Genomic DNA, 57251 nt, shown 5'->3' with positions numbered 1-57251 from the left:
CCGCACGCTGGAAATCGAGGCCAATGCCGTCACCGACAACCCGCTTGTCGTGAGCGATGGCTCGGTCATCTCGGGCGGCAATTTCCATGCCGAGCCGGTGGCCTTCGCCGCCGACCAGATCGCGATCGCCATCTGCGAAATTGGAGCGATTGCGCAGAGACGCATCGCCCTGCTGGTCGATCCCGCGTTGAGCTTCGGCCTCCCGGCCTTTCTCGCCAAAAAGCCGGGGCTCAATTCCGGCCTGATGATCGCCGAGGTCACCTCCGCTGCGCTAATGAGCGAGAACAAGCAGATGTCGCACCCGGCATCGGTCGATTCCACGCCGACATCCGCCAATCAGGAAGATCATGTCTCCATGGCCTGCCACGGGGCGCGCCGCCTTTTGCAGATGACCGAAAACCTCTTCTCCATCATCGGCATCGAGGCGCTGACTGCCGCGCAGGGGCTTGATTTCCGCCAGCCGCTCAAGACCAGCCCGGAACTGCTCAAGGCCCATGCCGTCATCCGCGATGCGGTGCCCGAACTCGAGATCGACCGCTATATGGCTGATGACCTGAAAGCGGCAGGCGATCTCGTCGCCACCGGCGCGCTCAACGCTTCCGTCTCCGCCGATATTCTCCCCGCACTGGACAACTGACATGCCCGTATTCGAAGTGAAGCAGGGCAATTCGCCCGTCATTCTCGGTTTGCCCCATACGGGAACTGATGTGCCACCCGAAATTTGGGAAAGACTCAACGCCAATGGCCGCCTGCTCGCCGATACCGACTGGCACATCCACAGGCTCTATGACGGCCTTCTGCCCGATGCGACCACGGTGCGCGCCACCTTCCACCGTTACGTGATCGACGCCAATCGCGATCCTGCGGGCGTAAGCCTTTATCCCGGCCAGAACACCACGGGTCTGATCCCCGAAACGGATTTTGACGGCGAACCGATCTGGCTGGATGGTCAGGCTCCTGATGAGGCCGACACCGCGGCGCGGCTTGCCGCCTTCCATGCGCCCTATCACGCCGCCCTTGCCGCCGAGATCGAGCGTGTGAAGGCGATCCACGGCGTCGCCATCCTCTATGATTGCCATTCGATCCGCTCGCATATCCCCTTCCTCTTCGAAGGCAAGCTGCCCGATTTCAACATCGGCACCGACAATGGCAACACTTGCGCGCCCGCGATCGAAGCGGTGACACGCGATATCACCGCAGCGGCGGAAGGCTACACATCCATCCTCAACGGGCGCTTCAAGGGCGGCTGGACGACGCGCCATTATGGCAAGCCGGAAACAGGCGTTCACGCCATCCAGATGGAACTGGCGCAATCGACCCACCTCGCCTCCGAGACGCCGCCCTTCGCCTATGACGAGGCCAAGGCTGAAAAGCTGCGCGTCCACCTGAAAGCCATTCTCCAGCGCATCGAAAAGATCGCGCCCACTCTGAAATCTTAAGAGGGAACTCCATGACCAACCCACGCCATAATATCCGCGAAATCCGGGCGCCGCGCGGAACCGAGCTCAACGCCAAAAGCTGGATGACCGAAGCGCCGCTGCGCATGCTGATGAACAATCTCGACCCCGACGTGGCGGAGAACCCGAACGAGTTGGTGGTCTATGGCGGCATCGGCCGCGCGGCGCGTACGTGGGACGATTTCGACCGCATCGTCTCGACGCTGAAAACGCTGGAGGAAGACGAGACGCTGCTGGTCCAGTCGGGCAAGCCGGTCGGCGTTTTCAAGACCCATGCCAATGCACCCCGCGTGCTGATCGCCAATTCCAATCTGGTGCCGCATTGGGCGACCTGGGACCATTTCAACGAGCTCGATAAAAAGGGTCTCGCCATGTATGGCCAGATGACCGCCGGCTCGTGGATCTATATCGGCACGCAGGGCATCGTTCAGGGCACCTATGAGACCTTCGTCGAGGCCGGACGCCAGCATTATGGCGGCAATCTCAAGGGCAAGTGGATCCTGACCGGCGGCCTTGGCGGCATGGGTGGCGCACAGCCGCTGGCCGCCGTCATGGCGGGCGCCTCGTGCCTTGCCGTCGAATGCAACCCGGATTCGATCGATTTCCGCCTGCGCACCCGCTATCTCGACGCCAAGGCCGAAACGCTTGACGAGGCGCTGGAGATGATCGACCGCTGGACGAAGGCGGGCGAGGCGAAATCCGTCGGCCTGCTCGGCAACGCGGCGGAAGTCCTGCCCGAGCTGGTGCGCCGCGGCGTGCGCCCTGATATCGTCACGGACCAGACCTCGGCACACGACCCGATTAACGGTTATCTGCCGAAGGGCTGGACGCTCGCCGAATGGCGCCAGAAGCGCGAAAGCGACCCGAAGGCGGTGGAGAAGGCTGCCCGCGCCTCGATGCGCGAGCATGTCGAGGCGATGCTGGCCTTCTGGGACCAGGGCATTCCGACCCTCGATTATGGCAACAATATCCGCCAGGTCGCGAAGGACGAAGGGCTGGAAAACGCCTTCGCCTTCCCCGGCTTCGTACCGGCCTATATCCGCCCGCTGTTCTGCCGCGGCATCGGTCCCTTCCGCTGGGCCGCGCTTTCCGGCGATCCCGAGGATATCTACAAGACCGACGCCAAGGTGAAGGAGCTGCTGCCCGACAACAAGCACCTGCACAACTGGCTTGATATGGCGAAGGAGCGCATCGCCTTCCAGGGCCTGCCCGCCCGCATCTGCTGGGTCGGCCTTGGCGACCGCCACAAGCTCGGCCTCGCCTTCAACGAGATGGTGAAGAACGGCGAGCTGAAAGCGCCCATCGTCATCGGCCGCGACCATCTCGACTCCGGCTCCGTCGCATCGCCGAACCGCGAGACGGAAGCCATGAAGGACGGCTCGGATGCCGTTTCCGACTGGCCTCTTTTGAATGCGCTGCTCAACACCGCCTCCGGCGCGACCTGGGTGTCGTTGCACCATGGCGGCGGCGTCGGCATGGGCTTCTCCCAGCATTCCGGCATGGTCATCTGCTGCGATGGCACGGAAGACGCGGCACGCCGCATCGAGCGGGTGCTGTGGAACGACCCGGCAACCGGCGTCATGCGCCACGCCGATGCGGGCTATGACGTGGCCATCGACTGCGCCAGGGAAAAGGGCCTGCGCCTGCCCGCCATTCTCGGCAACTGAGAAAATTCTGCGATGCGGCCCAGAAAGCAAGTCCAGGAAAAGTGTGAAGCGGTTTTCCCGGGAAAAACAGGAACTGTTTTCCCAGCGGACTTGCGAGAAAAAATGGGCCGCCTGTCTATGTAAATGGGAACTGCAATGACGGATTCGACACTCACGCATGATGGTTCGCGGGGCATGGCCGCCCTGAAGCTCATCGTCTACAGCTTCATTGGCATTTTCTTCTTTTTCGTGCCCGTCACCATCGGCGGCAAATCGACGATCCTGCTGGACCATGCGGCTACGGCCATCGCCACCCAATTGCGGCCTGCGGCGCTCGTCTTCGTGACGGCGCTGATTGCCTACGGCGCGCTCGCACCTTTCATCCGTGGCACATGGAACAAGAATGTCACCGAAACGATATTCTCGCTGCTGCGCGTGCTGGGCCTCGTTCTCACAGGCATGTATCTGGCGGGCGTTGGACCGGCGGCTCTTTACCAGCCAGACATGCTGCCCTTCCTGTTCGACAAGCTGGTGCTCTCCGTCGGCCTGATCGTACCCATCGGTGGGCTGGCGCTCGCCTTCCTCATCGGTTACGGGCTTCTCGAATTCACCGGCATCATCGTCCAGCCCATCATGCGTCCCGTCTGGCGCACGCCCGGCTGGTCGGCCATCGACGCGGTCGCCTCCTTCGTCGGCAGCTATTCGCTGGCCCTCCTCATCACCGACCGGGTCTACAAGGAAGGCAAATACACCCCGCGCGAAGCGGCGATCGTCGCCACCGGCTTTTCCACCGTTTCGGCGACCTTCATGATCATCGTCGCCAAGACGCTTGGCCTGATGGGTACCTGGAACCTCTATTTCTGGTCGACCTTCATCATCACCTTTCTCGTCTCGGCCATCACCGCGCGTATCTGGCCGCTCAGCCGGATGGAGCATAAGGGCGATCGCGACCTGCCCTTGCCCGAGGGCAAGGGGCGCGTTGCGGCCGCTATAGACGCCGGCATCAGCCAGGCCGGCAAGGCTCCAGGCATCCGCTCGCTGCTCGGCGCGACCTTCCTCGACGGCCTGCGCATGGCATCCATGATCCTGCCCAGCATCATGGCGGTCGGCCTCCTGGGGCTCCTCGCCGCCAAATATACGCCGATCTTCGACGTGCTCGGCCTCGCGCTCTATCCGTTCACCTGGATCGCACAGCTTGGCGATCCGATGCTGGCGGCCAAATCGATGGCGTCCGGCCTGGCCGAGATGTTCCTGCCGGCCATTCTGCTGAAGGATGGCGACGCGGCGCTGAAATTCGTGGCGGCGGTCGTCTCCGTCAGCCAGGTGCTGTTCCTTTCGGCCTCGATCCCCTGCGTACTGGCGACGTCGGTTCCGCTCAAATTCCGCGACCTGATCGTGATCTGGTATATCCGCACCGCGCTCAGCATCCTGCTCGCGGCCCCGGTCGCCTTCTGGGCCGCCTCCAATGGATGGCTCGGCTAATGGTGGCCTCGCTTCTGCGGGCGGCGGATCACCGCCGCATGCCCTGGAAGAACGGCGGTGGGGAGACGACGGAGATCGCCGTCTTTCCGCCTGATGCCGGGTTGTCGGATTTCGACTGGCGCGTCAGCATGGCGAAGGTCGCGGGTGACGGCCCCTTCTCGATCTTCCCCGGTATCGACCGCACGCTCAGCATCCTCGAAGGCAATGGCATGGAGCTCTCCATCGCCGGACAAGGCGCGGTTCGTCTCGATGCCGCCTCTGAGCCCCTGCCCTTCCCCGCCGATGCCGCCGTCGATGCCCGGCTGACGGACGGGCCGATCACCGATCTGAACGTCATGACGCGGCGCGGCGGCTTCACCCATTCGGTCCGCCGCATGCATATCGACCACCAGACGGCGTTGACGGCGACGGGCACGCCTGCTCTCCTCTTCTGCCATCGTGGCACCATCGAGGTGGATGGCGACGACCTGTCGGCGCAGTTGACCCCTCTCGATTGCCTTGTCCTCGATGAAGCCGCCGAAAAAACGTTGAGACTTTCCGGCACCGGCACATTTTTCCTCATCGAGATCCGTCGCGGATGATAGAATGCCCCTGTATGGCAATGCTTTTGTCTAGACAAAAAGCCATGGCCATGGCTACTATGCTTGTATAAAAGGCAACCAGAACAGTTGCCTAAAAACACAACAGGGGTTCCAGACGATGAAGAAAGCATGGGTTGCCGCCGCGGCGTTCGCGGCGCTGTCGATTTCCACAGCCGCGCGCGCCGATACGGCGGTTTCGGTCGGATTCTCGGGCTGGACGGGCTTTGCGCCGCTGACGCTCGCCAAGGAAGCCGGCATCTTCAAGAAGCACGGTCTGGACGTCACGCTGAACAAGATCCCGCAGGCGAGCCGACATCTGGCGCTGGCCTCGGGCGATATCCAGTGCGCCGCTACGACCGTCGAGACCTGGATCGTCTGGAACGCGGCGGGTGTCGCCACCAAGCAGATTTTTCAGCTCGACAAATCCTACGGCGCGGATGGCATTGCGGTCCGCAACGACGTGGAAAAAGTCGCCGACCTGAAGGGCAAGTCCGTCGCAGCATCCGCGCCCGGCACATCGCCCTATTTCCTGCTTGCCTGGATCCTCAAGCATAACGGCCTGTCCATGAAGGACGTGAAAGTCGTCAACATGGAGCCCGGCCCTGCGGCGCAGGCCTTCGTTGCCGGCCAGAACGATGCGGCAATGACCTATGAGCCCTATCTTTCGACCGTGCGCGCCGCCCCTGACAAGGGCAAGATCCTCGCCACCACGCTCGACTATCCCGCGGTAATGGATACGTTCGGCTGCACCCCCGCTTTCCTCGAGAAGAACCCGGAAGCGGCGAAGGCGCTGGCCGACAGCTATTTCGAGGCCCTGCAGATGATCGAGAGCGACAAGGCCAAGTCGTTTGAGATCATGGGCGCTGATGTGAAGCAGAGCGGCGAGGCCTTCGGCCAATCGGCGCAATATCTCCGCTGGCAGGACAAGGCCGCCAACCAGGCCTTCTTCGAAGGCGAGTTCAAGACCTTCTCCGCCGAAGCCGCCGACCTGCTGCTCGAGATCGGAGTGATCAAGTCCAAGCCGGACCTGTCGTCGATCGTCGATACCAGCTTCATCAAGTAAGCCATCCCATAGAGGCAAAGCGTTCCCTTCAGGGGAGCGCTTTGCCGTTTTTTGCAAGGGGCGAAAGTGCATCCTCTCGAACCGATCAGCCCACGCAGCCGTGTTCTTCTCGGCATCCTCTTCTTCGTCCTTTTCATCGCCGGATGGTCTTTCGCCACCTTCGGCGGTTTTGTTTCGAAGACATTCCTGGCCGATCCGCTGACCATGCTTCAGGATGGCTGGCTCCTGCTGACGAAGCAGGGCTTCCTCTGGGATATCGCCATCACCGTATGGCGGGTCGTCGGCGGCTTCATCCTCGCCTCCCTCGTCGCCGTGCCGCTCGGCATCGCCATGGGCGCCTACAAGCCGATCGAGGCGCTGCTCGAGCCCTTCGTCTCCTTCGCCCGCTATCTGCCCGCTTCGGCCTTCGTACCGCTTCTGATCCTGTGGGCCGGCATCGGCGAGACGCAGAAGCTCCTGGTGATCTTCATCGGCGCCGTATTCCAGATCATCCTGATGGTGGCCGTCTCCGTTTCGGCGACGCGGCGCGATCTGGTCGAAGCCGCCTATACGCTCGGCGCCGGCGACAACGGCATTGTGCGCCGTGTGCTCATCCCCGCCAACGCGCCCGATGTCGCCGAGACGCTCCGCCTCGTGCTTGGCTGGGCCTGGACCTATGTGATCGTCGCCGAGCTGATCGGCGCATCGTCCGGCATCGGCTATATGATCATCAACAGCCAGGCGCTTCTCGCCACCGGCCAGATCATCTTCGGCATCATCGTCATCGGCGTGATCGGGTTGATCTCGGATTTTGCCTTCAAATCACTAAACCGCTGGCTCTTCGCCTGGAGGCTTGCCTGATGCCCGATAATAGCGAACTCGTCATGAAGGGCGTCAGCCGCATCTTTCCGGGCGTGCGCGGCGGCCAGCCGACCGAAGCGCTGCGCCCGACCGATCTCACGATCGAGCGCAACGATTTCGTATCGATTCTCGGGCCTTCCGGCTGCGGAAAATCGACGCTTCTGCGCATCGTCGCCGGCCTCGACCGCCCGACAACCGGCACGGTGACCCTCGAAGGCCAGGTCATCAGAGGTCCGGGCGCGGATCGGGGGATGGTGTTCCAGTCCTATACGCTCTTTCCATGGCTCACCATTCGCGACAACGTCGCCTTCGGCCTGCGCGAAAAGGGCGTGCCCGAAAGGCAAAAATGGGAGATCGTCGACAGCTATATCGACAAGGTCGGCCTGCGTGGCTTCGAGAACCATTGGCCGAAGCAGCTTTCGGGCGGCATGCAGCAGCGCACGGCAATCGCCCGCGCAATCGCCAACAACCCGAAGATCCTGCTTCTGGACGAGCCTTTCGGCGCGCTCGACAACCAGACGCGTGGGCTGATGCAGGAACTCCTGCTCGGCATATGGGAGCGCGAGCAGAAGACGGTGATTTTCGTCACCCATGATATCGAGGAGGCGATCTTCATGGCCTCGCGGGTCGTCACCATGACGGCGCGTCCGGGTCGCATCAAATCGATCACTCAGGTTCCCCTTCCCCATCCGCGCCATTATACGGTGAAGGCCAGCCCGGAATTCTCCGAACTGCGCCTCAAGCTTACCGAGGAGATCCGCGGCGAGGCGATCGAGGCCGCAACGCACGGATAGCCTACAGCGCCGTGTGTCCGTTAGGACGCACAAAGGACGCTGTACGTTATTGAGTCTACGCATCAGGCTTTCTGAAAATCGATTCCGATTTTCAGACCGATGCTGTAGCCAGGAGCGGCATATCCGCCTAGACTTCTCAATAACTTAGCGTGCGGGAAGTTCGGTGAAAAATCTCTTTCGGTCCCTCAAATCCGCCAAACCGGCCCAGCGCCCCCCAGGGCGGCGGCTTTCGATCGATATTTCGCGCATCGCGGCCTATGCCGTCGGCGACGTGCACGGCTGCTATGACCAGCTGATGACGCTGGAGCGCATCATCACCGCGGATGCCCGCCGGCTGCCCGGCCCGAAGCTGATCGTCATGCTCGGCGATTATGTGGACCGCGGACCGGACTCGGCGCAGATCGTCGAGCATCTCCTGGGATCGCCACCCCAGGGCTTTCATCGCATCTGCCTGATGGGTAATCACGAGATGGCGATGCTCGACTATCTCGATGGGCATCTTTCGCTGGAGCAATGGCTGCAGATGGGCGCGGCCCCCACCCTGCTCTCCTATGGCGTGGATGTGGATCATATGCGGCAGGTCTATCGCTCATCGCAGGAACTGGACGATGTAATCCGCTCGGCCATCCCCGGGAAACACAAGGAATTCCTGCGCTCGCTGCCGATCATCATCGATGCCGCGCCGTTCCTCTTCGTTCATGCGGGAATCCGGCCCGGCATACCGCTCGACGAACAGAAGGACGAGGATCTGGTCTTCATCCGCAGCGAATTTTTAAGCAACGCCCACCTGCTCAAGCAATGGGTGGTCCACGGTCATACGCCCGTGGAAAAGGCGGGACCGGAAGGGCGGCGGATCAATATCGATACCGGCGCCTACTATTCCGGCAGGCTCAGCGCGCTACGCCTGTGGAACAGGAAGGGCCGTATCTTCTCGACGTGATCGCTCTTTTTCAGGACTTGCCTGAAGCGGAAGCATCATCGAGATAATAGCTCGAATAGCGGTCCATGAAATGTTCCGAGCTTCCGTAGGCGCTATATTGCGAAAGCCGCTTCATGTCGGCCTTGTTGAGGACCAGCCCCAGGATCTTCGGCGCGATCAGGTTTTCCGCTTGCAGCATGGATTTGACGAGCGGCCGCGGCGTGACGCCCCATTCCGTCACCATGACGAAGCCGTCGGCCAGCGGCGCGAAGGCCTTGGAATCGACCACCGGGCCAAGCGGCGGCAGATCGACGATGATATATTCGAAGACGCCGCGCGCCTCGTCGAGGAAATTCTTCATGCCCGCGCAGGAGATGAGCTCGCTGGTATGCGACAGATGCCGGGGAACCACCGCCGGCAGGATGGCGAGTTTCGTCTTGCTGTCAATCTTGACCGCGCTCTGCCAAGGCACCTCACCCACGACGACCTCCACCAGCCCCTTCTGAGGCGCCAGGGACAGCGCCCGCGTCAGGCCCGGATTGCGCAGATCACCATCGACCAGAAGCGTCTTCGCGCCGTTGGCGGCAAGAAGCCCGGCGAAATTCGCCGCGACCGTGGATTTGCCCTCGTTCGGCAAAGCCGAGATGATGCCGATCACCTTGCTTTCCCTGCCCTGCAGCACCACGTCGGCGGCCACCTTGGCGTTGCGCAGGGTCTCGGCGAAGGCGGAGGCAGGCGAGTCGATGGCAACGCGCATCATATTGGTGACACGCGGCGCTGGCCCCTGATCGTCCGAAGACCCGCGGGTGCCGGCATCGCTGGAACCAATGACAGCCGGCAGATAGCCCAGGAACTTGACGCCCAGAATAGCGCGGACTTCCTCGCCCACTCGGAAGAACCGCTCGCGGAACTCACGCCAGGCGCCGATGCCCGCCCCAGCGAAAAGGCCGAGCAGCAGCGACGCGGCGAGCACCATCTTCTTTTTCGGGCTCGACGCATCGGTCGGCTTCGACGCGACGGAAATGATGCGGGCCTTGGCGATCGGGAAGGATTGCTGCTGCGACGCCTCCTGATAGCGCTTCAGGTAGGTCTGATAGAGATCGCCAAGCGCCTGGGACCTCTGCTCCAGTTCCCTGAGATGAACAAGTGACTGGTTTGCCGTGGAAGTCTCTCCGGTCACCTTTTGCAGGCTCTCCCTGAGCGACGTCTCGCGCGACTTCGCAACCTCGTACTGGTTGCGCAGGCTCGCGGTCGCCTGCTGCAGCTCTTGGAAGATTTGCCGCCCGACCTCCTGCTGCTCGGTGCGCAGGCTCACCGCCTGGGGGTGATCCTTGCCATAGCGGCTGGTGATTTCCTGGATGCGCTTGCTGATTGTCAGGTAACGGGTTCTCAACGGTGCGATCACCGACGCATTCAACTGATCGGAAAGGACGGCCGCATTGTTGACAGCCGCTTCAGGGCCGCCGTTAAGGATCGATTTATACTGGTTATATTGCGCAAGCGCCCGCGCCGTTTCCGCCTGCGCCAAGATGAACTGGCTATTGAGATCAGAGAGCTGCTGCTCCGAAACCAGAGCGCCTTTCGCCGCCGTAAGTCCGTTTTCCGCCCTGTAGCGCTCGACTTCCAGAGCCGCCTTCTGCGAACTCTCCTTCAGATCGACGAGACGCCCCTGCAGCCACACGGTGGCGCGCTGCGTCGCATCGAAATTCGCGTCCAGCTGATCGGCCAGATAGACATCCGCATACGCCCGCGCGATCCGGCCGGCCAGGACCGGATCATTCGACGTATAATTGAGATCGATGACGAAGCTGCGCCCCTGCCGTTCGACATTAAGATTGCTCTGGAGGATCGAGGCCGCATACATGCGCGGCCCGGCGGAACTGGACGTGTCGTCGGCTTCCTTCCCCCCACCTCTGAACACACCCATGACGCCCTGTGCTACGCCCTTTATGCGCGAAAGGAGCGAGCGTGGCGGGTTCATGAACGTCGCGTTTTCGGTCAGCTTCTCGCGGTCCACCACCTTGGCGGCGAGTTCGGTCGATTTCAGGATCGCGATCTGGCTGAGAATGGTGGCGTCGGTCTGCGCATTGGCCGGCATGGGCGACGGCTCGTCCGCCAGCTTGCCGAGATTGTCGTCGAGCAGGATGCTCGTCCCGGCCGTATAGTAGGAGGTCGAAAAGATAAGGCTGACGATGCCAAGCATGAGCCCGATCGCCGCGACGATGGCGACGGTCTTCGCCTGCCGCCGCGCCATGGCGAGCAATTGTTCGATATCGATGAAATTGTCGGCATCCGCTTGCCCCTTCGCGTTTACCGCGAGCCTGCCGTTAAACGGAAGATTGCCTTGATGCATGGTACCGCCAATTCTTCATATGCAGTTCAAAAATGGTAAGGCGCGGCCTCTGCCTGGCAGCAGACCGCGCGCTCCCGAAATTTTCAACTTAAGCCGCTTCTGTCGTCGGCTCGTGTGAAAGGATGATATCGCGCAACGGTTCGAAAACCCGATCGCGGATATCCGCCCGCGCCAGCGCGAAAGCCACATTGGCTTCGATGAAGCCTTCCTTCGACCCGCAATCGAAGGTGCGGCCCTCGAACGGATAGGCGAAGAAATCTTGGGCATTGGAAAGGTGCAGCATGGCATCGGTCAACTGGATCTCGTTACCCGCGCCCCGTTCCTGTTTTTCCAGTATATCAAAGACTTCAGGCTGAAGGATATAGCGCCCGTTGATATAGTAGGTCGACGGCGCAACCGCCGGAGCCGGCTTTTCCACCATGCCGGTGATCTCGAACCCCTTGCCGATATCCCGCCCCTTGGCGACGATGCCGTATTTATTGGTATCGGATGGATCGCACTGTTCGACCGCGATCAGATTGCCGCCCGTGCGTTCGTAGAGCTCAACCATGCCGGCCATGCAACCGCGCTTGCCGAAGGTCACCATATCAGGCAGGAGCAGCGCAAAAGGGTCATCGCCGATGATGTCGCGCGCGCACCAGACCGCGTGTCCGAGGCCGAGCGGCGATTGCTGCCGGGTAAAGCTCATGCTCCCGGCCCGCGGCAGAAGCCGCTGCAGCGAGGCGAGCTGTTCCATCTTGCCGGATTGGGAAAGCGTCGAAACCAGCTCAGGCTGGATATCGAAATAGTCTTCGATCGTCGCCTTGTTACGGCCGGTGACGAAGACGATATGCTCGATTCCCGCCTCAAAGGCTTCATCCACGGCATATTGCACCACCGGGCGGTCCACGATCGTCAGCATTTCCTTTGGCATGGATTTGGTCGCGGGCAGAAACCGCGTGCCAAGGCCGGCAACGGGAATGATGGCTTTCTTGACGTCTTTCATCGAAATGTCCTTTTCGTTCGAGAGCGGAAGAAATTGTTTTGCTGCCCCACCACCTTCATTGAACTCACCCCGGCCGCTGCGACGCCGCCGAAGGCATGAGCCGCTTCAGCCGCACCGCGATCGGCATGGAGAGATGCCGTAGCGCCAGCGGATCCTGCAGCGCCACCTTGACGATTTCCTTGAACGAGCGCTGTTTGATATGCCCCACCAGCGCAACGAAGGATCGCGCCTCTTCGAGACTCCGCGTCCGCCGTGCCTGGGCGGCCTTCGCTTCATCATCGAGTTCGAATTGCTTGAGAAACGTCCTGTCGGCCTCCAGCATGGAGTCGATGTGGTGCAGTTCGAGAACGCGCGAGATCGAGCCGGACCGGATGTGATAGGCGTATCCGACACTCGGCTCGACAATGAGCTTGCCGCCCTTCGCCAGGATCGACGCCAGAAAGATATAATCCTCGCCGATGCGTAAGTCCTCGTCATAGCGAAGTCCGTGCGCCTCAATGAAATCGCGCGCGAATATCGGCTTCATATAGCCGAAATTGAAAGTCGACTTGAAAATGAGGTTCGATCCGATGAAGTCGGCAAGCGTGATCTCTTCGATCCTTTCAAGCCGCTCGGGTGGGAACATCGGCTCCCCGCGCGCCTCGCCTTCGCGGACCACCTCGATATTGTCCACCGTGGCCTGCGCCCCGGCTTTCTCGGCCCGCGCGATCATCCGCGCCATGCGATCGGCCAGCACCGCGTCATCGGCGTCGAGCACAGCGATCCAGCGGCCTTTGGCAAGGCCGAGCGCCGCATTGCGCGCGCCGCCCGGACCGCTGTTCTTCGCCAGCGTCACCACATGAACCTGATCCGCCGGATAGGATGCCGCAACGGCCGCCGTGCGATCGGTCGACCGGTCGTCCGCGACAATCACCTCAACGCTGACACCCCGCTGCGCCAGCGCGCTTTCGATGGCGCGGCCGATCGTGTCTTCCGCATTATAGGCGGCGATGACGAAGCTGACGTCAGGTTGCACGGGATTTGCCTCCGCTGGCCTGAGCCATGACCGTCTCGCCATATTGCTCGATCTCCCGAATGCCCATCAGGCCGCTGAGGACGCCGGCATGCATGATACCGCGCAGGATCGAGCGGTTACGGTGTGTGGCTGAAAAGGCGGTCGCGAGCGCGGCGCTGAAACTGTAGCCGGCCTTTGCCGTTGCAAGGGCGACCTGCTTGACGAGCGCTACGCCCGCCGCCTTGCGGCCAGTGAGCCGTCCGTGCGTCTGCCCGACACGGAAGCGCCGTTTGGCGAGCCACGAGAACTGCGCCCGTCCGGCGGGAACCGGTTCGTGCACCCATGCCTCCGGCGCGTAGGCGATCCTGCCGCCCTCCTCATGGAGCTCGGCGAAATATTGCGTGTCTTCGCCGCCGCTGCGGCCGAGCGCCAGGCTGAAACGTCGGCCGCTAACAAAAGGCGACGCCCGCCGTAGGAGGACATTGCAGGTATAGCCGGTGCGGATTTCGCCCCTCACCCAGACGGGATAGGTGGAATGGAAATCGCCCCTGCTCATCCAGCGCGGCGCATCCGCGCCGTAAGAGGCCTGCACCGGTCCCAGCACCGCATCGGCATCCGTATCCCCCACCGTCGCCAGGAGATGGGCCAGCCAGTTCTCCGACGCCGTTTCGTCATCATCGATGAAGGCGATGAAATCGCCGTTGCTCGCATCGAGGCAAGCGTTGCGAGCTATCGAGATATTGGAAGCCGGGCAATGGACATAGCGCAATTCGAACGGCAGTGTGGGCGCGATTTCGGCAATTCGCTCCTCCGCGCTCGGCTCGACATCATTGTCGGCGACGATGATGCGGACGCGGCAATTGTCCGGCACCGCCATCCGGCCGAGCGAGCGCAGCGTCGCCTCCAGCTCCTTGCGACGATAGGTGCAGACGCCGATGTCGATCCGCAATGCTGCTGAACGGCTCTCGGTCATTTTGTTCATGAGGACGAACCCGTGCGCTTGCGGAAACCGAGGAGCTGCAGCCAGAAGCCTGTCGACCAGGCAAAATGCATGATCATCGCCGACACCGCGGCAAGCGGGCCGTAGGGGTTGCGTTCGCCGACCGCCATCCAGATGCCGTAGCCGAGGCAGATCGTCACCCACAGCACGGCCGGCACGACCGCCGACCAGTGGAGAACGCCAAGAAAGGTTCCCGCCACCACCGGCAGCACCATCAACGGCAGTGCTTGACGGACTTTTGGAACGATACGGTGTTTCAGGAGGTTCTTCGCCCTGCCCCTCCCATAACCGAGATATTGCCGGAAGAGAGAGGAAGCCGATGACCGGGGATAATAGACCATCACCGTCTTGTCCGTCATCCAGATGCGGAAGCCTGCTCTCACCAGCCGGTAATCGAGCTCGGCATCCTCATTGTGCGTGAAAGCCTCGTCATAACCGCCGACCTGCCGGAAGGCCTCGATACGCATCAGCGCGTGGTGGCCATGGTCGGTCCAATGTCCCTTCGCGCCATCACGATGCTTGGCACCGCCATTGCCGAGCTTGGAATTCTGGGCGGAAGCGGTAGCCTTCTGGAAAGTGCTGAAACCCTCCGTCGCCATCGCGACCACGACGGAATCGGCTCCTTTTTCTTCCGCTTCCAGGAGAAGCGCTTCACAATAGCCGTCGGGATATTTCCCGTGCGCGTCGATGCGGATGAAATAGTCATAACCATCGCCATGGGTGGCGACCGCTAGATTGATGGCCGCGCTCTGGATGCGCTTTTCATTGTGCATGAGAACGACACGGGGGTTTCGCCGCATTATCTCTTCGACGATCCGCGGCGTCCCATCGGTGCTGCCGCCATCGGCAACGATGATCTTCATGTCGTGCCGTTCGGCATCGAGGCTGAACTTTTCGAGCAGCGCGCCGATATGCCCGGCCTCGTTGAGACAGGGGATGATAATCAGGCATCGGCTGGTTGCGCTGGGCAAGGCTGTTCCCTCTTCTGTTTCCATCTCGGTTCCCCTTCGGCCGATCAAGCCGCAACTCGCGCGTCGGCGCCCTGGCGCGTCGGAACGAGCGCGCGCAGCCGGCCTACCAACGCGCGACAATCATCTTCGTTGCACACCCACACGCTGCGGTCCCGTGCGGCAACCTTGGCGCGCGCGCCTTCATATCGCTCCGCATCGAGTTGATCGAACAGCGCGACGAGCTCGCCCGCATCGGGCCGGGTAAGCGAGAAGCCGATATCCAGCGCCTTCAGGAAATGCGCGGTCTCGGTGCCCTGCATGGCGATCGGCACGCAATGATAGCGGCAGCCCTCGTAAAGCCTGTTGGGCAGGAGCCAGCTGGAATTTTGTCCTTCCTCGAAAAAGTCGATGGCCCAGGAGAAATGCACATCTCCATAGATGCGCGGCAGGTCTTCCGGGTTGCGATAAGGCCCTTGGAACTGCATGAACGGCTCGGCGGCGACAAAACCGTCGAAATCCTCGAACTCCGTATAGGCAGGCCGGCCGCGCAGGATGACCTCCACCCTGCCCTCCATCCGGCGCGAGAACTCCGAAAGAAGCTCCAGCGACCGGCGGCAGCGCAAGGCGCCGAACCAGCCGATCTTCCAGGGCTCGCCGGCGGCAGGTATCGGCGCCGGTTCAATCTTGCCGACCTTGTCTGGCCCGAGCTCCAACACCTTGTTTTCAACAAGTTCCACCGGCATTCCCATCTGGCCGAATGGCTCGAAATATTGCCTCACGAAGGCCGGGGACGAAGTGATGAGCAGCGCCGCATGGCGGCCGAGCGCGCGCTCCGCCGAGCGGATCGCCTTTCCCGCCAAATCCTGCCTGAGAAGCAGGCGGTGAACGTCGAGGCATTCATAGATGATCGGCACATCGTCTGCCCCGCCCTTAAGCTCCCCACGGTCGCTGGCGGGGACCCTGCCGGAAAAGACCGTCCGCGCCCGGTTGGCGAGCGCCAGCATCTCCAGATTGCGCCCGATGATGACGTCGGGCCTCGCCACATTGCTCAGCGCGGTTCTGAGCGTCAGCGCCGCCTGCGCCACCGCCGCCAGGCGCTGGGCGAACCGGCCATCGCTGGTCTTGCCGAGATCGATCGGCGCAACGCCGGCCACTTCCGTTACCGCTTCACTGCTGCGGCGAAAACCGGCGAGCGTCACGACCGCACCACCCGCTTGCAGCATGACCACACGGCGACGAACGGCAGGGTCGGAAAGATCATGCACCAGGTACAGGACTTGCAGCATGAGATCATTCCGCAGTTGATCTGGAGCAACAGGATAATACAGCTTGTGCTGCACTGCAACATTGCTGCATCTTCACAAATATCGGCCGGCTTTTGTGGAATTTTATCATGTAATCCGCATCATCTGTAAAATATCTATGCTGCACTGCAGGATTAATCGAGCGAACAGGCGACGGATTCGGGAAACTGGCAGGGTTCCCCCAGCGCCGTGAAGGCGACGCGGGTGAACTGCGCGGAGACAGGCGCTTCAGGGCTGCTAAAGGTTCCGAGCCATGATTTCATGTTGTCGCTGGCCCAGAGGCTGAGATAGATCTTCTGTGCATGGGTGGGCAGCGCCGCCGGATCGGTAACCGTATGGACCAGTTCGCCGTTCACGTAATAGCGCAGCCGGTCCTTCTCCCAGACAAAGGCATAGTCATTGAACCCCGCGTCGGCGCCGCCCGGCACGGGAACCAGCTTCTCATTGCCGCCCTTGCCGTTGACATAGGTATTGAGCTGGACCTTCGAAGGTTCCTTGCCGAGGAACTCGAAATCGATCTCGTCCCAGGGCTGCTTCTGCGCCGGGCCGATATAGGTGAAGAAACCGGTATTGAACCCGGAGCCGACCGCCGCCTTGATGCGGGCCTCGTAGGTGCCATAGCTGAAGCGCGCATTGGTCTGGATCTCACCGCACACATGCTCGCGATCCTTGGTCTGCCTGCGTTCATAACCGAGGCTGAGCGTGCCGTCGGTGACCTTCACCTGGTCCTTTGCCCATGTGCAGTTCTGATGATCGCCATTGGCCCAGCCGTCGGAGACATACCAGCGGCTCTTGTCCAGGCTGGAGAAATCTTCGACGAAGGATTTTCCCGTCTCCTGCGCTTGCGAGGACGGGACAAACGCCATGCCCGAAGCAGCGGCCAGAACGGTCAGAAGCAGACGGAGCGGCCTCGAAATCGGTCTTGAGATCGTCATGGGCGGTTCCTTTTCGACAACATGCATCAACCTCGACTCCCGACGAGCCAGGCATAGGTACCGGGAAACGAGCGGCGCGCGATTTCATTCGACAGGAGCAAGAGCAGCCCCGCTATCGCCAGAGCGCCGGCATAAAAAACCACATACTCATCGATATTCACCCGGTTCCAGATCATCCAGAGCAGCAACAGGACCGGATAATGAGCACAGAATATCCAGAAGCTCAGCCCCTTCGTTCTCGATAGCCGTCGGCCCGGTTCTGACCAGATCAGCAGCGCCGACAAAGCCCAGAAGCCTGGAATACCCGCCAGAATAAAAAGACTGCGGATGAAATTCAGCCAATCGGGATATTCGGGCCCATACTGGAAAAGCGCGACGGTGAGCCCGGCGCTGGCAGCGAGAAACGCCGCAGCCACCGGGACCGCATAAGGGTCCATCTTCTTCACATCGACCCTATGTATGGCGAACGACATGCCGAGCGTGAAACTGAGCAGGATCGATTTGCGCAGCACGAGGTGAACGGGAACAGGCACGACGATCAGCATCAGCAGAAATGCCAGCGTGGTGAGCGGATAACGCTTCACCAGCAAGGCCAGCAACGGCGAGAGAAGAATGCAGGCGAAGAGATCACGCAGAAAATAAAGCGGCAGGTTGATCGGCTCACCATTCAGCGCGAAAATCAGATTGAGCATCTCGGAGAAAGGCTGATCTGTCATATCAGGCAGATAGCCCTCGCTGATACCGCGGCTCTGCACCACCAGAACGAAAAGGAAAAAGGCGCCGTTCCAGATCAGCAAAGGCAGCAGGATGCTTTGCGCCTTGCGTCCCAGAACCTTTGCGTAATTGAACGACTCGAGCCCATTACGCAGCAGGAGATAGCCGGAAATTGCGCTGAGACAGGGGACCCCTACCCTGAAAACAACTTCGGCAAGAAACACGCGCAACCAGTCGACAACTCCGTTATCGCCATTGAACGGCGCCGTTTCCGGTCCGTAAGGCACGTGCACCAGTACGATGCCGCATATCAGCAGTATCCGGAGCAGATTGATCCGGGCGGATACATTTGCATCCATCGTCATGGCGACCACACCTCTGTTTTGGCTGAGCCCCCCAAAACAGCGCGTCAGACGAATTCAGGATTAAGATTGATGTCCAGTACGTTGTTGTTGCACTGCATCAATTTCATAGCTGTTGGCAGCCAGTGTCAACCAGCAAAAAGTTGCGATATTGGGACCGCGTTTTTCCCTTAGAAATCAACCCTTCGCAGCCAATCCTCGATCAGCGAGGGAACCGCTCACACGGGATCGGGGCCCAATTCACGCCATATTCGACGAGAGCTCGCCCAACGTGATTTCGTCGATGCCGACACAGGTCAGGCCGAAGCATCTGACACTGCATCCGCCCGGCCAAGGCCGTTCTCGTCAGCGAATTCCGCCATGGTTTCGTCGACCCCCTTGAGAAAGGTGATCTGCTTTTCCAGAAAGGCGATGCGCTGCGTGAAATTCTTCAGCGCCTGCGCATAATCATCCACTTTCGCCGATATTTTTTCGTTTTCGCCTTCGTTTTCGATGTTCTCCAGCGAAAACGCCGCGTTCATCGCGACTTCGTCATAGCGACGCTGAAAGCCGTCCCGCTCCCGCTCGATTTCCGCGCGAACATCATCCAGCGCCTGCCTGATGCCGGCAAAACGGGAAACGTCGGTCTGGCGGTCCCTGTTGGGGTTCCTCGTGCGGAAGCGAAACAACGCCATTGCTTGACCTCTCGAAGTGCTGAAAAACCGTCTGCGCCGCCTCTGGGTAGGCATTTGCGCGATGTGCCGGCAAATCGCCCGAACAATGCTTCGCCGCAAGCTTGTTTGCCGCAACCGCCCCTGTCAAGCCGCAACGCCTTAAGCATCGGAAGTGTGCAGCGCACAATTATAGGAGTGAAAATCCTCGCCTACTCTGCTTCGGCCTGCCCGGTAAAGAGATAGCGCAGATCGGCCGGAGCCTGGGCCGGATCGGCCTTTTTACTGCGCACCCGCCAAAAGCTGTCGAGCTTGTCGGTGAAAACGCCGCTTACAACCGGCGCAAGCGCGGGCGGATTCCGCAGGCAGTAGGCCATTGCACCGGCAATCCCCTGTTGCGCCTTGGTGTCCAGGAACTGGCGGTGATGATATTTGCCGCGAATGTGGCGCTCGTGCCGGCGCACCGCTTCCCGCCCCTCGCCCGAAAGGGCACCGCCGGCCAGAATCGCTTTGTCCGCGTCGGCAAGCTGCTTGAGATCGTCCGTCCGGTGCCGTCCGCTCAAGGAATCCGCCCTGACCACGGCGCCATAGCCGCAATTATTGATGATCTGGAACCGCGCGCCGGCTGCCAGCGCCCTGGTGTAGAGATCGTAATCCTCGCCGAGCCTCAGCTTTTCATTGTAGCGCAGGCCATGGCGATCGAGGAAAGCGCGGCGCATTACCGGCTTCAGGAAGCCCAGCTCACCGCGCTGCCTGCCACGCCTGGAGATGTTGCGCTCGACGAATGTCGGCAGATCAAGAAAGCGCGGCTCGGGAGAAAAGCGCTCGACGGCCGACACATTGAAGCCGGCTAGCCGCTGCTGGTCGACGAAGACAATATTGTCGGCGGCGAGATCCCAATCCCCGTTCGCAAGAAGATGGGAAAACCGGCCGGGAATGAAAAAATCGTCCGCGTCGAGTATGCTGATCAGTGCTGCCGACGATGAGGCGATGGCCTGATTGCGCGCATGGGCCGGACCCCGGTTGACGTCGAATCGGATGATACGCAGCCGCCCGCTTCCGTCATCGGCCGCCCGCGCCGCCTCATTCGTCCCGTCCGTCGAACCGTCGTCGACGACGATGACCTCGGTCACCTGTTCCTCAAGGAGCGCCGACGCGATGGCCGCGCCGATGGTATCGGCGGCGTTCTTTGCGGCGATGATGACGCAAACGCTGTCATCCGATCCCTTCACGATCGTTTTCCGCCTTGCCGGTGCCGTCATGGAAATCCTCGTCCTGATTGGATGGCTCCGCCCGCAGCACGGGCTGAGCTTCCCTCTTCAGGCGCCGCTTTTTGTGCGCCGCAACCTATATCCCGCCGCCGGAAGACCTTTGGCGGGCCAATGGCCGCAAGGATACAATTGTTTCCATTCCCCGCAAGGGGGCGAAAAACCGGAGCTGAACGGATCAGGACCTACGGCGCCTTGGTGGCGGATGTGTTGAATGGCTGCGTCGGCTTTTGAGGACCGGCCTCATCGCCTGGCAGCAGTTTCGGCTTTGTGGATTTCCTTGATCTCTCGCGCATCACGAGGAAAAGGACCGCGCCAAAATACCCTATCTGGATCACCACGGCGCAAATCAGCGTCTGGATCAGGGTCGTCCAGAGGGATTGCGTCAGCGTATAGGTCGTGATCGCGAAGGCGATCAGGACGCCAACCATCCCCACAAGGAACTTCGGAAAATTCATATCGTCTTGCCCCCATTCTCTACTCGAATTGGAGCCTTGCTGACAGCTGCATCTTCTGCCTCCCTCCACATGCATGTAAAACACGCATATGGAAACCCGATTTCGTTATCATTGGCCCCAACCGCATCATTAGCAGAAGGCTTTGAAATTGTATTAAACCAGCCTAGCCTGTGCAACATATAGTTTTAACCCGGCTATTGCATCTCGGTTCCACGAGAAAAAATATATGTGAACGGCAATCAAGAAGACCCACCGCCGGCCCGACCGTTCAATCTTATCCATGCTTCACGCCAAGGCGTGCAACGAAATCAAGTATTGAAGCTAAGGCGCAGGTTGCTCTCGGGGATTCTTGCCGCAAGGAAAACATTGACATCCAAAATCTTAACGGCAGTGCTTTTACAAGGTTATCTTCATCAAATACACTGCATCGCAACATAAATACAAAAATATCTTGCGCAGAGAATACATAGTATATCTTAATATATCTTGGTTAACGACAGAGAGATAAATCGAGATTCTTCATTTAAAATTTAAAACACGCAATATTTTCAAACATTACAATATTTTATCAATCCGTGATATCGCTATTTTTAGGGTGCAAAATATGGAGAAACCACAGGGAGTTCGTTATTGGAGCCTACTTATATATAGGATGATCCATAAAATTGCCCAATTATACCAACATGAAATTGGGAGCAGATGTCCAAGCATGCTGCAAACACGCCCTGTTGCATCGCACAAATTTCATGTTATCGTTTGTGCGACCATTCGTATCCGTTCATGGAGCAGCATAATGAAGCCTGCAGCGAAGTCGGCCAGTTTCCCTTTTCTTCGACAGTCGGAAAAAACGGAAAAGCTCCCAGTTGGCGGAGTGTGGAAGAGATCATTCGATGTGGTAGGCGCGGTACTCGGCCTGATCCTGCTGAGCCCGCTTTTCCTCATGATAGCGCTTCTGGTTAAATTTTCCGATGGCGGCTCGGTTTTCTACGGTCACCGCCGAATCGGCCGTGACGGAAATCCGTTCCACTGCCTGAAATTCCGCACGATGGTGGAAGACGGCGATGCCGTGCTTGCCGCCCATTTCACCGCCAATCCCGAGGCGCGTGCGGAATGGCTTGCCACACGGAAGCTACAGAAGGACCCCCGGGTCACCAATGTCGGCACTGTCCTGCGTAAGCTCAGCCTCGACGAGTTGCCCCAGCTTGTGAACGTGCTGCGCGGCGAAATGAGCCTTGTCGGACCGCGTCCCGTCGTCAAGGACGAGATCGACCTCTACGGTCCCGCAGCCGTTTATTATTTCAAATCCCGTCCGGGTCTGACGGGTGTCTGGCAGATCAGCGGCCGCAACGACGTATCCTATGACGACCGCATCGCGTTCGATCGGTATTATGTGGAGAACTGGTCCTTTCAGAAGGATATCGTGATCATTCTCAAGACCATCCCCGCTGTATGCGCCTCGCGCGGATCATACTGATGCCGGTTGGGCTCACGAAGGCGGGCGGCGGCTTCTTCGTGATCCCAAGGTAACCTCAGGTAATGGTCCTCGGTCGAATGGAGATACGGAGAGCCCCCGGTGGGCTCTCCTGAGCATCGGGTAACAACAAAAGCATAAATGGAATGGCAGACGCATAGCGGGGGGCACGCTATGGGGCAGTGGTGGTGTTCAGGAAACAGCGCAACTGAAATTGCAGCGTCAGGAGCCGTCAGTCATACAGGAGACCATTTGTTGAAAATTGCCCCTACCGCCCATATGGGCCATGTCCGACCCGCAGTGTCGAGTGGCCCCGCCGAAATCATGTGCCGCATATTTGGCTCCCTGTTTCTCCTTTTCGCTTTGCTGCTGACGGTATTTCCAGCCGGCGCAGCCGAATATAAACTCGGCCCCATGGACAAGCTCTCCATCCGCGTTGTCGAATGGCAGACGGCGGAAGGGACATTCCGGGAGTGGCCGACAATCACCGGCGATTTTACGGTGGGGCCATCGGGCTCCCTATCCCTTCCCTTCGCTGGCGAGCTGCAGGCGGGTGGCAAGACCACGTCCGAGATAGCAACCGAGATTGCCAAGAACCTCCAACAGAAATTCGGCCTGATCGATCTTCCGGAGGCCTCGGTGGAGGTCGCCGAGTTCCGCCCGATCTTTGTGTCGGGTGATGTGGAAACGCCCGGGAAATACCCCTACGACCCCGAACTGACGGTCTTGAAGGCGGTGAGCCTCGCCGGCGGCATGCGCCGCGCGGAGTCGGGCCAGCGCTTTGAAAGGGATTTCCTCAATGCGCGCGGCAATTATGACGTTCTGGTCGCCGAGCGTAACCGGCTCTTGGCCAAGCGCGCTCGTCTGCAGACGGAGATGACCAATGCCAAGACGATTCAGATGCCAAAGGAACTGGCCGACATTCCGGATGCGCAGAAGCTGATCGATGATGAAGCAGCCATCATGCGGTCCAGGACGCAATCCCTGACCCTGCAGCTCAACGCGCTCGATGAGCTCAAGACACTCTATCAGAACGAGATCACGTCGCTGGAAAAGAAAATGGTCGTCCAGAACCGGCAGAAGGATCTGATGAGCAAGGAGCTGTCCTCGATCGGCGGCCTCGCCGATAAGGGGCTCGTCGTCAATTCGCGCGTGATGAGCTTGGAGACATCCGTCGCGGACATGCAAAGCAAGCTTCTGGACCTCGATACCGCGGCCCTCCGCGCCAAGCAGGAGATAAACAAGGCGACGCGCGACGAGACGGATCTGGAGAACAGCCGGACAGCCGAACTGGCGAACGGAATGCAAGCCACCCAGGCCGCGCTCGACGAAACCGAGCTGAAGCTCTCCATGTATAAAAACCTGATGACGGAAGCGCTCGTGAACGCGCCGGAGGCAAGCGCCCTTGCCGCCCGTGACGGCGAAGGCCCGGTGCTGGAGTACAGCATCGTCAGGAACAACGGCGATGGCGAAACAAAGGAATTTTCCGCGGACGAGAACACGCCGCTCATGCCGGGGGATCTGATTAAGGTGGCGATTTCCAATGCCCGTTCATGATCTCTGGCGCATCTGCTGACAGCGTGCTGTTGGGTCGACCTCGATGAGAATCGCGAAATCCGTACTGGTTCGGCCCGGCGAAAATTCCTGGTATGGAACGTTCGCCGTCGCCGTTTCGGTGTTCATTTTCGCCTATTCGGCCCGCTTCGGTCAGGTCTCCATCCTGGTGTTCTATGCGCTCTGGTTGCCGCTCGTCCTGGTGGATTACCGCCATGTGATCGGCAACTATGCGCGGTTTTCCTGGATATTGGCGTTCGCGCTCTTTGCCTGCCTCTCATTCACCTGGTCGGCGGCGCCCGCGGTTACCCTGCGCGCGAGCATCCAGTATATGACCACCATCATCTGCGCGCTGATCGCATCGCGCATCATCGATACCAGAACACTTACGAGCGGCGTCAGCCTGGGTGTCGGATTGGTCCTCCTCTATTCGCTGGCCTTCGGCCGGTACCACTATGATGCGCTGGATGGCTCCTACAGCTTTGTCGGCGCATTCTCGTCCAAGAACCAGCTCGGCTTCTTCGCCTCGCTCGGCCTCTATTTCGTCTTCGCGAGTTTCTTCGTACTGCGTACGAGCATCATGTGGCGTTCAATCGCCATCCTGCTCGGCGCCCTGTCAGGCTATTCCCTGCTGGCGTCCAGCTCGGCCACATCCGTCATCGCGACGCTTGCCACTCTCATGGTCGTCATGACCGTAGGCCTGGTCCTGAAATTCTCGCCGCGGAGCCGCCGCTCGTTTTTCATCATCGGGCTTGTCATCGCTGTCGCGGTTGCGATCGTCGCGCTCAATGCCGGCGCGGTGGGCCTGATCCTTGGCGCATTCGGCAAGGACACAACGCTCACCGGCCGAACCTATCTCTGGGATCAGGGATTACGCGCTGCCCATGAGGCGCCCCTCCTCGGCGTCGGCTATTACGCCTATTGGGTACAGGGCTTCTCCGAGGCGGAGCGTCTATGGGACGAGTTCTATATCACCAGCCGCGGCGGCTTTCACTTCCACAACACCTATATCGAGGTGCTCGTCGAACTGGGTTATGTCGGGCTCGTCCTGATAAGCTTGGTCATGCTGCGCGTCCTGTTCGGCTATCTCAGGCGGCTCTTGACCGAAAGCTACACGCCCCAGGCACAACTGATGTTTGGCATAGCCATATTGCTGCTGATCCGTTCCTTCTTCGAGATCGATTTCATGACGCCCTACACGATCGGAGCTTTCCTCCTCTATTATTCGGCCGGTCTTCTGGCTATACCGCAACGCGTCTCGTCCGCTTCACAATCGCAGCAGCCGCCGGTTCATGCGGGAGTTGCGGCATGAACCAGTTGCGCTCGGTACAGGTTTTGCGTGCAATCGCGGCACTTGCGGTCGTTTTCTTTCACCTTTCTCCCTCCTCCTGGACGCTTGGGGCGGCAGGCGTCGATCTTTTCTTTGTCATCTCCGGTTTCATCATGGGTACGGTCGGGCTTGGCGACAGTCCGGGCCGGTTCATGTCCAAGCGCGTCATTCGCATCGTGCCGCTCTATTGGGCGATCACCCTGGCCATGTGTGTAGCCTCGCAGGTGCCGGGACTTTTTTCCACCTTCACTTTCGACCTGCCGAGGCTCATCACCTCGCTCTTCTTTATTCCGTTCCAGGATCCGCAGGGCGAGATCTGGCCGCTCGTGGTCGTGGGGTGGACGCTTAACTACGAGATGTTCTTTTATCTGCTCTTCGCTCTCGGGCTCTGGCTGCGCCGCCCAATTATCGCGCCCGTGCTGGTTATCTGCGGGCTGGTGGCTGCCGGATGGATTTTCCAGCCGGCCCAGACCATCCCACATTTCTATACCAGCCAGCTATTGCTCGAATTCGCTCTCGGCCTCCTGCTTTCCCGTGCAGTCTTCTTCAAGAATGCGGCGCTCGGATCGGCGCTCGTGCTCGCCGGTTTCGCCAGCCTGCTGTCATGGGGGCTTGCCAGCGACACGCCCGATTGGCGCATCATCTACTGGGGCCTGCCCGCCCTGGCGATCGTCGCAGGCTTCGTGGCGATCGAAAGGGCCGGCGCCTTTCCCGGCCAGGCACTGCGACCCCTCGAAAAACTGGGGGATGCCTCCTACTCGCTTTATCTCACCCATGGCATCGTGCTTGGCATCATCGGCAAGTTCATCGGGCATGAAAGCGGGTTCGCGGTTCTCGCGGCCCTTGTTGCCTGTATCACGGTAGCAATGCTGTCCTATTATCTCTTCGAGCGCCCGGTCGGGCAGATCCTGCGCGGCCTGCTCTTTGCCCGTCCGCAACAGCCAGGGGCGCCGGCATGAGCGGTTCGCAAGCCCTGAAAAAACATCAAGCTGAGCCCGACTGAAATCCTTATCAATTGCACGAGGATAGAAGCTTTATTTTGGATTGCGCATGCGTCAGATTGGCCGGCAGTATCCAATCCATGGAGTCGTCCTTGTCAGCCCCGTCCATCACCGATGAGCTCGTTCTGCGCGATTGCGAAGCAGGCGATATCCCCGAGATCACCGCGATCTATCGCCATGCCGTGCTCACCGGCTCGGCAAGCTTCGAGATCGAGCCGCCCTCCGAAAGCGAGATGACCAGGCGGCGTGAATTGCTCATCACCGGAAATTTCCCCTATGTTGTGGCAATCGTCGCGGATGAGTTGGCCGGCTACGCCTATGCCGGCGCCTATCGGCCACGACCCGCCTATGCGAACACGGTGGAAAGCTCGGTCTACGTAAGTGAAAATTTCCACGGTCGCGGCATCGGCAAGGCGCTGATGACCAGAGTCATCCGGGAAGCGGAGGCGCGCGGCTTTCGCCAGATGCTGGCGGTAATCGGCGATTCGAACAACCGCGCCTCGATCAGACTGCATGAAAGCCTCGGCTTCCGCATAGTGGGCATGCTGCAATCGGTCGGCTGGAAGCACGGAAGATGGTTGGACACGGTCCTGGTCCAGAAGGCGCTTGGGCGTGGAGATACGGCTTCGCCATCAAGAGCAGGCCGGTAAAAACAGGCAATCTCACGTTTCTCAGATCGCCTTCAAATTCACCCGCGCTTCGAGTTTCGCCGCGTCTTCCTTGCGCTCACTATAGCGATCAGTGAGATAGCCGGATATGTCGCGCGTCAACAGCGTGAACTTGACCAATTCCTCCATCACATCGACAACCCTGTCATAATAGGAGGAAGGCTTCATCCGCCCCGCCTCGTCGAACTCCTGGAAAGCTTTCGCGACCGAGGACTGGTTGGGAATGGTGATCATGCGCATCCAGCGACCGAGGACCCGCATCTGATTGACGGCGTTGAAGCTCTGGGAGCCGCCGCAAACTTGCATGACGGCCAGCGTCCGCCCCTGCGTCGGCCGGATCGAGCCGACGGAAAGCGGTATCCAGTCAATCTGCGATTTGAGAACGCCGCTCATGGCGCCATGGCGCTCCGGGCTGACCCAGACCTGCCCTTCCGACCATTCGGCCAGTTTGCGCAGTTCTTGTACCTTGGGGTGATCGACCGGCGCTCCGTCCGGTAATGGCAAGCCCGCCGGATCGTAGATATGCGTCTGCGCACCGAAATGCTCCAGAAGACGGGCCGCCTCCTGTGCCAGAAACCGGCTGTAGGAGCGTTCGCGCAGTGAGCCATAGAGCAGCAATATGCGCGGCCGATGCGTGGAAGTCCGCTCCGAAAGCTTTACCAAATCGGGAACATGGAGAGCGTCGGCAACGATATTGGGCAGGTCAGACAATGCGCCGTCCTTCATCATCGACGACGGCCTCGCCGTCCTCCTTGGTGAAAGCACCCTTCTGCGGCAGGGGCAGGATATCGAGCACCATTTCCGACGGACGGCAAAGCCTGGCGCCAAGCGGCGTCACCACGAACGGCCGGTTGATCAGGATCGGGTTTTCCAGCATGGTATCGAGAAGCTGGCCGTCATCAAGTGCCGGATTGTCGAGGCCGAGTTCCGCATAGGGGGTGCCCTTTTGGCGGATCGCCTCGCGCACCGTTAGTCCGGCCTTTTCGATCATGTCCTTGAGCTCACCACGGGTGGGCGGGGTCTTCAGATATTCGATGATCGTCGGTTCGATACCGGCATTGCGGATCATCGCCAGCGTGTTGCGCGACGTCCCGCATGCGGGGTTATGATAGATGGTGACGTCCATCAGAAGGTCCTCTCCAATTCGTTGCTGTTGCTGACGGGCGCGCCGCGTTCGTACCAGCCTTTGGTGCGGTTCACGATCCAGACCACCGACAGCATCACCGGAACCTCGATCAGCACGCCCACGACCGTCGCCAGCGCCGCGCCCGAATTGAAGCCGAACAGGCTGATGGCGGCAGCAACGGCGAGTTCAAAGAAATTGCTGGCGCCGATCAGCGCGGAAGGCCCCGCCACGCAATGCCGCTCGCCGGAGATACGGTTAAGCACATAGGCAAGGCCCGAATTGAAATAGACCTGGATCAGGATCGGCACCGCCAGCAGCGCGATCACCAGCGGCTGCGCGATGATCTGCTCGCCTTGGAAACCAAACAGCATGACCAGTGTGGCGAGCAGCGCCACCAGCGACAATGGCTGCAGTGTGGCCAGAAGGCGCTCGAGTGCAGCCGGCCCGCTGCCAGCCAGCAGCCGGCTACGCACGATCTGCGCCACGATCACCGGAATGACGATATAGAGCACGACCGAAAGAACCAGCGTGTTCCACGGCACTGTGATGGCGGAAAGCCCCAGCAGCAGGCCGACGATCGGCGCGAAAGCGACTACCATGATCACATCATTCAGCGCCACCTGCGACAGGGTGAAATGCGGCTCACCCTTGGTCAGGTTGGACCAGACGAATACCATGGCCGTACACGGCGCGGCAGCCAGGATGATCAGCCCGGCGATATAGGAATCGATCTGCATCTCGGGCAGGTAGGGCCGGAACAGCCAGCCGATGAAGAGCCACCCGAGCAGCGCCATCGAAAAGGGCTTCACCGCCCAGTTGACGAACAGCGTGACGCCGATGCCGCGCCAGAAGGTCCCGACCTCGCGAAGCGCCGCGAAATCGATCCTCAGCAGCATCGGAACGATCATCAGCCAGATCAGGACCGCCATCGGGATGTTGACCTTGGCGATCTCCAGGGCTCCGATCGCATGGAACAGATCAGGCATCTGATGGCCGAGCGAGACGCCGGCAATAATGCACAAAGCGACCCAGAGGGTCAGGTAGCGTTCAAAGACCGACATGTCACGCCACGTCCGGGTTGGGCGAGGATGCGCCTTCGAGCTTGCCGATACCATGCAGTTTCGTCTGGAGCGACAGATGATCGATGGAATGCATAGGCAGATTGAGAAACGCGGAAATCCGGTTCTTCAGATAACGGGCCGCGGTAGAAAAGGCCCGCTCCTTCTCGATTTCGCTGCCTTCCACCGCCGCCGGATCCTCGATGCCCCAATGCGCGGTCATCGGCTGCCCCGGCCAGACCGGGCAGGCCTCTCCTGCAGCGCTGTCGCAGACGGTGAAGACGAAATCCATTTTCGGCGCATCGGGCCCGGCAAACTCCTCCCAGCCTTTCGAACGGAAACCTTCCGTCGGGTAGCCAAGTGCATCCAGCACCTTCAGCGCAAGGGGATTGACCGTGCCCTTCGGCTGGCTGCCGGCCGAGAAGGCCCGAAAGCGGCCCTTCCCTTCGGCATTCAGGATGGATTCGGCAAGGATCGACCGGGCGGAATTGCCGGTGCAGAGAAAGAGGACATTGTAAACGCGGTCAGACATTGGACTTCTCCCTAGGTGGGCAGCATGGAATGATGTCGGCGATCAATGGTGCGCAGATGTCGGGATGGCCGGCGCAGCAATCCTTCAGGAGATAATTGAGCGCTCCGCGAATGCTCTCGAAATTGGCGCGGTAGATGATCGAACGCCCCTGCCGTTCGGAGACGATCAGCCCGGCGCGCGAGAGGATGGCCAGATGCGTCGACATCGTATTCTGAGGAATATCGAGCAGGCGCGAAATCTCCCCCGCCGCTAGCCCATCTGGCTCATGCATCACGAGAAGTTTGAACGCATCCATGCGCGTCGGCTGGGCAAGGGCGGAGAACGCCTCAATAGTCGTATTCTTATCCATATTTCTGGATTTAACGATATTTTAATTCGCCGTCAATTGAAATCTGCCGGAGGGGACCGCTGCACACCGCCAACCCAGAAAAACTGGATGGACCAAACGGACAGACAAGCGCTCCACCTGAAAATGAAGCATCCTTCGCAAGTCCAGGAAAGGAATCCGCTTTTTACCCCAGTCCCACCTCAGGCATTAACGGAATAAAGATCCGCATACGCATCCCGCAGGACATTTTTCTGCACTTTCCCCATCGTGTTGCGCGGCAGGTCGTTAACGAAGATGATGCGCTTCGGCTGCTTATAACGGGCCAGCCGGTCCTTCAGCGCATCGAGAATATCCTTCTCGTCGAGATCGGAACCCGGCTGCCTGACCACGACCGCGGTAACGCCTTCGCCGAAATCGGGATGCGCTACGCCTATGACCGCGCTTTCGACCACGCCCGGAAGCTGGTCGATCTCGCTTTCGACCTCCTTCGGATAGATGTTGTAGCCGCCCGATATCACCAGATCCTTGCCCCGGCCGACGATATGCACATAGCCGCGTGCATCAACCTTCCCGAGATCGCCGGTGATGAAGAAGCCGTCTTCGCGGAATTCGGCTCTCGTCTTCTCCGGCATGCGCCAATAGCCCTTGAAGACATTGGGGCCCCGCACCTCGATCATGCCCGTCTCCTCGCCTGGCAGAAGCGTTCCGGTTTCGGGATCGACCACCCGCAATTCCACGCCGGGCAGCGGGAAGCCCACCGTTCCCGCGATCCGCTCGCCATCATAGGGATTGGAGGTGTTCATGTTGGTCTCGGTCATGCCGTAACGCTCGAGGATGGCATGCCCTGTGCGCTCGCGAAAAGCGCGATGCGTCTCGGCCAGAAGCGGCGCGGAGCCCGAAATGAAAAGCCGCATCCTGGCGGCGGCATCCCGGTTGAGCCCATCATGCTGCAGGAGGCGCACATAGAATGTCGGCACACCCATCATGGCGGTCGCTTTCGGCATCAGCGACAGGACCTTGTCGGGGTCAAATTTCGGCAGGAAGAACATTGACGCACCGGTCATCAGAATGACGTTCGTCGCCACGAACAGCCCATGCGTATGAAAGATCGGCAAGGCATGGATCAGCCGGTCGGCAGGCGTGAAACGCCAGTGGTCCTTGAGCGTCAGCGCATTCGACAGGAGATTGTCATGCGTCAGCATCGCGCCCTTGGAGCGGCCCGTCGTGCCCGATGTATAGAGGATCGCGGCAAGGTCGTCCGGACCGCGAGCGACATCCTCGAATTCGCTATCGGCCTCCGCCGCGCGTGCGAGCAGCGACCCGCCTCCGGCGGCATCCAGCGTTTCGACCTTTGCGCCATATTTTAACGCGATGGCCCTTATCCCTTCCGCCGCCTTGGGCGAAACGATCACCAGACGCGGCTCGGCATCACCGATGAAATAGTCGAGCTCGGCAAGCGTATAGGCGGTATTGAGCGGCAGATAGACGGCGCCGGCGCGAAGGCAGGCGAGATAGAGCATCAGCGCTTCCGGGCTCTTTTCCACCTGCACGGCAACGCGATCGCCCGGCTCCACCCCTGCGGCGACCAGCGTGTTCGCCAGCCGTCCCGACCATTCAAGGAGATCACCATAAGTCCAAAGACGACCATCGACGGTTTCGATGAACACCGCGTCCTGCGCCGGGATAGCGTTGCGGATGGCATCGAACATGTGATTCTTTTTCATATGACTTCCTCGTTCCCCTTTGTTTTTGCTGCGCCTTTTTCTTCTCCGCCGGAGATCGGAACGACACTTCGCACCGGCCGGCCATTGCGCAGCAGCCGCCGGACCGCCGCCGTGGCCACCACCTCGCCGCGGCCGGCAAAGGCTTCGTGATTGGCCTCGATATCGTCCAGCTTATAGAGATAGTTGACCATCAGCCCGTGCGCCTGCCGCATGGCCCGCGGCGAGCGGTCTCCGAGGAAATTCAGCCGTTCCAGCCGCGCCCCATTGCCAAGATGGAAACGGGCGACGGGATCGACCGGCTTTCCTCGCGGCGTCCGCGCCCTGAGAAAATACCATGCCGCCCCCGGCATCAGCGCGGCTTTGATCGACGCAGAGACGGCTGGATCGTCTACCCAGCCAGGCTCATCCAGCGCGGCAAGAACGGCTTTATCCTCTTCGCTCAAGGCGTCCGACACCTCCGCCTTCCGCTCCCGCGCCAGCCAGTTGGCAAATCCGGGCACCGGCGAGAGGGTGACGAACGTATCGAGCCTGGGTAGGTCCCGGCGCAGATCCTCGACCACCTGCTTGATGAGGAAATTGCCGAAGGAAATGCCGCGCAATCCTTCCTGACAGTTCGAGATCGAATAGAAGACGGCGGTCGTCGCATCGCCCGGATGGATCGGCGCCCGTGCGCCGTCGAGCACATCACCGATCGCCTCCGGTATTCCTGTCGTCAGCGCCACTTCGACGAAGATCAGCGGCTCGTCGACAAGCTGCGGATGAAAGAAGGCAAAACAGCGCCGATCCGCGGGCGCAAGTCGACGGCGCAATTCGTCCCAGTCGCTGATCGCATGCACGGCTTCGTAATGGATAATCTTTTCCAGTATGTCGGCAGGCGTCGACCAGTCGATCGGCCGCAGCACCAGAAAGCCGCGATTGAACCAGGAACCAAAGAGATGGGCGAAATCCGCATCGACCGCGTCGAGATCCGGCTCCTCCGTCTTCAGCTTCAACAAGGTTTCGCGCATCTTGACCAGCGTGGCGATGCCGTTCGGCGCCAGGTTGAGCCGCCGGATGAGCTCCTGCCGGCGCGGCTCCGCTGCTGCATTCAGCTCCTGCAGGGCTTGCGGCGTTTTCTCGGACCGATAGGCATCGATCGCCCTTTCCAGCCTTTCCGTATCCGGCCCGAAACGCTCGAGCAGGGTACGCATGAACACCCGCTGCTCGCCTTCGCCGAGCAGGGACCACCGCGCCAGAATATCCCTGGCGAGCGCCATGCCGGACGCCTCGCCACGGCTGGAAAGCAGCGCCTCGCACTCCTTCTCCAACCCCTTGACGCCCGATGCGCCGCCCTGCTCACGCTGTGCAAAGGACAGCAGATTGCGGCCACGCTCCGTGATGGTCTGCAACATGTCGCTGAAGAAGGACGAGCTCCTCATATCGGCACTCCCATCATATGGTTCGGCAGCCACGTGACGATGCCTGGAAAGACGCATAGGATCACGATCGCCAGGAACATCACCAATACATATGGGAGCGACCCCCATAATATCTCGCGCGTCGGGACATCGGGCGCGACCGCATTGATCACAAATAGGTTGAGCCCGATGGGCGGCGTGATCAGGCCGACTTCCATATTGATCGTCAGAATGATGGCGAACCAGTATGGGTCGAAACCGGCCTGGGTGATGATCGGGAAGAGCAGCGGCGCCGACATCACGATCACCGCCACCGGCGGCAGGAACATACCCGCCGCCAGGAGGAAGACATTGATCATCCCCATCAGCACCCAGCGATTGACCTCCAGGCCGGCGATTGCCGTGGCAATTGTCTGGGTGATGAAAAGCGAGGAAAGGGCAAAGGCGAAAAGCTCGGCCGCCGCCATGATCATCATGATCATCACGCTTTCGCGCATGGCCGAGCCGAAGATATTGGCCACCGGCCTGATCCTGAACAGGCGATAAGCGATAATGACGACGAGAAGCGTCAGCAGCGCGCCGGCGCCCGCCGCCTCCGATGGGGTGGCGATGCCGCCATAGAGCACATAGAGCGTCCCGGCGATGATCAGCAGAAACGGCAGGATGCGGGGCAAACCGGATAGTTTCTCGCGCAACGTAAAACGCAGGGCCCGCGTATCGAACTCATAGCCCTTGCGCTTGCAGTCGATGATCGCCCAGACCATGAACATGATGGTCAGCATGATCCCGGGAAAGACCCCCGCCATGAACAGCCTGCCGATCGATGTTTCCGTGGCGATGCCATAGACGATCAGGGTTACCGAAGGCGGAATGAGAATGCCAAGCGTGCCGCCGGCGGCGATCGAGCCCGTGGCGACGGACGCCGGATATCCGCGGCGCATCATCTCCGGAATGCCCATCTTGCCGATCGCCGCGCAGGTGGCCGGCGACGATCCCGTCATGCCGGAGAAGATTGCGCAGGCGCCGAGATTGGAAAGGACCAGCCCGCCGGGCACCCGGTTCAGCCAGCGGTCGAGCGCAGTATAGAGATCGGCTCCGGCCGGCGATGACGCCACCGCGGCGCCCATCAGCACGAACATCGGGATCGCCACATAGGCGAGATTGGCGATGCCGGCGAACATCGTTTCCGACAGCACATAGAAGATGCTGAACCCGCCCTCCATGACGAGCGCCAATATGGCGGCAAGCCCCAGCGCAAAGGCGATCGGCATGCCGGTACCGAGGAGAACGAATAGGCCCGCAATGATGGCGAGGCCGGCCATGGTCGGGCTCATCGTGGAATCTCCCTCAGCGTGTGTGCGGCCGGGATCTGGCCAAGGGCATCCGCCCCGACGGCGGGAGCCGGAGCCTTCAGCTCTGCGTTGACGAAGAGCTTCAGGATTTCAGCGATGTATTGCAGGCACAGCATGCCGAAACCGAGCGGCAACGCCGCAAGCGGTATCCACAGCGGCGGCGCCCAGACGCTCGAATGCTTCCAGTTGCCCGCCCAGGCGTCGTGGAAGTGAATCCAGCTCGCCACCAGCATGGCCACGCAGAACAGGAGGCCGAGGAAGCTCGCGACGATCCGCAGCCCGCGGCGCGTTTTTTCACCCACCATCAGTTCAACGACGTCGACGCCGACATGACCGCCTTTCAGGAGCACATAGGGCGCGCCGAGAAAAATCGCGGCTGTCGCCGTGAACACCACGAAATCGGTCTGCCAGATCGTCGCCATGCGCAGGATGTAACGCACCGCGATCATCTGACAGACGACCAGCATGGCCGTGATGAGAAGCAGCGTCGCCAGCACCGCGAGGGCGCGGGACAGATTGTTCACGACGAGGATATAGGTATTCACCATTGTCCGGGTCCCGTCAGGATCAGACAGCCGGCACACGATTGCCGGCCGTCATGTTCATCGGATGATTATTCGACCGCGAGAGCCTTCTTGATCAGCTCTTCACCGCCCGGCACCCGTTCGGCGAAATTCTTGTAGGAAGACTCCTTCGCTACGGCGAGCCAGGCGTCGTAATCCGCCTTGGACATCTCGACGACTTCGACGTTGGCCTGCTTGAACGTGTCGATCAGCTTCTGGTCGCCCTTGCGGACTTCCTCGTTGAAAAACGCCTCGGCCTTCTCGCCAGCGGCAAGGATAGCCTTCTGCTGGTCGGGCGTCAGGCCGTCGAACACCTTCTTCGACATCAGCACCGGTTCATACATGAACCAGAGCGCGTTTTCTCCCGGCGCCGTCAAGCACTTCGCCTGCTCGAAAAGCCTGTAGGACACGAAGCTCGCCGAAGACGTATTGGCCGCATCGAGAACCCCCGTCTGCATGCCCGTGTAGATTTCCGATGACGGCATGGAGGAAATCGAGGCCCCTGCCGCCACCAGCATTTCCTCGAAGGCCGGCCCTGCCGCGCGGATCACCTGGCCCTTGATGGTGTCAGGCGCGGTGATGCAGTTCTTTTTCGAGGCAAAGGCGCCGGAAAGCCAGGCATCGGAGATCACGACAACGCCGGCATCCTCGATGACCTTCTTGATGTCCTTCATGAAGTCGGAATCATTGAGCCGCATCGCCCTATCGAAATTTCCGACCAGCCCCGGCATCAACGTCGCCGAAAACTGCGGATGCTTGCCCGAGGCGTAGTCGAGCGGAAAGGACGACATGTCGAGAAGGCCGCGCGTCAGCGCGTTCCACTGGTCATTGGGCTTGTAAAGCGATGAGCCGGGGAACACCTGGATCTGCAGATCGACGTTGGCGGCCGCCACGTCGCGCGCGATCATCTGCACCATTTCGTCGCGTATGTCGCCCTTCCCGCCGGGGAACTGGTGCGATGCCTTCAATATGGTCTGCGCGCCCGCGCCCGATGCGACGACACAGCCGAAGGCGATACAGGCCGCAGCCTTCAGAACTCTCGTGAATGTCTTCATTCTTTCCTCCCTTACGATCCTGCTCTCCAATCAGGATCGCCAATCGTGCATATATCTTGCACGCAAAGTCAAACATATTGTATGCAAGAATGACAATTCTGTATGTGATTGGAAATTCCAGATGGCGGAAAACATCGTCCAGGGACTGAGGGACAAGATTGAGAACGGCATCGTCACCGGGCTTTTCGCCCCCGGCGAAAGGCTGGACGAGGTGCAACTGGCCAAGCGGTTTGGCGTGTCGCGCACCCCTATCCGCGAAGTGCTGATGCAGTTGAGCGCCATTGGTCTCGTCGAAATCCGCCCGCGACGCGGCGCGGTCGTCGTCGATCCGGGTCCGCAGCGCATCTACGAGATGTTCGAGGTCATGGCTGAGCTCGAAGGCATGGCGGGCGCACTCGCGGCCCGCCGCTATACGGAAGAAGACCGCGCCGATCTCCTGGCCGCCCACGGCAAGTGCGAGCGATCAGCCGAGAGCGGAGATACCGACGCTTATTACTACGACAACGAGCTGTTCCACGGCGCGATCTATGCCGCGAGCCACAGCGAATTTCTTGCCGAGCAGTGCACCACACTGCACCGTCGCCTGCGCCCCTACCGGCGACTGCAACTGCGCGTGCGCAACCGCATGAAGACCTCGTTCAGCGAGCATACCGGCATTGTCGAGGCGATCCTGGCCGGCGATGCGGAAGCCGCCCGCGCGCTCCTGCGCAGCCATATCGCGGTCCAGGGCGACCGTTTCGGCGATCTCGTCTCGACACTCGCCAAGCGGGAAGCCCGCACCGCCTGAGCGCGGCGCCGCTATCGTCAGTGCATCTCCACATGCGTCTTGTAGGCGGTGATCTCGTGCGGCGGAATGGTTTGCCGCTCGATCATGCGATGCACGCGCGGATCGGTCGGCCCGCGATGCAGCGCCCTGATCCGGTCGCTCACCTCCGCATCCGCCTGCGTCCGCCGCTGATTGTGGCGCACATATTCGACCCAGGTTGGCGTGTGATAGCTCTCTGTCCAAATCTCCGGATTTTCGAGATCGCGCATCAGCCCCCACTGCCCTGCCCCGTCCCGGATACGGATGCGCCGCCGCTCCGCCATGGCGGCAAGGAATGCGGGAACGTCTTCCTCGGCAATATTATAGTCGATCATAATGACGATCGGCCCGCTGCGCGGCTGCAGGTCCAGCCGCAGGAGCGGTTCGCTGAAACGGTTGAGCGGATTGAGATTGAGCGATGTGAATTCCGGCAGGGCGAAACGCAGGCCCAACGCCGCGCCGGCCAGCATCAGCACGCCGGATGCATAAAGCGCATTGTCCGCGCCATATTCCTCGGCTGCCAGACCCCATATCCAGCTGCCGCCGGCGATCCCGGCGAAGGTCATCGTCTGGGAAAGCGACATCGCCCGGCCGACCACCCAGCGCGGCGTCGAAAGCTGCACGGTCATGTTGAAAAGCGATAGCGCAAGCACCCAGCAGGCGCCGGATATCAGCAAGGCGGCGTTGGTCGACCAGACATTGTTGCTGAACCCGACAATCCCTGCGCTGATCGCAAATCCGAGAAATGCCCACCGCGCCACTCCTTCGCTCGACAGGATCTCCCGCAACCGGCCGCTCAGAAGCGCGCCGCCGATCGCGCCCACCCCGAATGAGCCGAGCATGACGCCATAGACGAGCGGACCGCCACCGATGAGATCCCGCGCCACGAAAGGCAGAAGCGCCAGGACCGCGCTTGCGGAAAGACCGAAGAAGAAGCCGCGAAATATCACCTTCACGATATTCGGCGACATCGCGACATAGCGCAGGCCCGCTCCGATGGCACGTCCCAGCGTCTCGCGCGGCAAGGCATTCGGCGTGATGCCGGGTCGCCAGCGTGCGAGCGCGAAGATGATGGCGAAATAGCTCACCGTATTGACCGCAAAGGCCGCGGCGGCCCCCGCGGCAGCCACGATCATGCCGCCGATCGCCGGGCCGACGCTGCGCGTGATGTTGAAGCCCATGCTATTGAGCGCAACCGCGCCGGGAACGTCGTCACGTGGCACCAGATCGCCCACCGAGGCCTGCCACGATGGGTTGTTGAGCGCCGTGCCGCAGCCGAGCAGAAAGGTGAATGCCAGCAGGAGCCAGGGCGTGATCAGGCCGAGATAGGCGAAGATCGTCATCACGGCGGAGATCGCCAGCATGAAGCTTTGGGCGACGAGCATGATCCGGCGCCGGTCGAAATTATCGGCAAGCGCGCCCGAAACCACGGAAAACAGCATGATAGGCAGCGCCGTCGACGCCTGCACCAATGCGACCATGTTCACCGAATTCGAAATGGAGGTCATCATCCAGGCGGCGCCCACGGCCTGGATCAGTCCGCCGAAATTGGACGAAAGGCTCGCGATCCAGATCGTGCGGAACATATCATGTCTGAACGGAGCCAGTGGCGATCTTCGGTCCGGCACGCTGTGGTCTCTTTTATTTCGATGAATCATCTGAGCCGCGAACAGCAACAGTTATAGTCCGGCCCATCGGCAATGCCAGTGAGAGACTTGAACAATTATTCAATTTTAAAAACTGGCTTTACGCCTCTGTGCATTCTCCGCGATCCATGAGCTGACTGCCAAGGAACGAACATCGTCTCCTTCCGTTTAGAATTAGGTTCATCCGGAGGACTCTGACGATGTTGTGGAATGCATCCAACCTGATCGGCTACACGATCGATGCCACTGATGGCGCGATCGGTTCCGTGGACGATTTTCTTTTTGATGACCGGGAATGGACGATCCGCTGGCTTGTTGTGGACACCGGCACCTGGCTGAGCGGGCGAAAGGTGCTCCTTCCGCCGAAGGCGGTCGCCGAGCCGGAGATGCCGCACCGGGCATTCCCCGCCAATGTGACCAAGCAGCAGGTGAAGGACAGCCCGGAGATCGATACCGACGCGCCGGTCTCGCGCCATCACGAGAACAATCTTTATGGCCATTATGGCTGGGAACCTTACTGGGTCGGATATCCGCCCGTGGGCGCGGGCCTGACCATCCTCCCGCGGCCGGTCGAGACACCACCGATCGCCGGAGAGGAGGAGACCGATGAGGGAGACCCCCATCTATGCTCCACCGAGGAGGTTACCGGCTATTATATCCAGGCGAAGGATGGCGATATCGGTCACATCGAGGAATTCCTGATCGATCTGGACAACTGGACCATCCGCTATCTCGTCGTCGATACCAGGAACTGGTGGCCGGGAAAGAAGGTCCTTGTCGCTCCCCGCGCGGTCACCAGCGTCGACTGGGCGAAAGAGATGGTGGATGTGAACCTGACACGCGATCAGGTCAAGAACGCACCCGAATATGACCCCACGCAAGCCGTCGACCGCCTCTATGAGGAACGCTACCACGGCTATTACGGATATCCGCGCTATTGGTGATGAAGTCCGCAGATCACTGTAGATTTCGGCAATGGCATGTTCGATCCGCATGCAATCCATGGTATAGAGGCCTGCCCTCTCCTTAGGGATCAAGCCGATCCGAAATTCTGCCAGTAGACGGGAATACGTGATGGCCCAGAAACCGAAACCCGCCGCCGCCCCGCCAAAAACAAGAACCCGGACGCGCCCGTCGAAGCCCGCCAAATCAGCCGCATCGGCCATCGGCGGAGACACGGCCGCCGTTGGCCGGCCTGTCTATCTCGTCGACGGCACGCGGACGCCTTTTCTGCGCGCCCGCGGCAAGCCGGGCCCCTTCACCCCGGTCGATCTCGCCGTCCAGTGCGGGCGGCCGCTTCTCGCCCGCCAGTCCTTTTCGCCGGAAACCTTCGACATGGTCATCCTTGGCTGCGTCAACGTGATCGCCGACGAGATGAACCCGGCGCGCGTCGCAGCCCTCCGGCTCGGCATGGGCGCGGCGATGCCCGCCTTCACCGTCCAGATCAATTGCGGCTCGGGCATGCAGTCCATCGACACCGCCTTCCGCATGATAGAGGTAGGCAAGGTGGATATGATCCTGGCCGGCGGTGCTGAAGCCCTGTCGCATTCGCCGCTGGTGTTGAGTCAGGAGGCGACGAAATGGTTCGCCCGGTTTGCGTCGGAGAAGACCGCCTGGGGCAAGACCGCCGCGCTGGCTGATTTCCGCCCGGAAATGGCGAAGCCCGTCATCGGGCTGGAGCGCGGGCTGACCGATCCCATGACGGAGCTCAACATGGGCCAGACGGCGGAGATGATCGGCCATCTCTTCGGCATCACACGGCAAGCGGCCGATGCCTATGCGCTGGAGAGCCACCAACGACTGTCGCGGGCGCATCAGGAAGGCTTCCTCGATGGCGAACTCATCCCGGCGGTCAGCCGCGGCGGCGAACTTTACGATCATGATGATGGCGTGCGGCCCGACACCTCCTTGGAGAAGCTGGCAAGCCTCAAACCCGTTTTCGAAAAGCCCTATGGCAACGTCACCGCCGGCAATTCCTCCCAGATCACCGACGGCGCCTCCTGGGTCATCCTCGCCTCCGAAGAGGCGGTGAGGAAACACAAGCTCAAGCCGCTCGCCCGCATCATCGATGCCGAATGGTCGGCGCTCGACCCGTCGATCATGGGGCTCGGGCCGACGCTTTGCTGTACGGCGCTGATGAAACGCCGGGGCCTTGCCCGCGAGGATATCGACCTCTGGGAGTTGAACGAGGCCTTCGCCGCGCAGGTGCTGGCCTGCCTTGCCGCATGGGAGGATGAGCAATATTGCCGTGACGTGCTCGGGCTCGAAGGCACCTTCGGCCCCATCGATCGCGACCGGCTCAATGTAGACGGCGGGGCGATCAGCCTCGGCCACCCCGTCGGCGCGAGCGGCAACCGCATCGTGCTTCACCTCGTCAACGCCATGCGTCGTCTTGGCCTCAAGCGCGGCATGGCCACCGAATGCATCGGTGGCGGCCAGGGCGGCGCGATGCTTCTGGAGGTCGTCTGATGCCCGTCACCGACACATCCGTATGGAACACGCTCGCCCCTCGCAACATGGAGCTCGGTCCGCGCTCCGGCTCGGCGAATATCCTGACCGATTGGCGGATCATCAAGGGCGACGACGACATCGTCTGGCTGATCCTCGACAGATCAGATGAAAGCACCAACACCCTGTCGGAGGCCGTCCTGGCCGAACTCGACACGGCGCTGGACGATATCTCAGGCATGGGCGCCAAGGGCCTGGTCATCCGCTCGGCCAAGAAGAACGGTTTCGTCGCCGGCGCCGATATCCGCGATTTCAGGGGCGTGACCGCGCAAGAGGAGCAGGAGGTCGAAAAGCGCATGACGCGTGCGCACGAGATCGTCGACCGCCTGGCGGCGCTCGACATCCCCACGGTCGCCGTCATCCATGGCCATTGCCTCGGCGGCGGGCTGGAACTCGCGCTTGCCTGCAGATATCGTCTCGCCATCAGCGATGCCAAGCTCGGCTTCCCCGAAGTGCTGCTCGGCCTGCATCCGGGCCTCGGCGGCACCTTCCGCCTGACGTCGCTGATCGATCCCGTCGAGGCGATGACCATGATGCTGACTGGAAGGACCGTGCACGCGAAGAAGGCGAAATCGCTTGGCCTGGTCGATACGGTGATCGAGGAGCGTCATGTCGAGAATGCTGTGCGTGCGGCAGTCTCCGGGAATGTGAAGACCCGCCGCGGCAGCCTCAAATCCGGTGTTTTCGGCTTTCAGCCGGCCCGCCAGATTGCCGCCCGGCAGATGCGGGCCCAGGCGGAGAAGCATGCGCCGCAGCAGCATTATCCCGCGCCCTATCGCCTCATCGATCTCTGGGAGGAGCATGGCGGCGACGCCAGGGCGATGCAGAAGGCGGAGATCAAATCCTTCTCACAACTGCTCGTCGGCGACACCGCGCAAAACCTGATCCGCGTCTTCTTCCTTCGCGAGAAGCTGAAAGGTGCCGCCAAGGGTGAAAGCGGCATCCGCCATGTCCATGTCATCGGCGCCGGCACGATGGGCGGCGACATCGCCGCCTGGTGCGCCGCGCGCGGCCTCTCGGTTTCGCTCTCCGATCTCGATCGCAATGCGATGGCCGGGGCGATCGGGCGGGCGGCGGAGTTCTACGGCAAGAAGCTTCATTCGGGCATCGAGCGGCGCGACGCGCTCGACCGGCTGATGCCGGATTTCGAGCAATCCGGCATAGCGAAGGCTGACCTCATCATTGAGGCGATTGCCGAAAAGGCCGACATAAAACGCCGGGTTTTCGAGGCGATTGCACCGAAAATGAAGAAAAATGCACTTCTCGCCACCAACACATCGAGCATTCCACTCGAGACGTTGCGTGAGAACCTGCCTTTCGCGGATCGTCTGGTCGGCCTGCATTTCTTCAATCCAGTCGCAAAGATGGAACTGGTCGAAATTGTCGCCCACGATCAGGCAAGCCGGTCGACGCTCGATAGGGCACGCGCCTTTTGCGGCGCGATCAGCAAATTGCCCGCCACGGTGAAAAGCGCGCCAGGTTTCCTCGTCAACCGGGCGCTGACGCCTTATCTGGTCGAGGCCTTTGTCATGCTGGACGAGGGAACCGCCAAGGAGACGATCGACCGCGCCGCCACCGATTTCGGCATGCCGATGGGGCCGATCGAACTGGCCGACCGTGTCGGTCTCGATATCTGCCTCGAAGTCGCCCGCATGCTCAAGGAGAGCCTTGGTGGCGCCATGCCTGAAATTCCAGCGTGGCTCGCGCAGAAGGTCGAGGCAGGTGAAACCGGTCGGAAGGCCGGCACGGGGCTCTACGACTATGACGACAAGGGTCGGCCGAAAAAGGCATCCGATACGGCCGCACCCAGTCCTGAAATGGCGGACCGCCTCATCCTGCCGATGCTCAACACCTGCGTGGCCTGCCTGCGCGAAGGCATCGTGGAGGACGCGGACATGCTCGACGGCGCAATGATCTTCGCCACCGGCTTCGCGCCGTTCCGCGGCGGCCCCATCCACTATGCCCGCACCCGCGGCGCAGAAGACATCGTAGCCACATTGAAACGCTTCGAGCAGCAGTACGGCCTCCGCTTTGCTCCCGACGAAGGCTGGAAAAACCTGGCGTAAGCGCCTGACCGCGGAGGAACATTTAAGAACGCCGCACGTTTGGCGAGAATGTTCAATGCCTTAGGCCCATTGACCACGCAGATGGTCACGCACATCGTTCTGATGAATGCCTGCGCTCCCGTGGTGGCGCTGGCATGCGTGAGGGTTTGGCCGGAGTATCGGATACCGGGCCGCACCCTGCTCTTTCCCGCCATGATCACGCAGCTGGTCCTGTTGTGGGCATGGCACGCACCGCCGGCGCTTGATGCCGCCATGCGGTCGCACCTCCTGCATCTCGCCATGCAGGCCTCTCTTTTTCTATCCGCTTTCTGGTTCTGGTCGGCCATCTTCCGGATAAATGGACACCGGCGCTGGCGGGCCATTTTGGCCCTTCTCATCACCAGCAAGATATTCTGCCTGCTGGGCGTTCTCTTCGTCTTCGCGCCACGCATCCTTTATCCCGGCATTCTCTCGGGCCACGGGGCAACGCATCTTTCCACACTCGCCGATCAGCAACTGGCGGGCCTGCTGATGCTCGCCGCCTGCCCGGCGACCTATGTGCTGGCCGGCATCGTCATCGCTGCCCTGTGGTTCGATGAGATTGCCAGGATGAATAAGCCCGCCGACGATATGCGCGAGGCCCGTGCATGATCCCGAAGACGATTCTGGGGTGGAAACGACTGGCCCTTGCCACTGGTATCTTGATCACCTTCCTGATCGTCGGCATCGCCGTTTTCATATGGTCCGGTTTCTATAACGTCGCGGCAACGCGTGAGCATTTAGCCATCACCACATGGATTCTCGATAAATTGCGCCGCCAATCCGTCGAGACGCGGAGCTATTTCGTCGAGAATCCGCCGCCACTCGACGGTTCCGACTTGATCATCCTGGGCGCCGCGCATTTCGAAGGCAGTTGCGCGCCCTGCCATGGCAGGCCGGGCGAGTCTGCCAGCGTGATCGTCTCCGGCATGCTGCCTCCCCCGCCGCCACTCGCCGGGGCCGTTGCCCGCCAGACGCCGGAAGAAGTGTTCTGGATCGTCAAGCACGGCCTCAAATATACCGGCATGCCGGCCTGGCCCGCACAGCGACGCGACGACGAGGTCTGGGCGCTGACCGCATTCCTGAAACAATTGCCCCGTGACGTAACGAAGGACTATCGCCGATTGTCCGGGGTGAGCCGCCTTTCCAACGAGAGCAACGAGAAGCCGACACATGGCAGCGGCACAGCAGCACTGACGCAATGCATCCGCTGCCATGACGATGCGGCTGAGGAGACGATCAGCGATCTGGTTCCGAAGCTTGCCGGACAGTCCCAGGATTATCTCCTGCGCACGCTCACCGAATATGCGGCGGGCACGCGCCCGAGCGGCATCATGCAGCCCGTGGCGGGAAGCCTCGACGCGAATGAAATGCGCAGGCTCGCCGCCTATTATGCCGGGCTCGGACCAAAGCCGCATCGGGATGAGGATCGGCCCGACGCGAAGAGCCTGGAGCGGGGGCGCATGCTCGCCATCAATGGCGATGCAGGAAGCGGTGTCCCGTCCTGTCTCGCCTGCCATTCGCGTAGCCGAGCCCCCGCCTTTCCCTCGCTGGCCGGTCAGCATGCCGATTATATCGCCGGGCAATTGCGACTGTGGCAGAAGGGTGGACGCGACGCGACAGGCTACGGCCAGATCATGGCCACCGTCGCGCGACGCCTGACCGAGGAGCAGATATCGGACGTCGCCGCCTATTTCGCTTCCCTCCCCTCCAATGATGGATTGGAAAGACCGGCATTGCCGACGGAGGCCGGGCAATGAGGCGAGGCTCCCCGCAATGGCTGGCTGCTGGAACGGCGCTCGTTCTCGTAAGCGGATGCGCCGGCGTCCAGTCAGCACTCGATCCCACAGGCGCCGAGGCGGCCAGGATCAACACGCTCTCATGGGTGCTCATCCTGTTCTGCACCGCCGTCTTCATCGTCACCGCCATCATCGCGGCAGTGGCGCTGTTCGGAAGCGAGCGATGGCGCCGCCGGCTCGCCGGCGACAGACTGGTGGTCGGCGCCGGGCTGATCTTTCCCGCGGTGACACTGACCTTTCTCCTTGCCTACGGCATCATCGTCCTGGGCATGGGCGGCGGCTCTGCCGGTGCGTCAGGCAGCTTGCGCATATCGGTCGTTGGCGAACGCTGGTGGTGGCGCGTCATCTACCACGATGAAAACGGCCACCGCGTGGAAAACGCCAACGAGTTGCGCCTTCCCGTAGGCCGGCCTGTCCGGATCGATCTCACCTCGGCGGATGTGATCCACTCCTTCTGGGTGCCGAAGCTCGCGGGAAAACTCGACATGATCCCCGGACGCGTCAACACGCTGACCCTTAATGTCCACCAGCCTGGCGTCAGCCGGGGACAATGCGCGGAATATTGCGGTGGTCCCCACGCGCTGATGTCGTTCTTCGTCATCGCAATGCCCGAAGAAGATTTCTCAGCCTGGCTCGCCAATGAAGCGAAACAGGCGAAGGAACCGATGGGAAACCCGGAGACTAGAGGACGCGAGCTCTTTCTGGCGAGCGGTTGTGGTGCCTGCCACACAGTACGGGGCACTACCGCAAACGGCACCATCGGCCCCGACCTGACCCATGTCGGCAGCAGGCATTCGCTCGCCGCCGCCACATTGCCCAACAATGCGGATGCCTTCGCCCGCTGGATCCGCGACGGCCAGCACATCAAGCCGGAAAATTTGATGCCGGCCTACCGCATCTTCACCGACGAGGAGCTGGCCAGCCTCTCGTCCTATCTCGCGCACTTGCGGTGACCGCCATGCCTGATTTCACCAGCATCAGTCTCTGGCTCAACATCGCAATCTTTGCCGGCGCGGCAGCAAGCGTCTGGTTTGCCGGTGTCAGAATCACCGGCCATGCCGAGACCATCAGCAGAAAAACAGGGATCGGCCATGCTGCCATCGGCATGATCCTGCTCGCCGGCGTCACCTCGCTGCCGGAGATCGGCGTCACCCTCACCGCATCGCTCAGCGGCAATTCGAGTCTGGCCATCAACAATCTCTTCGGCAGCATAGCAATGCAGGTCACGGTTCTGGCGCTCGTCGATTTCACGATCGGCCACCGGGCACTGACGGCGGTCGTTCCCGAGCCGCGCGTGATGTTGCAGGGCGTATTGAACATCATCCTTCTCGCCTTCGTCGCCGCCGGCATGGTGGTCAACGATGTCGGATTTTTCGGAATAGGTCTTTGGGCCTGGGGATGTCTCGGTCTCTACATCGCCAGCATTTGGCTATTGTCGCGCGAACAGGATCGTCGGCCGTGGCTCGCCGCACGTAAAGGCAAGGTCGAACAGCATCTCCTTGAAGAAGGGCAAGCGAAAGAAAGCGAAGACGGTGCGGAAGATCTCTCTCTTTCCGGCCTCATCTGGCGCACGACCGCGCTTGCCCTGGTCATCCTCGTGGCGGGTTATCTCCTGTCACAGACGGGCGATGCGATAGCCCGACAGACCGGACTGGGGGCGAGCTTTGTCGGGTTTGTCCTTGTCGCCATCTCCACCTCGCTTCCCGAGCTGAGCACGGCACTGACGGCAGCCCGACGCGGCCTGTTCACCCTGGCGATCTCCGACATATTGGGCACCAATCTCATCAATGTAGGGCTGGTTTTCGTCATCGATGCGGCCTCCTCCGGCCAGCCGGTCCTCAACACCGTCGGCAGCTTCTCGATTTTCGGCGCCCTGCTCGGCATCATTGTCACGGCCCTTTTCCTCGGCGGGCTCGCCGAGCGCCGCGACACCACCATCGCCCGCATCGGGCTCGATTCAGCGATTGTCACCATCGTCTATCTCGGCGGCCTTGTCCTGCTCTATCAATTGCGGTGAACGGTAATGGAAAACGAAAGACGCCTCGACCTGCCGAACCAGACGCCCCGCCCTGAGGGCGAGCTCGAAGAGCTCGAGCGTGTATGGGCGACACCACGTGGATGGCGCATCGTGACGACGGTGAACAACACCGAGATCGGCCTCCTCTATATCGGCATCGCCTTCCTGTTCTTCCTGATGGCCGGCGTTCTGGCGCTTCTCATGCGGACGCAGCTTGCAACAAGCGACAACGATTTCATAGGCCAGGAACTCTATAATCAGATGTTCACGGTCCACGGCACGACGATGATGTTCCTTTTCGCCGTGCCCGCTGTCGAGGCGCTCGGCGTCATGCTGCTGCCGCAGATGCTGGCCGCACGCGATCTCCCCTTTCCCCGACTCAGCGCATTCGCCATCTGGGCCTATGTGATCGGCGGCCTCGTCTTCTTCTCGACGATCCTCTACGATCTGGCGCCCGCCGGCGGCTGGTTCATGTATCCGCCGCTGACGCTGAAGGAATATTCCCCCGGCGATAACGCCGATTTCTGGCTGCTTGGCATCGGCTTCATCGAGATATCGGCGATCGCCGGCGCGGTCGAGATCGTTGTCGGCGCGCTGCGCACCCGCCCACCCGGCATGACGCTTGCGAAAATGCCGATCTTCGCCTGGTCGATGCTGATCTTCGCCAGCATGATCATGTTCGCCTTCCCGGCGGTCATCCTCGCGACCATGATGCTGGAAATCGAACGCTCCTTCGGCTGGCCCTTCTTCACCGCGGCCAAGGGAGGCGATTCCCTTCTCTGGCAGCACCTCTTCTGGTTCTTCGGCCACCCGGAAGTCTATATCATCTTCCTGCCGGCCGCCGGCCTGGTCTCGATGATGGTGCCGACCATGGCGCGTACCCCGCTCGTCGGCTATCGCCTGATCGTCATAGCCCTGATCGCCACCGGCTTTTTCTCCTTCGGCCTGTGGGTGCACCACATGTTCACGACAGGCATTCCCGCGCTGAGCCTCGCCTTCTTTTCCGCAGCGAGCATGGCGGTCGCCATTCCCTCCGGCATCCAGGTCTTCTCCTGGATCGCCACCATCGCCGCCAGCCGCGAGAAATTCCGCATCACGACGCCATCGCTGTTCATTCTGGGATTCCTGTTCATCTTCACCATTGGCGGCCTCACCGGCGTGATGGTCGCCATGGTGCCGTTCGATTTCCAGGTTCACGACACCTATTTTGTCGTCGCCCATTTCCACTATGTGCTGGTCGGTGGAATGGTGTTCCCGCTATTTGCCACCTTCTATTACTGGATGCCGATGGCGAGCAGGAACATGCTGTCGGAGCGCCTTGGACGATGGGTGTTCTGGCTGATGTTCGCAGGCTTCAACATCGCCTTTTTTCCCATGCACCTGACAGGGCTCCTCGGCATGCCGAGACGCGTCTGGACCTATCCGGGGGAACTCGGCTGGGACACGCTGAATATGATCTCGACGATCGGCTCCTATATCCTCGGCGCAGGCGTGCTGCTGTTCGTCATCGACCTGATCCGGCGCTTCCGCCCCGGCCGGGGCGGTCCTGAGAACCCATGGCAGGCAGGGACGCTCGAATGGCTGCCGAATGATGTCTATTCGACGCGCAGTATTCCGCTGGTCACCAGCCGCGAGCCGATTTGGGACCAGCCGAACCTCGCCGATGATGTGCGGGAGGGACGCTATTATCTGCCGAACGCGCCGACCGGCGGACGCGAGACGATCGTCACGTCTCCGATCGACGCAAAACCGCAATATGTGATCCGGATGCCGGGTTCGGCATGGTCACCCTTTCTGGCGGCGATCTTCACGGCCGCCTTCTTCCTGCTTCTGACCGTCAAATTCGTTACGATCGCCCTCGTCTGCGGTGTGCTTGCCATCGCCTTCTGCCTCGTCTGGACATGGCCCCTCGATCACGGGCCGTCCAGGGGGCCGGTCGATATCGGCGGCGGCATCAGCCTGCCCACCTACATGTCCGGCCCGACGTCGCATTCCTGGTGGGCAATGGTCGTGCTGATGTTCGTCGCAGGCTCGCTCTATCTCTCCTATGTCTTTTCCTATCTTTTCCTGTGGACCGTATCACCGGAGGTGTGGTCACCTACCGGCTCACCCGCGCTCCCTGGATTGCCATGGCCGGCAGCGTCAGCGCTTCTTCTATTGGCGGGTTCGGCGCTGATCTTCCTTGCCGATCGTCTGCTTCCGCAGCCCGGGAAAGGGCGGGTAGCGGTGCCCGTCGCGATTTTTCTCGCCGTGGCCTGCCTCGTCGGATCGCTGGGCGTCGAACTCGCAGGCCATTTGCGAACAGGCCTGGCACCCACCGCCAATTCCTATGGCGCCATGGTCTATATGGCGGCCGCGCTGTTTGGACAGATGGTGTTCACATTGGTCATCTTCGGCGGATACACCATCGCACGATATGTCGCCGGAAAACTTGACCGGGAGCGGCGCGTTACCTTCGATAACATGCGGCTGCTCTATTACTACACAGCCGCGCAATCCCTGTTCGGCCTGATGCTGATCCATGGCTTCCCCCGGCTCGTCAATTGAGAAAGGCGAAGAGATGAAAGCTGGAAACGATGCCGGTCCGGTCGCCGGGGCAATCCTCTACCTGCTGATCGGGCCGATCGTCTGGGCGGCTCATCTCCTGCTGGTCTACGGACCGCAATCCGCCCTCTGCGCCTTCCGGATCACCGGCACGGCGGCGGTAGATCCATGGCTGATATCGGTGCTGGTGGCCGGCGTGACCGTGATTGCAATGGCGGCGGTCGGGCTCACCCTTTGGCGTCCACGCCGAATGGCGCGGCTCTTCCGCTTTAACGCCGCTTCCGACGGCGACCGTTCTTTCGTTATATCGGTCATGCGGATATTGGGCGTGCTCTCGCTCTTCGGCATCGCATGGGCCGGCGCCACGACGCTGTTGCTCGATCCCTGTGCTCAACTCCGGTGACGCTCAGACTGTCCTTCTCGCGCGATAGAGGATGATCGCGAAAGCCGGCGCACCGAACAGCGCCGTCACCACGCCGATCGGCAAAATCTGCTGCGGGACGATGATCCTAGAGAGGACGTCCGCCAGCACCATGAAGATCGCCCCCGAGATCACCGCCGCCGGGATGAGACGCAGATGCATCGGGCCGACGATGAAGCGAGCGGCGTGCGGGATGACGAGACCGACGAAGCCGATCGAACCGACGATGCTGACCATGGCGGCCGTCATGAGAGAGGTGAGCCCCAAGAGGACGATCCGCACCCGGGCGACCGGGACGCCCAGTGCCGCCGCTCCATCCGATCCGAAAGTGAAGGCGTCGAGCGCCCGCGCATGGAGCAGGCAGACGGCGAAGCCGCCGATCGCCACTGGCGCGGCGAGATAGACATCCGGCCAGCGGACGCCGCCGAGACTGCCGAGCAGCCAGAACATCACGCCGCGCGCCTGTTCGGCATTGGCCGATGTGGTGACGATATAGGATGTGAGGGCGTTGAAGAGCTGCGAGCCGGCGACCCCCGCCAGGATGATCCGATCATGACCGCCGCCGGAACCGGCGGCAAGAATGGATACCAAGCCAAATGCACCGATTGCCCCGATGAAAGCCCCGCTCGACAGGGTGAGCATGCCATGACCGAAGCCCAGGATCATCACCGCCACCGCGCCTGTCGAAGCACCGGCGGAAATGCCGAGCACATAGGGCTCGGCCAGCGGATTGCGCAACAGGGCCTGCAGGATGACACCGGAAAGCGCCAGCGCCGCTCCGCAGCAGGCGGCAACCAGCGCGCGGCTCAACCGATAATTCCAGATGATGCCCTCATGAATGCCGCTCAGCACAAATTCCGTGCCGAACAGCCGATTGGCGATGGCCTTGAAAGTCGTCGCGGGAGGAATCGCCATCTCGCCGAGGGAAACCGCCATGGCGATGGAGACGATAAGTGCCGCGATCGAAAGAACGGCAAACGAGGCATACATGCCCCGCCTGCCCCGCTGCATGGGATGGATGCTCAATTCGTCAGCCCGAATTGCCTGATGCCGTCGGCGAGCGCCTCGATCCCGTCGATCGTGCGGATCGTCGGGTTCATCGATTGCGCATCCATCATGACGAAGTGCTTCTTCCGGACGGTGTCGAGCTGACCGGTGACAGGATCGGATTCAAGAAACCCGATCTTCACTGCCGGATCGTCGGCGGCATAGCGGCGCCGATCCATCTCCGCGATAACGATCACTGCCGGATCCTTGCCGACGATGGTCTCCCAGCTGACGAGCGGCCATTCCTCTTCCGTATCGATCACATTCTTCGCGCCGAGCGCCTGCAGGATATAGGCAGGCGCACCGTTCTTGCCGGCGATGAAGGCATCACCCTTGAGGTCCTTGCTGGAGAACCAGAACACGATGGGCAGCCCCGCCGCCTTGGTCCCGGCGACCGAGGCGATGGCTTCCGCCTCGCGTTTTTTCAGATCGGCCACGAGCTGCTCGCCGCGCTCCTGGACATCGAATATCCCCGCCAGTTCGCGGATCTCCTGATAGACAAGCTCCATCGTGAACGGCACCTTGCGGACGCCGTCGCCCCCGCCGGAATTGTCCTTGGCAACGCAATCCGCAGGCGAGACATAGGTCGGGATATCAAGCTCGGAGAACTGCTCGCGCGTGCCGACCGCACCATTCGGGCCGACATCCCACTCGAACTGGACGGCGACCAGATCCGGCTCCTGTCCGACCACCGATTCGAAGCTCGGGCTGTTGTCGGCAAGCCGCCTGATCTTTTCATTCTGGCTTTCGAACCCTTTAAGAACAGGGCCGACCCACACGGCGGTACCCACCATCTTGTCGGCGAGGCCGAGCGACAGCAGGATTTCGGTGCTGCTCTGGCCGATGGTGACCGCCCTCTCCGGCGCCTTGTTGAAGGTGACCGGGACGCCGCAATTCTGAAGCGTCAGCGGATATTTCGTTTGTTCGGCGGCATCGCCTGTTGAAACGCTGGCAATGAGGCCGAAAAGGCTGGCAATAGCGAAAGCGCCCCCCCGGAGGCGCCGTGGATTGGAATTTTGCATGGTTTTCCCCTTTGATGATCCAGGCCGTGCGGAACTTATGCTTCAGGCCGATATCGGCGATGACCGATCAAGCGGAGGGAAAACGAGTTGATAAAGCCGGCAGACCGGCTGAAAGGCTTTGCCATGATGTCTCCTCTACGGGCAACCCCGCCCGTGAATTGGATTTTTCGACTTCGACGGCAGGTCTCCTGGCTTGCGGATATCTGCTTCACATCTGCCTTCCCGTCGGGAATGAACCCGACAGTGGCATGACATCCTCTAGGAGAAGGACGTCACGAGGACGCTCGGCAATCCGCTCACAGTTGCGGGGGCAGCCACGGTCTTGGTCCCTATTGGGTCGTCCGCACCGTGTTCCCTATTAATCCCCTGGAAGTCCTTCCTCGGGGAACCGTCACCCACGTTTTAGGCCCGTCAGAAGCCTGCCGTCAAGATGAAGGGACGGCACGATTTCACCTCATCCGAATACCCGCCTGGGCTCCCCTTGAATTCACTCCGACGAAACGGCCCGTAACCGAACCATCTCGACCTTCAACATCTCGTCTTGTAACGTAATAACATATCAAGTCAAGCTATCGGATCTGCCTTGCCTGCACCAGCGGAATCAGGCCAAGATCTGCTCAGCCAGAGACGGCAAGTTCCGTTTCGCGGTCGAACAGATGAATATTCCGGGGAGAGATATGGAGACGGACGGCCCCTCCCTTTTCCACGCCGGGCCTGCCACTATGCGCCACCACCAGTTGCTGTGCACCGACAGCCACCATGATGAAAGTCATGCTGCCGGTGGATTCGACGCTTGCAACCACCGCATCGATAGCGAGACTCCCCGCAACAGGTGTTAGTGACAAATGCTCGGGCCTGAGACCTGCCCACAAGCGCGCTCCGGGAGCGAGCTTGCGATCGAGCACGAGCATCGTCGCCGCATCGCCTTCGATCGTGAGCGAATGGCCGTCCGGACTGACAATGGCGGGAATAAAGTTCATGGCGGGCGAGCCGATGAAGCCGGCGACGAATTTGTTGGCCGGCTTGTCGTAGAGGTCGAGCGGACTTCCCTGCTGCTCTACCACGCCGGCGCGCATGACCACGATATGATCGGCCATCGTCATCGCCTCGACCTGATCGTGCGTGACATAGACCGAAGTCGCCTTCAGCCGCTCATGCAGCTTACGGATCTCCGAGCGCATATGGACCCGTAGCGCCGCATCGAGATTGGAGAGCGGTTCGTCGAACAGGAACACCTTGGGGTTGCGCACGATAGCGCGTCCCATGGCGACGCGCTGCCGCTGGCCGCCCGAAAGCGCCTTCGGCAGACGGTCGAGCAGGCTGCCAAGACCCAGCGTCTCGGCCGCCGCTCGCGTCCGCTCGGCGATCTCCGGCTTGGGTCGGCGTTTGAGCCGCATCGAATAGTTCATGTTATGCTCCACATCCATATGCGGATAGAGCGCATAAGACTGGAACACCATGGCGACGTCGCGCTCACGCGGCGGCTTGCCTATGACGCTTGTCCCCGCGATGCGGATATCGCCGGAGCTCGTCTTCTCCAGCCCCGCCAGCGTGCGCAGCAATGTCGACTTGCCACAGCCGGACGGGCCGACAAGCGCAACGAACGAACCTCGCGGAATGGCGATATTGATATCCTTCAGCGCGTGAAATCCGGCATAATGCTTGTTGAGACGGTCGATTTCGATCTGAAGCATGGAGATCACCTCATTTCAGCGCGCCGGCGGTCAGGCCGCTGACGATGCGCCGTTGCAGCAGCATGAAAACAATAAGGATGGGCGTCACATAGATAGCGGCATAGGTCATGATGCCGTTCCAGTCATTGGCGTTGGGTCCCATGAAGGTCTGCAGGCCAACCGTCGCCGTCTGCAGCTCGTTTTTCGCGATCAGCGAGCGCGCATAGACATATTCGCCGAAGGACTGCAGGAAGATCAGCACCGAAGTGACGAGGATGCCGTTCCTCGCAAGCGGCAGCATGATGTTGAAGAACGCCCCGACGCGCGAGGAGCCGTCCACGAGCGCCGCATCCTCCAGCTCGCGCGGCACCTGCACGAAGGTGGCGCGGCAGAGCACGATATAAAGCGGCAGCACCTTTGCCGTCTGCGCCAGGATGACCGCAAGGCGCGGGCTTGCCAGCAGGCCGAGCTGATTGAACGCGACGAAGATTGGCGTCACCATCAGCGAGGATGGCAGCACCTGCATCATGAGGATGGCGAAGAGCGCCATGTCCATCCAGATATTGCGCACCCGCGCCAGCACATAGGCGCATCCGGTCCCAAGCAGTGTCACAAGGACGGTGACGCCGACGGCGATCAGCAGCGAATTCCAGATATATCGTCCCATGTCCCGCTCCTTCCACACCTGGAGGAAGTTCCATTGCGGGTCGCTGGGCCAGAAGCTCGGCGGATACTGGAAGATTTCCGAGCTTCCCTTGAAGGCCGTCAGATACATCCAGTAGAGCGGGAAGAGATAGACCGCCGTGATGGTGAGGCCGATGAGAAAGAGAACATAGCGTTTCATCTGCCCGGGCCCCTCAGTAGCTGTGTTCGTGACGGGTGGAGCGGACATAGATGGCCGCGACCACGATGACGAACAGGATCATCATCACAGAGACGGCGCTGCCGAGCGATATCTCATAAGTCTGGAACGAGAGCTGCCAGGACCAGTATTGCGCCACGTTCGAGCTATCCGCCGGGCCGCCCTGCGTCAGCGCCGCGATCAGGTCGAATTGCTGCAGCGTGAAGATGATGCCGAGCGAGATGACCGCGCCAAGCTGCGCGCGCATCAGGGGCAGCGTGATCGAACGGAACCGCTCGAACGGCCCCGCCCCGTCCAGCTCCGCCGCCTCATAGACATCGCGCGGGATGCTAGCGAGCCCGACCGAGAGCAGGATCATATTGAATGGGATACCGAGCCAGACATTGGCGATGATGACGGCATAGAGCGCGATATCGGGATCGGAGAGCCAAAAGATCCGCCCTTCGGTTATCCCCAGCGACATCAGGATATGATTGATCACGCCGAAATCGCCCGCGAGCAGCCATTTCCAGATGGCACCGACGACCAGCGCCGGCATGATCCACCCCGCGAGGAACAGGCCGCGCAGGTATGTCGCGCCGGGAAAATCCTGGTTGAAGAACAGGGCGAGGCCGAAGCCAATCGACAGTTGGAATACAATGGAGAGCACGACAAACTTCACCGTGTTCCAGAAGACGAGTGAAGCGATCGGCTGCGAGAGGATATTATAATAATTCTGGAGACCGACGAAGGGACGGCTGAACGAGGCGATCGTGAACATGTCGACCGTCTGCAGCGACATGACGATGTTGTAGATGATCGGGAAGGCCGAAAACGTCACGAGATAGACAAGGGCGAACCCCAGCAGCAGAATATCAAACCCGCTGCCGTCCCGGATCGTCCGGATGATGGATTGCATATGGTCCCCTCCCTTTTTACTTTTAACGTTGGCGGGACAGTAACCCCCCTCTGCTCTAAATAGCCCTACCTCCCCAGCACCCCGTCGATCTGCTTTTGCGCCGCCCCCAGCGCCGCCTTCGGCTCACTCCGGTGCGTCAGCGACGACTGGATGGCCGTATAGACCGCCTTGGAAATCTTCGGCCACTCCGGATGCGGACCGCGGTTGCGGGCGTATTTCATGCTCTCCTCGAACACGGCGTAGATTTCCGGCCATTGCGGATTGTCCACCTTCACCTTCGAGGCAGGCAGAAAGCCAAAGCGGTTCCAGACCTCAGGCATCTTGGAATAGAGCCATTCGATCAGGACGAAGGCCTCCTTCGGATGCTTCGAGTTGGCGAGGATGACGTTGTCGCCTTCGCCCAGCGCCGATGCCCGCGCAGCACCTTCCTGCGGAATCGGCAGCAGCGCTGCGCGATATTCGAATTTCGCCTCTCGTGCCATGCGCGGCATTTCCCAGGGACCCGAAATCGCCATGGCTGCATTGCCGGCGTTGAAGGTGGCGGTGGAATCATACTGGCTGCGGATCAGCGTGTCGGGCGAGGCCAGCTTCTCGTCTATGAGCTTGCCCCAGAACTCCAGTACCTTCACGCCGCCATCGGTATCGACCTTGTTATAGTCGCCGCCGGTCATCTGCAGCCAGGGCAGGAACTGGAACGTGCCCTCCTCCGTTGCCACGGCGGAAAAGGCAAGGCCGTAAACGTTCTTGGCGGGATCGGTGAGCTTTTTCGCCGCATCATAGAGTTCGTCCCATGTGCGCGGCGGTTTGTCGGGATCAAGGCCCTTCGCCTTGAACATATCGGCATTGTAATAAAGCGCGATGGTGTTGGCGCCGCGTGGAATGCCGTAGATCTTGTCGTCCCAGGTCACCGAGGCGAGCGGCCCGGGGAAGATATCCTCCTTCTTGATGATCTTCGATTCCTCGATCATCGGCGTCAGATCGAGCAGCAGCCCGCGCGAGGCGAAGAGCGCCACTTCAGGATTGTCGATATAAGTGACATCGGGCCCCTCGCCCGTCGCCATGGCCCGCGCCAGATCATTGACCATATCGCGGAACTGCACGGTCTTCAGATTGAGCTTGATGTCGGGATGCTCTTTCTCGAACTCGTCCTTGACGAGATAGATGTACTGATCCGGCCGGTCGATGGTCCAGATTTCCAGCGTTACCGGCTCGGCCTGTGCCGTTGCGGCGGAAAATAGCGCCGCCGCGCCTGCGATCCATGATGCGATGCGTTTCATGCCTTTTCCTCCTCCTGAAATTCAAGGCAGTCGCATAGTGCGGGCTTGCCTTTCTCCCCTATCCGCCCGGCCCTCCCCATAGCCGGACGTATTCCATACCGATCTCAAATCACGGATTGGCGACGAAACCGCCGCCACGGCATTTCTTCAGATAATTAAGAGAATGGACCTGACCGGTCATTTCCAGATCGTCGCGATAGACTGGATCGTGCCAGCCCTCGATATCGACCGATCCGGACCAGCCGGCGAGGCGCAATTCGGAGATCACATCGGTCCAGTTGGTGTCGCCGAAGCCCGGCGAGCGCATGAACACGAACTTCTCCTTGCCGAAAATCCCGTGCTCGCGGATAACATCCCAGCGGATGGTGGCGTCCTTGCCATGAACGTGGAAAATCTTCCCCACCCATTTGCGGATCTGCGGCATGGGATCGATCAGATAGACCATCTGATGGCAGGGTTCCCATTCGAGCCCCAGATTGTCTGCGGGCACTTCGTTGAAGATCATCTCCCAGGCGTCCGGGTTGTGGGCGATATTCCAGTCGCCGCTTGCCCAGTTGCCGTCCATGGCGCAATTCTCGAAGGCGAGCCGCACGCCCTTGTCCGCAGCGCGCTTTGAAAGCTCGGTCCAGACCTTTTTGAAGCGCGGCAGGCTCTCTTCGATGGGCTTGCCACGCACCCGGCCGGTAAATCCGGCGATCGTCGTTGCACCGAAAAGATGCGCGTGATCGATCAGC

Annotated in this window: 53 protein-coding genes and 1 riboswitch (2 of these 54 only partly in view); of the genes, 24 read left to right on the top strand and 29 right to left on the bottom strand. The window is 60.8% G+C overall.

Annotation, left to right across the window (positions count from 1 at the left end):
• The 9 genes from hutH to ATN84_RS13670 form a co-directional block, all read left to right on the top strand.
• Window positions 1-637 carry the 3' portion of a histidine ammonia-lyase gene (hutH, locus tag ATN84_RS13710; protein WP_068882207.1) on the top strand. Its footprint begins 902 nt before the window's first position, so only the last 637 of its 1539 coding nucleotides appear in the window; its start codon lies off the left edge, out of view; the stop codon is at window positions 635-637.
• Between the two features lies 1 nt (window position 638).
• On the top strand, window positions 639-1439 hold the full coding sequence (hutG, locus tag ATN84_RS13705; protein WP_068882206.1) for an N-formylglutamate deformylase: 801 nt from the start codon (window positions 639-641) through the stop codon (window positions 1437-1439).
• Between the two features lie 11 nt (window positions 1440-1450).
• A complete protein-coding gene (hutU, locus tag ATN84_RS13700; protein WP_068882205.1) occupies window positions 1451-3124 on the top strand; it encodes a urocanate hydratase in 1674 nt (557 codons plus the stop codon).
• Between the two features lie 135 nt (window positions 3125-3259).
• A complete protein-coding gene (locus ATN84_RS13695) occupies window positions 3260-4585 on the top strand; it encodes a YjiH family protein (RefSeq protein ID WP_068882204.1) in 1326 nt (441 codons plus the stop codon).
• Window positions 4585-5166 (top strand): HutD/Ves family protein, encoded by a 582-nt coding sequence (locus ATN84_RS13690; RefSeq protein ID WP_068882203.1) that lies wholly within the window; start codon window positions 4585-4587, stop codon window positions 5164-5166. Before ATN84_RS13695 ends, ATN84_RS13690 begins: the two co-directional genes overlap by 1 nt.
• 118 nt (window positions 5167-5284) lie before the next feature.
• A complete protein-coding gene (locus ATN84_RS13685; protein WP_068882202.1) occupies window positions 5285-6229 on the top strand; it encodes an ABC transporter substrate-binding protein in 945 nt (314 codons plus the stop codon).
• A 66-nt stretch (window positions 6230-6295) separates the two neighbouring features.
• A complete protein-coding gene (locus tag ATN84_RS13680) occupies window positions 6296-7069 on the top strand; it encodes an ABC transporter permease (RefSeq protein ID WP_068882201.1) in 774 nt (257 codons plus the stop codon).
• Window positions 7069-7863 carry an ABC transporter ATP-binding protein gene (locus tag ATN84_RS13675; RefSeq protein ID WP_068882200.1) on the top strand — a complete coding sequence of 265 codons (795 nt, stop codon included), beginning with the start codon at window positions 7069-7071 and terminating at the stop codon, window positions 7861-7863. Before ATN84_RS13680 ends, ATN84_RS13675 begins: the two co-directional genes overlap by 1 nt.
• Window positions 7864-8026: 163 nt before the next feature.
• The gene (locus ATN84_RS13670) at window positions 8027-8803 is read left to right on the top strand and encodes a metallophosphoesterase family protein (protein ID WP_068882199.1); all 777 of its coding nucleotides are present in this window, start codon (window positions 8027-8029) and stop codon (window positions 8801-8803) included.
• 10 nt (window positions 8804-8813) lie between these two features.
• Here ATN84_RS13670 and ATN84_RS13665 read toward each other — a convergent pair whose 3' ends face one another.
• From ATN84_RS13665 to ATN84_RS13615, 11 genes are all read right to left on the bottom strand, one after another.
• Window positions 8814-11135 carry a Wzz/FepE/Etk N-terminal domain-containing protein gene (locus tag ATN84_RS13665; RefSeq protein ID WP_068882198.1) on the bottom strand — a complete coding sequence of 774 codons (2322 nt, stop codon included), beginning with the start codon at window positions 11133-11135 and terminating at the stop codon, window positions 8814-8816.
• 88 nt (window positions 11136-11223) lie between these two features.
• Complete coding sequence (locus ATN84_RS13660) at window positions 11224-12120, bottom strand: UTP--glucose-1-phosphate uridylyltransferase (RefSeq protein ID WP_068882197.1); 897 nt, start codon at window positions 12118-12120, stop codon at window positions 11224-11226.
• Between the two features lie 64 nt (window positions 12121-12184).
• Window positions 12185-13135 carry a glycosyltransferase family 2 protein gene (locus tag ATN84_RS13655; RefSeq protein ID WP_201026372.1) on the bottom strand — a complete coding sequence of 317 codons (951 nt, stop codon included), beginning with the start codon at window positions 13133-13135 and terminating at the stop codon, window positions 12185-12187.
• Entirely contained in the window at window positions 13125-14087 is a 963-nt protein-coding gene (locus tag ATN84_RS13650; RefSeq protein ID WP_068882648.1) for a glycosyltransferase family 2 protein, read from the bottom strand. Before ATN84_RS13650 ends, ATN84_RS13655 begins: the two co-directional genes overlap by 11 nt.
• Before the next feature lie 5 nt (window positions 14088-14092).
• Window positions 14093-15109 (bottom strand): glycosyltransferase family 2 protein, encoded by a 1017-nt coding sequence (locus ATN84_RS27270; protein ID WP_068882195.1) that lies wholly within the window; start codon window positions 15107-15109, stop codon window positions 14093-14095.
• 20 nt (window positions 15110-15129) lie between these two features.
• Window positions 15130-16350: a glycosyltransferase family protein gene (locus tag ATN84_RS27265; RefSeq protein WP_068882194.1), complete on the bottom strand. Its 1221-nt coding sequence runs from the start codon at window positions 16348-16350 to the stop codon at window positions 15130-15132.
• Window positions 16351-16502: 152 nt separating this feature from the next.
• Window positions 16503-17303, bottom strand: coding sequence for an endo-1,3-1,4-beta-glycanase ExoK (exoK, locus tag ATN84_RS13635; protein WP_068882647.1), 801 nt, complete (start codon window positions 17301-17303; stop codon window positions 16503-16505).
• A gap of 26 nt (window positions 17304-17329) precedes the next feature.
• A complete protein-coding gene (locus ATN84_RS13630; protein WP_153020239.1) occupies window positions 17330-18382 on the bottom strand; it encodes an acyltransferase family protein in 1053 nt (350 codons plus the stop codon).
• A 293-nt stretch (window positions 18383-18675) separates the two neighbouring features.
• On the bottom strand, window positions 18676-19053 hold the full coding sequence (locus ATN84_RS13625) for a hypothetical protein (protein WP_068882193.1): 378 nt from the start codon (window positions 19051-19053) through the stop codon (window positions 18676-18678).
• A 188-nt stretch (window positions 19054-19241) separates the two neighbouring features.
• Window positions 19242-20291, bottom strand: a complete 1050-nt coding sequence (locus tag ATN84_RS13620; RefSeq protein WP_153020238.1) for a glycosyltransferase family 2 protein — start codon at window positions 20289-20291, stop codon at window positions 19242-19244.
• Window positions 20292-20482: 191 nt separating this feature from the next.
• Window positions 20483-20755, bottom strand: a complete 273-nt coding sequence (locus ATN84_RS13615; RefSeq protein WP_068882192.1) for an exopolysaccharide production repressor protein — start codon at window positions 20753-20755, stop codon at window positions 20483-20485.
• Window positions 20756-21548: 793 nt separating this feature from the next.
• Here ATN84_RS13615 and ATN84_RS13610 point away from each other — a divergent pair.
• The 5 genes from ATN84_RS13610 to ATN84_RS13590 all read left to right on the top strand — a co-directional run bounded on the left by ATN84_RS13610 (window position 21549) and on the right by ATN84_RS13590 (window position 26761).
• On the top strand, window positions 21549-22229 hold the full coding sequence (locus ATN84_RS13610; RefSeq protein WP_068882191.1) for a sugar transferase: 681 nt from the start codon (window positions 21549-21551) through the stop codon (window positions 22227-22229).
• A gap of 321 nt (window positions 22230-22550) precedes the next feature.
• Window positions 22551-23783: a polysaccharide biosynthesis/export family protein gene (locus ATN84_RS13605; RefSeq protein WP_068882644.1), complete on the top strand. Its 1233-nt coding sequence runs from the start codon at window positions 22551-22553 to the stop codon at window positions 23781-23783.
• Window positions 23784-23826: 43 nt separating this feature from the next.
• A complete protein-coding gene (locus ATN84_RS13600; RefSeq protein ID WP_068882190.1) occupies window positions 23827-25092 on the top strand; it encodes an O-antigen ligase family protein in 1266 nt (421 codons plus the stop codon).
• A complete protein-coding gene (locus ATN84_RS13595; RefSeq protein ID WP_068882189.1) occupies window positions 25089-26069 on the top strand; it encodes an acyltransferase family protein in 981 nt (326 codons plus the stop codon). The genes ATN84_RS13600 and ATN84_RS13595 overlap by 4 nt, the downstream gene beginning before the upstream one ends.
• A 134-nt stretch (window positions 26070-26203) precedes the next feature.
• Window positions 26204-26761 (top strand): GNAT family N-acetyltransferase, encoded by a 558-nt coding sequence (locus ATN84_RS13590; protein ID WP_244491084.1) that lies wholly within the window; start codon window positions 26204-26206, stop codon window positions 26759-26761.
• Window positions 26762-26782: 21 nt separating this feature from the next.
• On the opposite strand, the gene arsH is transcribed toward ATN84_RS13590, so the two are convergent.
• From arsH to ATN84_RS13540, 10 genes are all read right to left on the bottom strand, one after another.
• A complete protein-coding gene (arsH, locus tag ATN84_RS13585; protein ID WP_068882187.1) occupies window positions 26783-27508 on the bottom strand; it encodes an arsenical resistance protein ArsH in 726 nt (241 codons plus the stop codon).
• A complete protein-coding gene (gene arsC, locus ATN84_RS13580) occupies window positions 27483-27905 on the bottom strand; it encodes an arsenate reductase (glutaredoxin) (RefSeq protein WP_068882186.1) in 423 nt (140 codons plus the stop codon). The genes arsH and arsC overlap by 26 nt, the downstream gene beginning before the upstream one ends.
• Window positions 27905-28966, bottom strand: a complete 1062-nt coding sequence (gene arsB / locus ATN84_RS13575; protein WP_068882185.1) for an ACR3 family arsenite efflux transporter — start codon at window positions 28964-28966, stop codon at window positions 27905-27907. Before arsB ends, arsC begins: the two co-directional genes overlap by 1 nt.
• A gap of 1 nt (window position 28967) precedes the next feature.
• Entirely contained in the window at window positions 28968-29495 is a 528-nt protein-coding gene (locus tag ATN84_RS13570; RefSeq protein WP_068882184.1) for an arsenate reductase ArsC, read from the bottom strand.
• Entirely contained in the window at window positions 29488-29844 is a 357-nt protein-coding gene (locus ATN84_RS13565; protein WP_068882183.1) for an ArsR/SmtB family transcription factor, read from the bottom strand. Before ATN84_RS13565 ends, ATN84_RS13570 begins: the two co-directional genes overlap by 8 nt.
• A 179-nt stretch (window positions 29845-30023) precedes the next feature.
• Complete coding sequence (locus ATN84_RS13560) at window positions 30024-31547, bottom strand: malonate--CoA ligase (protein WP_068882182.1); 1524 nt, start codon at window positions 31545-31547, stop codon at window positions 30024-30026.
• Window positions 31544-32965, bottom strand: coding sequence for a malonyl-CoA decarboxylase (locus ATN84_RS13555; RefSeq protein WP_068882181.1), 1422 nt, complete (start codon window positions 32963-32965; stop codon window positions 31544-31546). The genes ATN84_RS13560 and ATN84_RS13555 overlap by 4 nt, the downstream gene beginning before the upstream one ends.
• Entirely contained in the window at window positions 32962-34278 is a 1317-nt protein-coding gene (locus ATN84_RS13550) for a TRAP transporter large permease (RefSeq protein WP_068882180.1), read from the bottom strand. The genes ATN84_RS13555 and ATN84_RS13550 overlap by 4 nt, the downstream gene beginning before the upstream one ends.
• Complete coding sequence (locus tag ATN84_RS13545) at window positions 34275-34844, bottom strand: TRAP transporter small permease subunit (RefSeq protein WP_068882179.1); 570 nt, start codon at window positions 34842-34844, stop codon at window positions 34275-34277. Before ATN84_RS13545 ends, ATN84_RS13550 begins: the two co-directional genes overlap by 4 nt.
• Before the next feature lie 65 nt (window positions 34845-34909).
• Entirely contained in the window at window positions 34910-35914 is a 1005-nt protein-coding gene (locus ATN84_RS13540; RefSeq protein ID WP_068882178.1) for a TRAP transporter substrate-binding protein, read from the bottom strand.
• Between the two features lie 121 nt (window positions 35915-36035).
• Between ATN84_RS13540 and ATN84_RS13535 the strand changes: the two genes are divergently transcribed.
• The gene (locus ATN84_RS13535) at window positions 36036-36701 is read left to right on the top strand and encodes a GntR family transcriptional regulator (RefSeq protein ID WP_068882177.1); all 666 of its coding nucleotides are present in this window, start codon (window positions 36036-36038) and stop codon (window positions 36699-36701) included.
• Between the two features lie 17 nt (window positions 36702-36718).
• Here ATN84_RS13535 and ATN84_RS13530 read toward each other — a convergent pair whose 3' ends face one another.
• On the bottom strand, window positions 36719-38377 hold the full coding sequence (locus ATN84_RS13530) for an MFS transporter (protein ID WP_068882643.1): 1659 nt from the start codon (window positions 38375-38377) through the stop codon (window positions 36719-36721).
• 188 nt (window positions 38378-38565) lie between these two features.
• Here ATN84_RS13530 and ATN84_RS13525 point away from each other — a divergent pair, with 188 nt between their 5' ends.
• From ATN84_RS13525 to ATN84_RS13485, 9 genes are all read left to right on the top strand, one after another.
• On the top strand, window positions 38566-39309 hold the full coding sequence (locus ATN84_RS13525) for a PRC-barrel domain-containing protein (protein ID WP_068882176.1): 744 nt from the start codon (window positions 38566-38568) through the stop codon (window positions 39307-39309).
• 130 nt (window positions 39310-39439) lie between these two features.
• Window positions 39440-40834, top strand: coding sequence for an acetyl-CoA C-acetyltransferase (locus ATN84_RS13520; RefSeq protein WP_082766285.1), 1395 nt, complete (start codon window positions 39440-39442; stop codon window positions 40832-40834).
• Window positions 40834-42939: a 3-hydroxyacyl-CoA dehydrogenase NAD-binding domain-containing protein gene (locus ATN84_RS13515; RefSeq protein ID WP_068882175.1), complete on the top strand. Its 2106-nt coding sequence runs from the start codon at window positions 40834-40836 to the stop codon at window positions 42937-42939. The genes ATN84_RS13520 and ATN84_RS13515 overlap by 1 nt, the downstream gene beginning before the upstream one ends.
• A gap of 48 nt (window positions 42940-42987) precedes the next feature.
• Window positions 42988-43569 (top strand): cytochrome c oxidase assembly protein, encoded by a 582-nt coding sequence (locus ATN84_RS13510; protein ID WP_068882174.1) that lies wholly within the window; start codon window positions 42988-42990, stop codon window positions 43567-43569.
• A complete protein-coding gene (locus tag ATN84_RS13505) occupies window positions 43566-44717 on the top strand; it encodes a c-type cytochrome (RefSeq protein ID WP_068882173.1) in 1152 nt (383 codons plus the stop codon). The genes ATN84_RS13510 and ATN84_RS13505 overlap by 4 nt, the downstream gene beginning before the upstream one ends.
• Window positions 44714-45709 carry a cytochrome c oxidase subunit II gene (locus tag ATN84_RS13500; protein WP_068882172.1) on the top strand — a complete coding sequence of 332 codons (996 nt, stop codon included), beginning with the start codon at window positions 44714-44716 and terminating at the stop codon, window positions 45707-45709. Before ATN84_RS13505 ends, ATN84_RS13500 begins: the two co-directional genes overlap by 4 nt.
• A gap of 5 nt (window positions 45710-45714) precedes the next feature.
• Entirely contained in the window at window positions 45715-46773 is a 1059-nt protein-coding gene (locus tag ATN84_RS13495) for a sodium:calcium antiporter (RefSeq protein WP_068882641.1), read from the top strand.
• Between the two features lie 6 nt (window positions 46774-46779).
• Window positions 46780-49320: a cytochrome c oxidase subunit I gene (gene ctaD, locus ATN84_RS13490; RefSeq protein ID WP_068882171.1), complete on the top strand. Its 2541-nt coding sequence runs from the start codon at window positions 46780-46782 to the stop codon at window positions 49318-49320.
• A 13-nt stretch (window positions 49321-49333) separates the two neighbouring features.
• The gene (locus ATN84_RS13485; protein WP_068882170.1) at window positions 49334-49720 is read left to right on the top strand and encodes a hypothetical protein; all 387 of its coding nucleotides are present in this window, start codon (window positions 49334-49336) and stop codon (window positions 49718-49720) included.
• Window positions 49721-49723: 3 nt separating this feature from the next.
• On the opposite strand, the gene ATN84_RS13480 is transcribed toward ATN84_RS13485, so the two are convergent.
• The 7 genes from ATN84_RS13480 to ATN84_RS13450 all read right to left on the bottom strand — a co-directional run.
• A complete protein-coding gene (locus ATN84_RS13480) occupies window positions 49724-50728 on the bottom strand; it encodes a FecCD family ABC transporter permease (RefSeq protein WP_425287402.1) in 1005 nt (334 codons plus the stop codon).
• 32 nt (window positions 50729-50760) lie between these two features.
• Window positions 50761-51807 (bottom strand): ABC transporter substrate-binding protein, encoded by a 1047-nt coding sequence (locus tag ATN84_RS13475; RefSeq protein WP_068882168.1) that lies wholly within the window; start codon window positions 51805-51807, stop codon window positions 50761-50763.
• Window positions 51808-51968: 161 nt separating this feature from the next.
• Window positions 51969-52215: riboswitch (cobalamin riboswitch) on the bottom strand.
• Between the two features lie 209 nt (window positions 52216-52424).
• Entirely contained in the window at window positions 52425-53501 is a 1077-nt protein-coding gene (locus ATN84_RS13470) for an ABC transporter ATP-binding protein (protein ID WP_068882640.1), read from the bottom strand.
• Between the two features lie 10 nt (window positions 53502-53511).
• Window positions 53512-54324: a carbohydrate ABC transporter permease gene (locus tag ATN84_RS13465; RefSeq protein ID WP_068882167.1), complete on the bottom strand. Its 813-nt coding sequence runs from the start codon at window positions 54322-54324 to the stop codon at window positions 53512-53514.
• A 13-nt stretch (window positions 54325-54337) separates the two neighbouring features.
• Window positions 54338-55240 (bottom strand): carbohydrate ABC transporter permease, encoded by a 903-nt coding sequence (locus tag ATN84_RS13460; RefSeq protein ID WP_068882166.1) that lies wholly within the window; start codon window positions 55238-55240, stop codon window positions 54338-54340.
• 65 nt (window positions 55241-55305) lie between these two features.
• Window positions 55306-56517, bottom strand: a complete 1212-nt coding sequence (locus ATN84_RS13455) for an ABC transporter substrate-binding protein (protein WP_068882165.1) — start codon at window positions 56515-56517, stop codon at window positions 55306-55308.
• Window positions 56518-56626: 109 nt separating this feature from the next.
• Window positions 56627-57251: the 3' portion of a sugar phosphate isomerase/epimerase family protein gene (locus ATN84_RS13450; RefSeq protein WP_068882164.1), read on the bottom strand. It continues 272 nt past the right edge of the window; 625 of the gene's 897 nt are visible here — the last part of the coding sequence; the start codon falls outside the window, past its right edge — the gene reads right to left on this strand; it ends in the stop codon at window positions 56627-56629.

The sequence above is a fragment of the Paramesorhizobium deserti genome (assembly GCF_001558695.1).
Taxonomy (GTDB): domain Bacteria; phylum Pseudomonadota; class Alphaproteobacteria; order Rhizobiales; family Rhizobiaceae; genus Paramesorhizobium; species Paramesorhizobium deserti.
Note: the sequence above shows the minus strand (reverse complement) of the source record. Positions and strands in the feature narration are given on the sequence as shown.

Excerpts from the sequence above, each read along its gene's own strand:
- hutG (WP_068882206.1), top strand. The coding sequence starts at position 639 with ATGCCCGTATTCGAAGTGAAGCAGGGCAATTCGCCCGTCATTCTCGGT.
- hutU (WP_068882205.1), top strand. The coding sequence starts at position 1,451 with ATGACCAACCCACGCCATAATATCCGCGAAATCCGGGCGCCGCGCGGA.
- ATN84_RS13695 (WP_068882204.1), top strand. The coding sequence starts at position 3,260 with ATGACGGATTCGACACTCACGCATGATGGTTCGCGGGGCATGGCCGCC.
- ATN84_RS13690 (WP_068882203.1), top strand. The coding sequence starts at position 4,585 with ATGGTGGCCTCGCTTCTGCGGGCGGCGGATCACCGCCGCATGCCCTGG.
- ATN84_RS13685 (WP_068882202.1), top strand. The coding sequence starts at position 5,285 with ATGAAGAAAGCATGGGTTGCCGCCGCGGCGTTCGCGGCGCTGTCGATT.
- ATN84_RS13675 (WP_068882200.1), top strand. The coding sequence starts at position 7,069 with ATGCCCGATAATAGCGAACTCGTCATGAAGGGCGTCAGCCGCATCTTT.
- ATN84_RS13665 (WP_068882198.1), bottom strand. The coding sequence starts at position 11,135 with ATGCATCAAGGCAATCTTCCGTTTAACGGCAGGCTCGCGGTAAACGCG.
- ATN84_RS13660 (WP_068882197.1), bottom strand. The coding sequence starts at position 12,120 with ATGAAAGACGTCAAGAAAGCCATCATTCCCGTTGCCGGCCTTGGCACG.
- ATN84_RS13650 (WP_068882648.1), bottom strand. The coding sequence starts at position 14,087 with ATGACCGAGAGCCGTTCAGCAGCATTGCGGATCGACATCGGCGTCTGC.
- ATN84_RS27270 (WP_068882195.1), bottom strand. The coding sequence starts at position 15,109 with ATGGAAACAGAAGAGGGAACAGCCTTGCCCAGCGCAACCAGCCGATGC.
- ATN84_RS27265 (WP_068882194.1), bottom strand. The coding sequence starts at position 16,350 with ATGCTGCAAGTCCTGTACCTGGTGCATGATCTTTCCGACCCTGCCGTT.
- exoK (WP_068882647.1), bottom strand. The coding sequence starts at position 17,303 with ATGACGATCTCAAGACCGATTTCGAGGCCGCTCCGTCTGCTTCTGACC.
- ATN84_RS13630 (WP_153020239.1), bottom strand. The coding sequence starts at position 18,382 with ATGACGATGGATGCAAATGTATCCGCCCGGATCAATCTGCTCCGGATA.
- ATN84_RS13625 (WP_068882193.1), bottom strand. The coding sequence starts at position 19,053 with ATGGCGTTGTTTCGCTTCCGCACGAGGAACCCCAACAGGGACCGCCAG.
- ATN84_RS13620 (WP_153020238.1), bottom strand. The coding sequence starts at position 20,291 with ATGACGGCACCGGCAAGGCGGAAAACGATCGTGAAGGGATCGGATGAC.
- ATN84_RS13615 (WP_068882192.1), bottom strand. The coding sequence starts at position 20,755 with ATGAATTTTCCGAAGTTCCTTGTGGGGATGGTTGGCGTCCTGATCGCC.
- ATN84_RS13610 (WP_068882191.1), top strand. The coding sequence starts at position 21,549 with ATGAAGCCTGCAGCGAAGTCGGCCAGTTTCCCTTTTCTTCGACAGTCG.
- ATN84_RS13605 (WP_068882644.1), top strand. The coding sequence starts at position 22,551 with ATGTGCCGCATATTTGGCTCCCTGTTTCTCCTTTTCGCTTTGCTGCTG.
- ATN84_RS13600 (WP_068882190.1), top strand. The coding sequence starts at position 23,827 with ATGAGAATCGCGAAATCCGTACTGGTTCGGCCCGGCGAAAATTCCTGG.
- ATN84_RS13595 (WP_068882189.1), top strand. The coding sequence starts at position 25,089 with ATGAACCAGTTGCGCTCGGTACAGGTTTTGCGTGCAATCGCGGCACTT.
- arsH (WP_068882187.1), bottom strand. The coding sequence starts at position 27,508 with ATGATGAAGGACGGCGCATTGTCTGACCTGCCCAATATCGTTGCCGAC.
- arsC (WP_068882186.1), bottom strand. The coding sequence starts at position 27,905 with ATGGACGTCACCATCTATCATAACCCCGCATGCGGGACGTCGCGCAAC.
- arsB (WP_068882185.1), bottom strand. The coding sequence starts at position 28,966 with ATGTCGGTCTTTGAACGCTACCTGACCCTCTGGGTCGCTTTGTGCATT.
- ATN84_RS13570 (WP_068882184.1), bottom strand. The coding sequence starts at position 29,495 with ATGTCTGACCGCGTTTACAATGTCCTCTTTCTCTGCACCGGCAATTCC.
- ATN84_RS13565 (WP_068882183.1), bottom strand. The coding sequence starts at position 29,844 with ATGGATAAGAATACGACTATTGAGGCGTTCTCCGCCCTTGCCCAGCCG.
- ATN84_RS13560 (WP_068882182.1), bottom strand. The coding sequence starts at position 31,547 with ATGAAAAAGAATCACATGTTCGATGCCATCCGCAACGCTATCCCGGCG.
- ATN84_RS13555 (WP_068882181.1), bottom strand. The coding sequence starts at position 32,965 with ATGAGGAGCTCGTCCTTCTTCAGCGACATGTTGCAGACCATCACGGAG.
- ATN84_RS13550 (WP_068882180.1), bottom strand. The coding sequence starts at position 34,278 with ATGAGCCCGACCATGGCCGGCCTCGCCATCATTGCGGGCCTATTCGTT.
- ATN84_RS13545 (WP_068882179.1), bottom strand. The coding sequence starts at position 34,844 with ATGGTGAATACCTATATCCTCGTCGTGAACAATCTGTCCCGCGCCCTC.
- ATN84_RS13540 (WP_068882178.1), bottom strand. The coding sequence starts at position 35,914 with ATGAAGACATTCACGAGAGTTCTGAAGGCTGCGGCCTGTATCGCCTTC.
- ATN84_RS13535 (WP_068882177.1), top strand. The coding sequence starts at position 36,036 with ATGGCGGAAAACATCGTCCAGGGACTGAGGGACAAGATTGAGAACGGC.
- ATN84_RS13530 (WP_068882643.1), bottom strand. The coding sequence starts at position 38,377 with ATGATTCATCGAAATAAAAGAGACCACAGCGTGCCGGACCGAAGATCG.
- ATN84_RS13525 (WP_068882176.1), top strand. The coding sequence starts at position 38,566 with ATGTTGTGGAATGCATCCAACCTGATCGGCTACACGATCGATGCCACT.
- ATN84_RS13520 (WP_082766285.1), top strand. The coding sequence starts at position 39,440 with ATGGCCCAGAAACCGAAACCCGCCGCCGCCCCGCCAAAAACAAGAACC.
- ATN84_RS13515 (WP_068882175.1), top strand. The coding sequence starts at position 40,834 with ATGCCCGTCACCGACACATCCGTATGGAACACGCTCGCCCCTCGCAAC.
- ATN84_RS13510 (WP_068882174.1), top strand. The coding sequence starts at position 42,988 with ATGTTCAATGCCTTAGGCCCATTGACCACGCAGATGGTCACGCACATC.
- ATN84_RS13505 (WP_068882173.1), top strand. The coding sequence starts at position 43,566 with ATGATCCCGAAGACGATTCTGGGGTGGAAACGACTGGCCCTTGCCACT.
- ATN84_RS13500 (WP_068882172.1), top strand. The coding sequence starts at position 44,714 with ATGAGGCGAGGCTCCCCGCAATGGCTGGCTGCTGGAACGGCGCTCGTT.
- ATN84_RS13495 (WP_068882641.1), top strand. The coding sequence starts at position 45,715 with ATGCCTGATTTCACCAGCATCAGTCTCTGGCTCAACATCGCAATCTTT.
- ctaD (WP_068882171.1), top strand. The coding sequence starts at position 46,780 with ATGGAAAACGAAAGACGCCTCGACCTGCCGAACCAGACGCCCCGCCCT.
- ATN84_RS13485 (WP_068882170.1), top strand. The coding sequence starts at position 49,334 with ATGAAAGCTGGAAACGATGCCGGTCCGGTCGCCGGGGCAATCCTCTAC.
- ATN84_RS13480 (WP_425287402.1), bottom strand. The coding sequence starts at position 50,728 with ATGTATGCCTCGTTTGCCGTTCTTTCGATCGCGGCACTTATCGTCTCC.
- ATN84_RS13475 (WP_068882168.1), bottom strand. The coding sequence starts at position 51,807 with ATGCAAAATTCCAATCCACGGCGCCTCCGGGGGGGCGCTTTCGCTATT.
- ATN84_RS13470 (WP_068882640.1), bottom strand. The coding sequence starts at position 53,501 with ATGCTTCAGATCGAAATCGACCGTCTCAACAAGCATTATGCCGGATTT.
- ATN84_RS13465 (WP_068882167.1), bottom strand. The coding sequence starts at position 54,324 with ATGAAACGCTATGTTCTCTTTCTCATCGGCCTCACCATCACGGCGGTC.
- ATN84_RS13460 (WP_068882166.1), bottom strand. The coding sequence starts at position 55,240 with ATGCAATCCATCATCCGGACGATCCGGGACGGCAGCGGGTTTGATATT.
- ATN84_RS13455 (WP_068882165.1), bottom strand. The coding sequence starts at position 56,517 with ATGAAACGCATCGCATCATGGATCGCAGGCGCGGCGGCGCTATTTTCC.